This is a genomic window from Pseudidiomarina piscicola (assembly GCF_902806985.1).
Taxonomy (GTDB): domain Bacteria; phylum Pseudomonadota; class Gammaproteobacteria; order Enterobacterales; family Alteromonadaceae; genus Pseudidiomarina; species Pseudidiomarina piscicola.
On sequence record NZ_CADCXY010000003.1, the window covers coordinates 1 to 57,671 of the forward strand.

50 protein-coding genes, 1 other RNA gene, 1 pseudogene and 1 riboswitch (1 of these 53 running past the window's edge) are annotated in these 57,671 nt (G+C 51.6%); of the genes and pseudogenes, 39 read left to right on the top strand and 13 right to left on the bottom strand.

The features are described from left to right. The first annotated feature begins 251 nt into the window (after window positions 1-251). From rplM to PSI9734_RS06905, 7 genes are all read left to right on the top strand, one after another. Entirely contained in the window at window positions 252-680 is a 429-nt protein-coding gene (rplM, locus tag PSI9734_RS06875; RefSeq protein ID WP_173920382.1) for a 50S ribosomal protein L13, read from the top strand. A 17-nt stretch (window positions 681-697) separates the two neighbouring features. Continuing rightward, window positions 698-1,090 carry a 30S ribosomal protein S9 gene (gene rpsI, locus PSI9734_RS06880; protein WP_173920383.1) on the top strand — a complete coding sequence of 131 codons (393 nt, stop codon included), beginning with the start codon at window positions 698-700 and terminating at the stop codon, window positions 1,088-1,090. A gap of 221 nt (window positions 1,091-1,311) precedes the next feature. Beyond that, entirely contained in the window at window positions 1,312-1,902 is a 591-nt protein-coding gene (gene petA, locus PSI9734_RS06885; protein ID WP_173920655.1) for a ubiquinol-cytochrome c reductase iron-sulfur subunit, read from the top strand. Continuing rightward, window positions 1,902-3,164: a cytochrome b gene (locus tag PSI9734_RS06890; RefSeq protein ID WP_425500054.1), complete on the top strand. Its 1,263-nt coding sequence runs from the start codon at window positions 1,902-1,904 to the stop codon at window positions 3,162-3,164. Before petA ends, PSI9734_RS06890 begins: the two co-directional genes overlap by 1 nt. Further along, window positions 3,164-3,910 (top strand): cytochrome c1, encoded by a 747-nt coding sequence (locus tag PSI9734_RS06895; RefSeq protein ID WP_173920656.1) that lies wholly within the window; start codon window positions 3,164-3,166, stop codon window positions 3,908-3,910. Before PSI9734_RS06890 ends, PSI9734_RS06895 begins: the two co-directional genes overlap by 1 nt. Before the next feature lie 14 nt (window positions 3,911-3,924). Then, window positions 3,925-4,554, top strand: coding sequence for a stringent starvation protein SspA (gene sspA, locus PSI9734_RS06900; RefSeq protein ID WP_173920385.1), 630 nt, complete (start codon window positions 3,925-3,927; stop codon window positions 4,552-4,554). 5 nt (window positions 4,555-4,559) lie between these two features. Next, window positions 4,560-4,958, top strand: coding sequence for a ClpXP protease specificity-enhancing factor (locus PSI9734_RS06905; protein WP_217420772.1), 399 nt, complete (start codon window positions 4,560-4,562; stop codon window positions 4,956-4,958). 282 nt (window positions 4,959-5,240) lie between these two features. Here the strand turns inward: PSI9734_RS06905 and dolP are convergent, their stop codons facing one another. Genes dolP through PSI9734_RS06925 form a run of 4 tightly spaced genes read right to left on the bottom strand, consistent with a single transcriptional unit; the run spans window position 5,241 to window position 8,598 of the window. Further along, on the bottom strand, window positions 5,241-5,813 hold the full coding sequence (gene dolP, locus PSI9734_RS06910) for a division/outer membrane stress-associated lipid-binding lipoprotein (RefSeq protein ID WP_173920387.1): 573 nt from the start codon (window positions 5,811-5,813) through the stop codon (window positions 5,241-5,243). Then, window positions 5,810-6,382 carry an SIS domain-containing protein gene (locus PSI9734_RS06915; RefSeq protein WP_173920388.1) on the bottom strand — a complete coding sequence of 191 codons (573 nt, stop codon included), beginning with the start codon at window positions 6,380-6,382 and terminating at the stop codon, window positions 5,810-5,812. The genes dolP and PSI9734_RS06915 overlap by 4 nt, the downstream gene beginning before the upstream one ends. A gap of 9 nt (window positions 6,383-6,391) precedes the next feature. After that, window positions 6,392-6,742: a YraN family protein gene (locus PSI9734_RS06920; protein ID WP_173920389.1), complete on the bottom strand. Its 351-nt coding sequence runs from the start codon at window positions 6,740-6,742 to the stop codon at window positions 6,392-6,394. 2 nt (window positions 6,743-6,744) lie between these two features. After that, window positions 6,745-8,598 carry a penicillin-binding protein activator gene (locus tag PSI9734_RS06925; RefSeq protein ID WP_173920390.1) on the bottom strand — a complete coding sequence of 618 codons (1,854 nt, stop codon included), beginning with the start codon at window positions 8,596-8,598 and terminating at the stop codon, window positions 6,745-6,747. Window positions 8,599-8,690: 92 nt separating this feature from the next. On the opposite strand from PSI9734_RS06925, the gene rsmI reads away from it, so the two are divergent. Both rsmI and rnpB read left to right on the top strand, forming a co-directional pair. Continuing rightward, window positions 8,691-9,542, top strand: coding sequence for a 16S rRNA (cytidine(1402)-2'-O)-methyltransferase (gene rsmI / locus PSI9734_RS06930; RefSeq protein ID WP_173920391.1), 852 nt, complete (start codon window positions 8,691-8,693; stop codon window positions 9,540-9,542). Window positions 9,543-9,552: 10 nt separating this feature from the next. Next, window positions 9,553-9,908, top strand: an RNA gene (rnpB, locus tag PSI9734_RS06935) — RNase P RNA component class A. Between the two features lie 56 nt (window positions 9,909-9,964). Here the strand turns inward: rnpB and PSI9734_RS12140 are convergent. Next, window positions 9,965-12,046 (bottom strand): annotated as a pseudogene (locus PSI9734_RS12140) (putative bifunctional diguanylate cyclase/phosphodiesterase); the annotation flags it as partial. A 241-nt stretch (window positions 12,047-12,287) separates the two neighbouring features. Between PSI9734_RS12140 and mraZ the strand changes: the two are divergent. The 16 genes from mraZ to lpxC all read left to right on the top strand — a co-directional run bounded on the left by mraZ (window position 12,288) and on the right by lpxC (window position 30,169). After that, the gene (gene mraZ / locus PSI9734_RS06950; protein WP_173920392.1) at window positions 12,288-12,746 is read left to right on the top strand and encodes a division/cell wall cluster transcriptional repressor MraZ; all 459 of its coding nucleotides are present in this window, start codon (window positions 12,288-12,290) and stop codon (window positions 12,744-12,746) included. Continuing rightward, window positions 12,743-13,693: a 16S rRNA (cytosine(1402)-N(4))-methyltransferase RsmH gene (rsmH, locus tag PSI9734_RS06955; protein WP_173920657.1), complete on the top strand. Its 951-nt coding sequence runs from the start codon at window positions 12,743-12,745 to the stop codon at window positions 13,691-13,693. The genes mraZ and rsmH overlap by 4 nt, the downstream gene beginning before the upstream one ends. After that, window positions 13,683-14,000 carry a cell division protein FtsL gene (ftsL, locus tag PSI9734_RS06960; protein ID WP_173920393.1) on the top strand — a complete coding sequence of 106 codons (318 nt, stop codon included), beginning with the start codon at window positions 13,683-13,685 and terminating at the stop codon, window positions 13,998-14,000. Before rsmH ends, ftsL begins: the two co-directional genes overlap by 11 nt. Next, window positions 13,991-15,739, top strand: coding sequence for a peptidoglycan D,D-transpeptidase FtsI family protein (locus PSI9734_RS06965; protein WP_173920394.1), 1,749 nt, complete (start codon window positions 13,991-13,993; stop codon window positions 15,737-15,739). Before ftsL ends, PSI9734_RS06965 begins: the two co-directional genes overlap by 10 nt. Next, window positions 15,736-17,232 (top strand): UDP-N-acetylmuramoyl-L-alanyl-D-glutamate--2,6-diaminopimelate ligase, encoded by a 1,497-nt coding sequence (gene murE, locus PSI9734_RS06970; protein WP_173920395.1) that lies wholly within the window; start codon window positions 15,736-15,738, stop codon window positions 17,230-17,232. The genes PSI9734_RS06965 and murE overlap by 4 nt, the downstream gene beginning before the upstream one ends. Beyond that, on the top strand, window positions 17,219-18,655 hold the full coding sequence (locus PSI9734_RS06975) for a UDP-N-acetylmuramoyl-tripeptide--D-alanyl-D-alanine ligase (RefSeq protein WP_173920396.1): 1,437 nt from the start codon (window positions 17,219-17,221) through the stop codon (window positions 18,653-18,655). Before murE ends, PSI9734_RS06975 begins: the two co-directional genes overlap by 14 nt. Next, window positions 18,649-19,731: a phospho-N-acetylmuramoyl-pentapeptide-transferase gene (gene mraY / locus PSI9734_RS06980; protein WP_173920397.1), complete on the top strand. Its 1,083-nt coding sequence runs from the start codon at window positions 18,649-18,651 to the stop codon at window positions 19,729-19,731. The genes PSI9734_RS06975 and mraY overlap by 7 nt, the downstream gene beginning before the upstream one ends. Window positions 19,732-19,740: 9 nt before the next feature. Beyond that, window positions 19,741-21,126 (top strand): UDP-N-acetylmuramoyl-L-alanine--D-glutamate ligase, encoded by a 1,386-nt coding sequence (murD, locus tag PSI9734_RS06985; protein ID WP_173920398.1) that lies wholly within the window; start codon window positions 19,741-19,743, stop codon window positions 21,124-21,126. Then, on the top strand, window positions 21,119-22,399 hold the full coding sequence (gene ftsW / locus PSI9734_RS06990; protein ID WP_173920399.1) for a cell division protein FtsW: 1,281 nt from the start codon (window positions 21,119-21,121) through the stop codon (window positions 22,397-22,399). The genes murD and ftsW overlap by 8 nt, the downstream gene beginning before the upstream one ends. Continuing rightward, a complete protein-coding gene (gene murG, locus PSI9734_RS06995) occupies window positions 22,396-23,475 on the top strand; it encodes an undecaprenyldiphospho-muramoylpentapeptide beta-N-acetylglucosaminyltransferase (RefSeq protein ID WP_173920400.1) in 1,080 nt (359 codons plus the stop codon). Before ftsW ends, murG begins: the two co-directional genes overlap by 4 nt. Continuing rightward, complete coding sequence (gene murC / locus PSI9734_RS07000; protein ID WP_246194836.1) at window positions 23,472-24,953, top strand: UDP-N-acetylmuramate--L-alanine ligase; 1,482 nt, start codon at window positions 23,472-23,474, stop codon at window positions 24,951-24,953. Before murG ends, murC begins: the two co-directional genes overlap by 4 nt. Beyond that, entirely contained in the window at window positions 24,950-25,864 is a 915-nt protein-coding gene (locus tag PSI9734_RS07005) for a D-alanine--D-alanine ligase (protein ID WP_173920402.1), read from the top strand. Before murC ends, PSI9734_RS07005 begins: the two co-directional genes overlap by 4 nt. Before the next feature lie 2 nt (window positions 25,865-25,866). Continuing rightward, window positions 25,867-26,625 (top strand): cell division protein FtsQ/DivIB, encoded by a 759-nt coding sequence (locus PSI9734_RS07010; RefSeq protein ID WP_173920403.1) that lies wholly within the window; start codon window positions 25,867-25,869, stop codon window positions 26,623-26,625. 5 nt (window positions 26,626-26,630) lie between these two features. Beyond that, window positions 26,631-27,863, top strand: a complete 1,233-nt coding sequence (gene ftsA / locus PSI9734_RS07015) for a cell division protein FtsA (protein WP_173920404.1) — start codon at window positions 26,631-26,633, stop codon at window positions 27,861-27,863. A gap of 64 nt (window positions 27,864-27,927) precedes the next feature. Next, window positions 27,928-29,145, top strand: coding sequence for a cell division protein FtsZ (gene ftsZ, locus PSI9734_RS07020; RefSeq protein ID WP_173920405.1), 1,218 nt, complete (start codon window positions 27,928-27,930; stop codon window positions 29,143-29,145). Window positions 29,146-29,257: 112 nt separating this feature from the next. After that, entirely contained in the window at window positions 29,258-30,169 is a 912-nt protein-coding gene (lpxC, locus tag PSI9734_RS07025) for a UDP-3-O-acyl-N-acetylglucosamine deacetylase (RefSeq protein WP_173920406.1), read from the top strand. A 63-nt stretch (window positions 30,170-30,232) separates the two neighbouring features. On the opposite strand, the gene PSI9734_RS07030 is transcribed toward lpxC, so the two are convergent. Continuing rightward, the gene (locus tag PSI9734_RS07030) at window positions 30,233-30,697 is read right to left on the bottom strand and encodes a DciA family protein (RefSeq protein ID WP_173920407.1); all 465 of its coding nucleotides are present in this window, start codon (window positions 30,695-30,697) and stop codon (window positions 30,233-30,235) included. 38 nt (window positions 30,698-30,735) lie between these two features. Between PSI9734_RS07030 and PSI9734_RS07035 the strand changes: the two genes are divergently transcribed. The 3 genes from PSI9734_RS07035 to mutT are packed head-to-tail and all read left to right on the top strand — an operon-like array spanning window position 30,736 to window position 34,833. Continuing rightward, a complete protein-coding gene (locus tag PSI9734_RS07035; protein ID WP_173920408.1) occupies window positions 30,736-31,671 on the top strand; it encodes a M23 family metallopeptidase in 936 nt (311 codons plus the stop codon). 38 nt (window positions 31,672-31,709) lie between these two features. Next, complete coding sequence (secA, locus tag PSI9734_RS07040) at window positions 31,710-34,445, top strand: preprotein translocase subunit SecA (RefSeq protein ID WP_173920409.1); 2,736 nt, start codon at window positions 31,710-31,712, stop codon at window positions 34,443-34,445. Continuing rightward, on the top strand, window positions 34,432-34,833 hold the full coding sequence (mutT, locus tag PSI9734_RS07045) for an 8-oxo-dGTP diphosphatase MutT (protein ID WP_173920410.1): 402 nt from the start codon (window positions 34,432-34,434) through the stop codon (window positions 34,831-34,833). Before secA ends, mutT begins: the two co-directional genes overlap by 14 nt. Here the strand turns inward: mutT and zapD are convergent, their stop codons facing one another. The 7 genes from zapD to nadC all read right to left on the bottom strand — a co-directional run bounded on the left by zapD (window position 34,834) and on the right by nadC (window position 41,964). After that, window positions 34,834-35,664 carry a cell division protein ZapD gene (gene zapD, locus PSI9734_RS07050; protein WP_173920411.1) on the bottom strand — a complete coding sequence of 277 codons (831 nt, stop codon included), beginning with the start codon at window positions 35,662-35,664 and terminating at the stop codon, window positions 34,834-34,836. It lies immediately after the preceding gene. A gap of 1 nt (window position 35,665) precedes the next feature. After that, on the bottom strand, window positions 35,666-36,283 hold the full coding sequence (coaE, locus tag PSI9734_RS07055) for a dephospho-CoA kinase (RefSeq protein ID WP_173920412.1): 618 nt from the start codon (window positions 36,281-36,283) through the stop codon (window positions 35,666-35,668). Beyond that, window positions 36,283-37,185, bottom strand: coding sequence for a prepilin peptidase (locus PSI9734_RS07060; protein WP_173920413.1), 903 nt, complete (start codon window positions 37,183-37,185; stop codon window positions 36,283-36,285). Before PSI9734_RS07060 ends, coaE begins: the two co-directional genes overlap by 1 nt. Beyond that, window positions 37,185-38,420 (bottom strand): type II secretion system F family protein, encoded by a 1,236-nt coding sequence (locus tag PSI9734_RS07065; RefSeq protein ID WP_173920414.1) that lies wholly within the window; start codon window positions 38,418-38,420, stop codon window positions 37,185-37,187. The genes PSI9734_RS07060 and PSI9734_RS07065 overlap by 1 nt, the downstream gene beginning before the upstream one ends. A 9-nt stretch (window positions 38,421-38,429) precedes the next feature. Further along, window positions 38,430-40,127: a type IV-A pilus assembly ATPase PilB gene (gene pilB / locus PSI9734_RS07070; RefSeq protein ID WP_173920415.1), complete on the bottom strand. Its 1,698-nt coding sequence runs from the start codon at window positions 40,125-40,127 to the stop codon at window positions 38,430-38,432. A 98-nt stretch (window positions 40,128-40,225) separates the two neighbouring features. Then, a complete protein-coding gene (locus tag PSI9734_RS07075) occupies window positions 40,226-40,729 on the bottom strand; it encodes a pilin (RefSeq protein WP_173920416.1) in 504 nt (167 codons plus the stop codon). Window positions 40,730-40,906: 177 nt separating this feature from the next. After that, window positions 40,907-41,016: riboswitch (cyclic di-GMP riboswitch) on the bottom strand. Between the two features lie 81 nt (window positions 41,017-41,097). Next, window positions 41,098-41,964 carry a carboxylating nicotinate-nucleotide diphosphorylase gene (gene nadC / locus PSI9734_RS07080; protein ID WP_173920417.1) on the bottom strand — a complete coding sequence of 289 codons (867 nt, stop codon included), beginning with the start codon at window positions 41,962-41,964 and terminating at the stop codon, window positions 41,098-41,100. A 104-nt stretch (window positions 41,965-42,068) separates the two neighbouring features. On the opposite strand from nadC, the gene ampD reads away from it, so the two are divergent. The 11 genes from ampD to PSI9734_RS07135 all read left to right on the top strand — a co-directional run. Continuing rightward, window positions 42,069-42,668 carry a 1,6-anhydro-N-acetylmuramyl-L-alanine amidase AmpD gene (gene ampD / locus PSI9734_RS07085; protein WP_173920658.1) on the top strand — a complete coding sequence of 200 codons (600 nt, stop codon included), beginning with the start codon at window positions 42,069-42,071 and terminating at the stop codon, window positions 42,666-42,668. Between the two features lie 13 nt (window positions 42,669-42,681). After that, window positions 42,682-43,518: a regulatory signaling modulator protein AmpE gene (ampE, locus tag PSI9734_RS07090; RefSeq protein ID WP_173920418.1), complete on the top strand. Its 837-nt coding sequence runs from the start codon at window positions 42,682-42,684 to the stop codon at window positions 43,516-43,518. Between the two features lie 118 nt (window positions 43,519-43,636). After that, window positions 43,637-44,392, top strand: a complete 756-nt coding sequence (gene pdhR / locus PSI9734_RS07095; protein ID WP_173920419.1) for a pyruvate dehydrogenase complex transcriptional repressor PdhR — start codon at window positions 43,637-43,639, stop codon at window positions 44,390-44,392. A 9-nt stretch (window positions 44,393-44,401) separates the two neighbouring features. Next, entirely contained in the window at window positions 44,402-47,071 is a 2,670-nt protein-coding gene (gene aceE, locus PSI9734_RS07100) for a pyruvate dehydrogenase (acetyl-transferring), homodimeric type (protein WP_173920420.1), read from the top strand. 21 nt (window positions 47,072-47,092) lie between these two features. Continuing rightward, window positions 47,093-48,838 (top strand): dihydrolipoyllysine-residue acetyltransferase, encoded by a 1,746-nt coding sequence (gene aceF / locus PSI9734_RS07105; protein WP_173920421.1) that lies wholly within the window; start codon window positions 47,093-47,095, stop codon window positions 48,836-48,838. A gap of 88 nt (window positions 48,839-48,926) precedes the next feature. Next, on the top strand, window positions 48,927-50,357 hold the full coding sequence (gene lpdA / locus PSI9734_RS07110) for a dihydrolipoyl dehydrogenase (protein ID WP_173920422.1): 1,431 nt from the start codon (window positions 48,927-48,929) through the stop codon (window positions 50,355-50,357). Between the two features lie 175 nt (window positions 50,358-50,532). Next, entirely contained in the window at window positions 50,533-50,817 is a 285-nt protein-coding gene (locus PSI9734_RS07115) for an encapsulin-associated ferritin-like protein (protein ID WP_173920423.1), read from the top strand. A 157-nt stretch (window positions 50,818-50,974) separates the two neighbouring features. Beyond that, on the top strand, window positions 50,975-53,050 hold the full coding sequence (locus tag PSI9734_RS07120) for a M13 family metallopeptidase (protein WP_173920424.1): 2,076 nt from the start codon (window positions 50,975-50,977) through the stop codon (window positions 53,048-53,050). A 21-nt stretch (window positions 53,051-53,071) separates the two neighbouring features. Beyond that, window positions 53,072-53,452 (top strand): hypothetical protein, encoded by a 381-nt coding sequence (locus PSI9734_RS07125; RefSeq protein WP_173920425.1) that lies wholly within the window; start codon window positions 53,072-53,074, stop codon window positions 53,450-53,452. Window positions 53,453-53,488: 36 nt separating this feature from the next. Beyond that, the gene (locus tag PSI9734_RS07130) at window positions 53,489-54,760 is read left to right on the top strand and encodes an efflux RND transporter periplasmic adaptor subunit (RefSeq protein WP_173920426.1); all 1,272 of its coding nucleotides are present in this window, start codon (window positions 53,489-53,491) and stop codon (window positions 54,758-54,760) included. Further along, window positions 54,750-57,671, top strand: partial view of an efflux RND transporter permease subunit gene (locus PSI9734_RS07135; RefSeq protein WP_173920427.1) — the 5' portion only. 195 nt of this gene lie beyond the right edge of the window; only the first 2,922 of its 3,117 coding nucleotides appear in the window; it begins with the start codon at window positions 54,750-54,752; its stop codon lies beyond the right edge, outside the window. The genes PSI9734_RS07130 and PSI9734_RS07135 overlap by 11 nt, the downstream gene beginning before the upstream one ends.

Below are 57,671 nucleotides of genomic sequence, written 5' to 3' on the forward strand. Positions count from 1 at the left end.
CGAACATCGAACATCGAACATCGAACATCGAACATCGAACATCGAACATCGAACATCGAACATCGAACATCGAACATCGAACATCGAACATCGAACATCGACGTTGATCTTTTAACCGCTTTTCCCTATAATCCGCGCAGCCCACGTTACAGGTACAACTAACCAGTGTGTGGTGAAGCCACAACGGTTGTTGTGGTTCGCGGGGAAGCCCGGAACTACTGTCGTGAACCTTAAATAAAGAGTATGTTTCAATGAGTACATTTGTTGCAAAGCCAGAAACTGTACAACGTGACTGGTATGTTATTGACGCCGAAGGTAAAACTTTAGGTCGTTTGGCGACTGAAATCGCCCGCCGTTTACGCGGTAAGCATAAGCCTGAATACACTCCTCACGTTGACACTGGTGATTACATCATCATCGTAAACGCTGAGAAAGTAGCGGTTACTGGCCGTAAGGCACAGAATAAAATCTATTATTCACACTCTGGGTATCCAGGTGGTATCAAGGAAATCAACTTCGAGAAGTTGATTGCCAAGGCACCAGAAATGGTCATTCAGAAAGCGGTGAAGGGTATGTTGCCTCGTGGTCCACTAGGTCGTGCCATGTTCCGTAAACTGAAAGTATATGCAGGCACCGAGCACAATCATGTTGCTCAACAGCCTAAACAACTTGAAATTTAATACGGAGCACTAAGACAATGGCAGAGAATCAATACTACGGTACTGGTCGTCGCAAAAGCTCAACTGCACGCGTTTTCTTGCGTCCGGGTAGCGGCAACATCAGCATCAACAACCGCACTTTAGAAGAATACTTCGGTCGTGAAACTGCACAAATGGTTGTTCGTCAACCGCTTGAGCTGGTAGACATGGTTGAGAAATTCGACTTATACATCACCGTTTCTGGCGGTGGTTCAAGTGGTCAAGCTGGCGCAGTGCGTCACGGTATCACTCGTGCACTTATGCAATATGACGAAACTCTACGTGGCGACTTACGTCGTGCGGGTTATGTAACTCGTGACGCGCGTCAAGTTGAACGTAAGAAAATCGGCTTGCACAAAGCACGTAAACGTCCACAGTTCTCGAAGCGTTAATCTTTCGCTTACGACGCTGTACGTTTCAGCAAAATCAAAACCCGGCCTTTGTGCCGGGTTTTTTGTGTTTGTCCTTGTAAAAATCAGGGTATTTCTTTATCATCTGAAGGCATTTTTTTGCCGTTCGTCTGTGCAGATTGGCACAGATGGACCTAACGCAGCAGCTAATTACTGACTTCACGGCAATGTCCCGTGAAGCGTCCAAACTGGAGAGTAAGTGGATGAGCAATGCGCCTGTAGATAAAGGCCGCCGTCGATTTCTGACTGTCGCAACCTCTGTGGTTGGTGCAGCAGGCGCGGTGGGTGTTGCTGTTCCTTTCATTGCATCGTGGAACCCAAGTGCGAAAGCTAAAAACGCGGGTGCCCCTGTGGAAGTGAACATCGGAAAAGCCGAGCCGGGTCAATTGATTCGTGTAGAGTGGCGTGGTCAGCCTGTGTGGGTTGTGCGTCGTACACCAGAGATGTTGGCAAGCCTTGAAGGGTTAGAAGACCAACTTCGTGACCCGAATTCAGAAGAACCTCAACAACCAGAGTATGCGTCAAACCTTTACCGCTCACGCAAAGAAGAATTTTTCATTGCCGTGGGTATTTGTACGCACCTAGGTTGTTCACCGCAGTATCTTGAAAGCGATTTTGCGGAGCAGGTTGAAGGCGTTAACGCCGGTTTCTTCTGTCCATGTCATGGTTCCAAATTCGATATCGCCGGTCGCGTCTTCTCTGGCGTTCCTGCGCCGTATAATTTGGTGGTGCCACCGCACTACTATATTGACGATAAAACGATTTTGGTCGGTCAAGACGGGGAGCAAGCGTGATGAAAAAACTTATCGCATGGTTTGACGAACGTATTCCGATGACCAAAACGTGGAATATTCACTTAGCGCAATATCCCGCTCCAAAGAACTTTAACTTCTGGTACCTGTTTGGTGTTCTTGCCATGTTGGTGCTGGTGAATCAGATCCTTACCGGGGTTTGGTTAACCATGAATTACAATCCTTCTGCCGAAGGTGCGTTTGCCTCAGTCGAATTTATTATGCGTGATATCGACTACGGCTGGTTACTGCGCTATATGCACTCCACCGGGGCCTCAGCGTTCTTTGTGGTGGTTTACTTGCATATGCTTCGCGGCATGATGTACGGCTCGTATCAGAAGCCGCGCGAATTGCTGTGGGTATTCGGCATGTTGATCTTCCTGGTATTAATGGCTGAAGCCTTTATGGGCTACTTGCTGCCATGGGGACAAATGTCGTACTGGGGTGCGCAGGTAATTATTTCATTGTTTGGCGCCATTCCGGTTATCGGTGACGATTTAACCCTGTGGATTCGAGGCGACTATGTGATCTCGGGCGCCACGTTGAATCGTTTCTTTGCCTTGCATGTCATCGCGCTGCCGTTGGTACTGGTGATCTTAGTGTTCTTGCACATTGTTGCGTTGCACGAAGTTGGGTCAAATAACCCTGAAGGCATCAATATCAAGAAGCCAAAAGGTTCAGTGCCAGACGAAGAAAAGCCGAAGTTCAAATTCCATGAACGCTTTACCAAGAAGTACGACATTGTCGATGCGTTCCCATTCTTCCCCTACTATGTAGTGAAAGACTTGGTCGGAATAGGCATTTTCTTATTCTTGTTCTGTTATGTCATCTTCTTTGCTCCAGCAATGGGTGGGCTGTTCCTTGAGCCACCAAACTTTGAAGCTGCGAACCCGTTGAAGACACCTGATCACATTGCGCCGGTTTGGTACTTCACACCGTTCTATGCGATTCTGCGAGCTGTGCCTGATAAGCTTCTGGGCGTCATTTTGATGTTCGGTTCAATCGCTGCGTTGTTCATACTGCCATGGCTAGACCGTGGTAAAGTACGCTCGATTCGCTATCGCAGTGGCTTCCACAAAGTGAACCTAACGGTATTTGTGATCAGCTTTGTGGCACTGGGTTACTTGGGTCTGAAACCTGCGACGGAAGTTTATACTCTGTTCGCGCGGATCTTCACCTTCTTGTACTTCGCGTTCTTCGTTTTACTGTTCTTCTATAGTAAAAATGAGACCACGAAACCAGTTCCAGAGAGGATTACTAAGTGATGAAACAGTTTCTTAAAACGACTCTACTGGTAGCCGCTACCTTATGGTCAGTTGCAACACTTGCAGCTGACCCAACGGTGCCACTCGATGAAGCTAAAGTCGACTTGCATAACAAAGCCTCACTGCAACGTGGTGCACAGTTGTTTATGAACTATTGCTTGGGTTGCCACTCAATGCAGTACCAGCGTTACAACCGCACATTTGAAGATTTGCAGATACCAGAAGACCTAGGTATGGCAAATCTGCAGTTTACCGGTGAAAAAGTAGGTGACTTGATCACCAATGCAATGCCAACGGAATCGGCAGGCGCATGGTTTGGTACTGGCGCCCCAGATTTAACCTTGGTAGCACGGGTACGTGGCGCAGACTGGATTTACACCTACTTGCGTTCATTTTATGTGGACGAATCACGTCCATTTGGCGTGAACAATGCGGTATTCCCTAACGTGGGTATGCCACACGTGTTGCAAGAGTTGCAAGGGGTTCCACGCAAGACTACCGAAGAACGAATGATCGATGGCGAGATGAAAGACGTCTACGTTGGCATTAAAGCCGACGGTAGCGGTATGTTGAGTCCGTCTGAATACGATCAAGCGATGCTCGATTTAACCAGTTTCTTGGTGTATACCGGCGAACCGATGTTGCTAGAGCAGCGTCGTATGGGCTGGTATGTCTTCGGGTTCTTATTTGTCTTTACAATTTTTGCTTGGTTACTCAAGCGCGAATTCTTTAAAGACGTGAAGTAATGATGGAGAAAGACATGTCGGTTGCGGCAAATAAACGGTCAGTGATGACTTTGTATTCGAGTCGAAATGACTTACGTAGTCATCAAGCCCGAATCGTGTTAGCAGAAAAAGGCGTAGGTGTTGAAATCACCTACGTCGAAGATGGCCAGATGCCTGAAGATCTGTTGCAACTCAACCCTTACCCGGATGCGTTGCCAACTTTAGTGGATCGCGAGCTGGTTCTGTATAACGCACACATCATCATGGAATACCTTGATGAGCGTTTTCCGCATCCGCCATTGATGCCGGTCTATCCAGTTGCACGTGGTACCAGTCGTTTGATGATGTACCGCATCGACCGTGACTGGTATGCGCTAGCCGAAGCTATTGTTAAAGGTGGCAAGGGCGTCGAAGCCGCTCGCCAAGAGCTGCGTGAAGGCATCCTTTCATTGGCGCCAATTTTTGCTGACACACCGTACTTCATGAGTGAAGAATTCACCTTGGTGGATTGTTACCTAGCGCCGTTGTTATGGCGTTTACCAAGTTACGGAATTCAGCTTGACGGAGCCGCAGCGAAAGCGGTTAAAGCGTACATGTTGCGCGTATTCGAGCGTGACTCCTTCCAGCAATCACTGACCGATATCGAACGAGATCTAGGCCGGTGAGTGAGTTGACCGACATGACAGCACGCCGTCCGTACATGTTACGGGCGGTGTACGAATGGTTGGTCGACAACCAGCTAACCCCCCACCTCGTCGTCGATGCGGAAACGCCAGGCTGCCAAGTCCCGCGTGAGTTCGTCAACGAAGGTCAAATTGTACTGAACATCGCACCAAGTGCCGTGGGCAACTTACAACTGCTAAACGACCGCGTCGAATTTAACGCGCGTTTCGGTGGTAAGCCGCAACAGGTATGGGTACCAATGCTCGCTGTAACAGCGCTGTATGCCCGTGAAAACGGTGCAGGCACTATCTTTGAGGAAGAGCCGCAGTTAGCCGCGAGCGAGGCCTCAGAACAGCCCCCCGAGCCACCCACGAAGAAACGACCAAATCTGAAAGTGATTAAGTAACAAAGAGCGTTGATCGTACGCTGCGCTGTTCGTGCGCTTCGCTGTTCGTACGCTTCGCTGTTCGTACGCTTCGCTACTCGATCGCTTCGCTCTTTAAACAACGAGCAGTGAGGCGTAAGCCGAACGTACGACCAACGAGCAGTGAGGCGTAAGCCGAACGTACGACCAACGAGCAGTGAGGCGCAGCCGAACGTACGACCAACGAGCAGTGAGGCGCAGCCGAACGTACGACCAACGAGCAGTGAGGCGTAAGCCGAACGTACGACCAACGCCCTTTGTTAATTAGTTGGTTTCAAATGCGTCGATGACGCGATTTACCCCATTGGTGTTTCTTGCAATATCAATTGCCGTTCTTGCCATCTCAGCCGAAACTAAGCCCATCATAAACACCTCACCGTTTTCGGTGACTACCTTCACTTTGTTGGCGTCGACATATTCATCGGTGACTAGCTTGGCTTTTATTTTACTGGTTAACCAACTGTCGTTGCTGATCTCTTTTAAGCTTATTACGGGCCCGACGCGCACTTCATTGTGAACCTTTTGTACGCCACTGACGTCGCGGGTGAGCTGGGCGGCTAAGCCGGCAAGGTTGCTTTGTGGCACTTGCCCTAACAGCAATACCGCGCGGTTGAAAGACACCACTTGAATACGGGTATCGGCAAGGCGGTCGTCACTTTTGAGTTTGGCGATAACTTTTATTTCAATAGCCTGATCATCGACCTGGGTGCCGACCGTGCGCGAGTCGGTGGCCGATGAAATCCCTATGGCGGTTGCGCCGACCAAAGCGGCGGCACAGCCCGATAAGCCAAGCACTGCAATGAGCGTAATAATGGGTAAACTGATTCGAGAACTCACGCTTGATCCTCCTGTGGAAAAATTTGTTGCTCGGCAAGGCTGCAAAGCATATTTACAAGCTGTAGTAAGTGTTCACTCACACGCGCCGAGTTACGCGAAGGAATGCGAATTTCAACATCACCGGCGCCTAACAACCCACCAATATCCTGATCATCATCGTTGGTTAGGGCGATAATCAACATGTCGCGACTCAGCGCCGCTTGCATTGCTTGACTCACCCGTGGCGCTTGGCTGCCGGCATTAAGCACCAGCAACAGGTCATTGGGTTGTCCCACTGCGAGAATCTGTTGTGCGAAAATCGATTCATGGTTACTTGCCCCAAGGTCGGCATGCAAGGCATTTACCGGGAAAGGCGGGCGTTCGAATTGCAAGCCGGTGAGCATGATATGGGCAAAATGGCGAGCGCTAGCATGGGCCATGCTCTCGCCACAGCAATAAATTTTTTGACCCCTTAGCAAGGAATCAACCAGTAGCTCGGCTGCGCGCATGAGCGGTTCTTGCAGCTGGTCCGCAGCGGCGATTTGGGTTTGAATGCACTCTGTAAATATTGCTTTAACCGGCTCTTGCATAAATCCTCATTAGAAAGCGTCTGGTAACCAATGTAATTGCTCGGGATGCTGGCAAATAGCCACTACATCAAACCGCATAGGGGTCTGATGCTCATCAAGTTTATGCGATAGTAAATAAAATTGGGCACTACGTCGAATGCGCTGGCATTGAGCGCTGGTTATTTGTTCGACCACCGTTGCGAAGTCTTCGTTATTACGGCATTTGACCTCAACAAACACCCAATGTTCAGCGTCGCGCATAATGATATCAATTTCGCCGATATCACAACGAAAATTTCGTTCTACCAGCGTCAGCCCACGCTGACTTAGGTAGTCCAGCGCGAGCTCCTCACCAGCATTCCCTTGCTGTTGGCGTAACATGGCTAATTATCGAGACTGGCCGGCTGTACGCGGTGCCCTGAGTAGCGTGCCCAATGCAGTTCGCGTTGGATACTGTCGGCCGCGCGGCTTAATTCTCCGGTCAAACCGACCAAGCTATAGCCAGGCACCAGCTCCATTGCGGTATTGTGGTGCGCGAGCTGCATGGCATCATGGCCAAAGGCCGCAAGTCGCGCGTGATTGTAGCTCCAATGCTTGCGTAACTGCAGCAGCTCGGTAAGCCGCGTGTAGTTAGGATGATCGGGTAGCAGCCAAGGGATCTCGGTAAAGCGGACGTTATCGAGATCGTTTTCACTTAACTGATCGCTACGGATATGGCTTGCCGATGTCGCAAATACCGGGATGGGATCCATAAACGGCGCAATATTTACGTCGATAAAGGGTTTTAATAGACGCGTCTGCTCGATGGTCGAGGGCAAAAAGATGGCGTCGATATCGGCGCGGCTACGTGCTTCTGCGTCGACCAGTATTTTACCTGCAGTAATTTTTACCTGCCAGATGCGTGCCTCACTGGCAGCCACGCCAAGTTTCTCCTGAACAATGGTCTTCATGTCTTCGGTGGTTCTATAAAGACCTGTTTCAATGGTTCCTTGGGGTTGTTGCGCGCGAAAATAAGTACTGAAGGTGTCGATGGCTTGCTGCCCGCGATTACTATCGGCGGCCAGAATAAGTGGATGGCGAACGCCGCGCTGCGCCAACGCTTCGGCGACCTGTTTAATCTCCATTTCCGGCGCCAGAGCGTACCATAAATCAGGCTCGGCACTGAGTTGCTCAACGGTATTCAATGCAAACCATTGGGTATTCGTTGCTGCCAAAGCACTGTGGTCAACTTTGCTCAGGGAGTCTTTGAGTAATGGGCCAATGAGCGTATCGGCTTGAATGCGCTGCAATTCCTCGGCAAGGTTGGCGTACTCAAAACTCGCGCTATCGCGCACGGTGATGGTGAATTCAGGCGTCGACTCTAGGGCCATCACCATACCGTCCAAAACTGCTTGCCCCTGCTCAGCATAAGCACCAGATAACGGCAGCAAAACCAAAGCGTGGCGTTGTTTTGTAGCTTGCTTTAGCTGTGTATCAAGGGTTGTGGCGAGCTCGTAAGCTGGGTGCGAAGAGTGGCGCATTTGCCAGCCCTGAATGGCGCTGGTATCAGCTGCGTTGAGCTGTTGATGAACGGCCTGTAATAGCGCGAGCCAGCTCTTTGCAATCGCCCCACGAGCGGTTAACTGATCAGGCTGTGTTGCGCCAATTAAATAATCCCAACTGCGTGTGACCGACGCCCTATCACCTTGCTCGGCTAACGCCATAAGCTGCAGCTGCAGTTGCGCAGCACGCTGTGGTTGTGCCAGCTGTTTGGCCAAATCGCGGGCAAAGGTGAAGAGCGTAACTTGCTGCTTGGTACGCAGCTGACTGCTGGCACTAAGTACCGGTTCAAGAAGCTCTTGCGCGTCTTGATACAGCCCTTCGCTGGCGAGCCACTGCGCCTTTGCAAGGGCGGCGCGTTGGCGCTCGCGTGGCGGCAGCTGCACGCGCTCCAGCTCGCTAAGCAATAAAGCGCTGGTTTGCCATTGGCTCTGTTGTTGCAACAACTCAACCTGGTTAAGTAGGTATTGGCGCTGTGCGCGTTCATCATCGTAGTCGTCGAGCCCAGCGAGTAATTGCTCGAGGGACTTTGCCGAAGTGTCGGTTGCGTCACTGAAACTCGGGCCTGATGCCTCAGTTGTCGGCGTTTGCTGCTCTGACTGCGGCGTGGGGCTCGCACAGGCAACGAGACTGCAAACAACGATGCATAAGGTTAACTTCTTTGGCACAATAGCAAGGTTCACCAATTTCACACTCACACTCGGTTCAAAGTAAAGGTTTAGGTACTAATACTATAAACCTAGGCGTGCAGTGACACAACGCAATAGAGTCAATCTTACAAGGGGTTAACATGGCGCAAGACACAGCAGGCACGCTTTACATTGTGCCGACACCTATCGGCAACCTTGGTGATTTATCACCACGAGCCCAGCAAGTGCTTAGCTCTGTGGCGGCAATTGCTGCCGAAGACACCCGTCATAGTCGACAGCTATTGCAGCAATTTGCTATTCAAAATGACGTTTTTACGCTGCATGAGCACAACGAACGTGAGCGGGCCAGCCGCGTGATTGAGCGGCTAAGCAGCGGCGACGATATAGCGCTCATTAGCGATGCCGGAACCCCGCTCATCAGTGACCCTGGCTATGTGTTGGTGCAGCAATGTCGGGCCGCGGGTGTTCGCGTGGTGGCCTTGCCTGGGCCTTGTGCCATCACTACGGCGCTTTCAGCGGCGGGCTTACCCACCGATAGGTTTACTTTCGAAGGCTTTTTACCAGCGAAGCCGCAACAACGGCGTAAAACGCTTACCAGCTTACTCGACGAGCCGCGCACCATGGTGTTCTATGAGTCACCTCATCGGATTCTGCATACCCTGAACGACTTACAAGCCGTAATGGGCAGTGAGCGCGCTTTAGTTATTGGCCGTGAACTTACCAAACAATTTGAAACCTATCTCAGCGGCACTGTGGCCGAGGTTTTGCAACAGGTGGAAGCCGACAGCAATCAGCAACGTGGTGAATTTGTGGTGATGCTGGCAGGCGCACCTGTGCAAGCGTCTGGCGGCGATGAACAAGCAGCCCTTCGCACCGTATTGCTGCTGCGTAACCACCTACCACTGAAAAAAGCCGCTGCCTGTGCCGCGGAAATACATGGGGTGCGCAAAAACCAGCTTTATCAGCTAGCGTTAGACGCCGATAACACGTAGAATGCGCCGCAGAGTTAGCCAGACAATCGCTGCTTGCTTCGGCAAGGGGAGGAAAGTCCGGGCTCTATAGGGCAGGGTGCCAGATAACGTCTGGGCGGCGCGAGCCGACGACAAGTGCAACAGAGAGCAAACCGCCGATGGCCTGCATTAGCAGGATCAGGTAAGGGTGAAAGGGTGCGGTAAGAGCGCACCGCGCGGCTGGTAACAGTTCGTGGCACGGTAAACTCCACCCGGAGCAAGGTCAAATAGGGGTTCATTGGCGCGGCCCGCGTTGAACCCGGGTAGACTGCTTGATCACTAGAGTAATTTAGTGACTAGACGAATGATTGTCCACGACAAAACCCGGCTTATCGGCTAACTCGCTGATTAAAGTGTTTACAGTAATCAATGAAGGTGTCGAGCTGCAAACTGCGGCTGTAATAGAAACCCTGTTGTGAGTGGCAGTGCTGACTGCGTAAGAACTCCACTTGTGCACGGGTTTCGACACCTTCGGCGATCACGTTCAAGTCTAACGTATGCGCAACTCGTATTAATGCCTCCACCAATGCTGCCTGCTTCTGATTCGCCGGGATATCCTGCATAAATGAACGATCAATCTTAATACTATCAATCGGGTAAAAGCGTAAGTAATTGAGGCTTGAGTAACCGGTACCGAAATCATCTATCGCTAAATGTATGCCTGCACTGCGTAAATGTTTTAGGCTTTCCTGTTGCTGTTCTTGGTCCCGCATTAACAGCGACTCGGTGATTTCGATCATCAGTCGGTCGGGCGGCATATTGCCTTCAGCTAATGTAGCCAACCAGCGGCTCGCAACGTCTTTATCGTTAAACTCACGGGGTGAACGGTTGATGGCGATAGTGATATCCAAGCCTTGATCGCGCATCAGTTGCCAATCTTGTACCACCTGCTTCAACACATATTCGCCCAACCATACAATGGCGCCGGTTTTTTCCGCGATAGGAATGAATTGTGCAGGTGAAATAGCACCATGTTCCGGGTGTTGCCACCGGATCAAGGCTTCGCAATGTTTAATCAGGCCGCTTGTAGACTCAATCACTGGCTGATACTCGACATGGAAAGCGCTGCTTTCAAGGGCGTTGATCATGTCGTGGTGCAGCGCAATATGCTGCTCCGTGTTCTGCCGTAACGCCGGGTCGTAAAAAGACACAGAAAGTGAGCCTGTAGATTTTGCCGCATACATGGCTAACTCGGCACACTTGGTAAGTTGCTGTGCACTGCTGGCATCAGTCGGGTACAAGGCGATACCAACACTGGTCGTGATATTAATATGGTTCTGTTCGATATCTGCCGTATCAAGTAAATCACTGATGAAGACTTTCGCCCGTTGTTCGGCGATGGCTGGGTTATCGATATCAGCAAGCAATACGATAAATTCATCACCGCCGACGCGGGCAATGAGGTCGTTGCTGCGTAACGAGCTTTGAAGCTGTAACGCGACATGTTGCAGCAGTCCGTCGCCGACGTCTTGCCCCAAAGCATCATTGATATCGCGTAAATGGTCGAGATCAAGCATCACCAACGCGAAGCGCTGAGAGTGTTCACGCGCTGACGCGATACGCTGTTCAAGTCGCTGCTGAAAATAATTGCGATTGATTAAGTTGGTCAGAGGGTCAAAACGAGCCTGGTAGCTGATGGTATCTACCGCAGCTCGAAGCCGCCGCTGGGTGATAATTAAGCTGGCAAAGGCAGCACTAAACAATGCCACGGCGGTAAGCCCGATAAGCCAGTGGGGCCAATAACTTTTTTGCTGAGCCAGCCATTGCCCACTGCGCGGCGCTATCGCCAGTTGCCAGCGTTCACCCGGTACCAATACATGGGTGATCATGGGCTGTTGCTGAAGCACATCAGTTGGACCAACAATGTGTTGCAGCTGTCCACTGTTGGTTTCACGATGTAGCACGAAGCGGTATTCAGGGTGTTGAAAAAACTCTATTCGCTCAAACAGTTGTTGGTCGTCGATCACTAGCGAGGCGATGCCCCACAGGCTGTCGTTACGATTATAAATTGGCACTCTAGCGATAAAAGCAGTGCCGCCTTGAACGAGGTCCACCGGACCATTAAAGACAATTTCGCGACGATCGATTGCTTGCTGAATATCTGGATACTGTGCCTCGACACTGGTGTAGTCAACGCCGATGAGTGGTTCGTTGCCGGCTAACGGATACACAAAGCTAACTTTCAAATCGGGAGCGACCGCAAGGTGCAAAATACTCAAGTCACTATTTAAGAATTCATCGATCACGCGCTTTAAACGTTCTCTATCGGGCGTGTCTTGCCAAAGGATCTCTGGCTTAAGCGCTTTGAGGACCAAGATGTTGGCTTGCACACTTTGCTCGATACTGGCACGCATCGATGCCACTTGGTCAAGCGCTCTGCGTTTGGCGGTCTCGCTTTCTTGCAGGCGTTCGTAATTGACAATGGCGTAAACAACACTGATAAGCGCTGCGGCGATAAAAAATAAAATAATAAAGTCGCGCAGCATGCGCCACTTTGCTTGAGCGGGGCTAAGCGACGGTGAGCTATTTAGTAAGTGCTTGATAAGTTGGCGCAAAGTATTTACTTATGTTGTGAATTTGATACCGCTATCTCATCTTCTAGCAGATCTGGCGTTGCGTCAATACCTGTCGCAGGTCGCAAACCTCCCTTTTTTGCTTGACAGTGGGAAAGATCGACACCTAGACTGTCACATTGTGGGGATTTGTGGGTAATAGTGGATCAATCTTATGTTTCGTGGTGCAGCAGCATTAAGTCTAGATGACAAAGGCCGTCTTGCGATACCAGCAAAGTATCGCAAGAGCCTTATGCTTGATTGCGAGGGCCAAATGGTCTGCACCATTGATATCAAGCAGGCTTGCCTTTTGCTGTATCCGTTGCCGGAATGGCAAATCATCGAACAAAAACTTACCACCTTATCCAGCATGAACCCCGCAGAGCGTCGTCTTCAACGTTTACTGTTGGGCCACGCCGAAGACTGCCAGATGGACAAAAGCGGCCGTATTCTGATTGCGCCAACCCTGCGTCAACACGCAGATTTGGACAAAAAAATCATGATTATTGGCCAATTAAATAAGTTCGAACTCTGGTCAGACGCGGCATGGCAAGAACAAGTTGCTGCTGATATGGCAGCAGAACAACAAGACGACTTGGCACTTAGTGAACGACTACAAGACTTCTCATTATAATGACAAAAGCGCCGCAACATGTCTCGGTGCTGTTACAGGAGTCGCTTGAGGCTCTTGCCATCAGACCAGACGGAACCTATCTCGATGCCACCTTCGGAAGAGGGGGGCACTCTCGTGCTATTTTGTCACAGCTTAATGACCAAGGCCGGTTAATAGCGCTCGATCGTGACCCCACCGCGATCGCGGCAGCTGAAGCCTTGCGTGATGATCCACGCTTTACCATTGTCCACACACCTTTCTCTCGCCTAGACGAAGTGCTAGATGCGCAGCAACTGCGCGGTAATATCGACGGAATTTTGTTTGATCTCGGTGTCTCATCCCCACAACTTGATGATGCCGAACGAGGTTTTAGCTTCATGCGCGAAGGTCCACTGGACATGCGTATGGACACCAGTCGCGGACCCACAGCCGCCGACTTTTTGAATACCGCAAGTGCCGATGAAATTGCCTTTGTGTTGCGTGAGTATGGTGAAGAACGTTTCGCCTGGCGCATCGCTCAAGCCGTTGTTCTGTATCGTGAGGACACCCCACTCAGCACGACTAAGCAACTGGCGGACTTGATTGATAAGGCGGTGCCGTTCAAAGACAAGCACAAACACCCTGCGACACGGAGCTTCCAGGGAATTCGCATTCACATTAATGGCGAATTAGAAGAAATCGAACATGCCCTGCAGGCGGCGATTAGCGGCTTGAAACCACAGGGACGATTGGCGGTGATTAGCTTTCACAGCTTGGAAGACCGATTGGTGAAAAGGTTTTTACGGGCGCAAAGCAAGGGCAAACCGATTCCGCCTGGGCTGCCGCTGCGTGATGATCAAATCGATCGTGGTGAAACGGTGCGGCTCATTGGTAAAGCACACAAACCGAGCAGTGCCGAAATTAAAGAAAATCCACGGGCACGTAGTTCCGTGTTGCGTATTGCTGAGAGGTTAGCGTATGACAACTAGCCGCGTACCAAGCTTGCTCAGCGTATTATTTAGCGACCTACGGCAGCAGAAGCTGGCGTTGGTGCTGTTCAGTTGCATTTTAGCGACCGCATTAGGGGTCATTTATGTTGCCCATGCGAACCGGTTGCTGACCATTGAGCGTGACGATTTGTTGTCGCAGCGTGACCAGATCGATATTGAATGGCGCCACTTGCAAATTGAACAAACGGCACTCACTGAACATAGTCGTGTCGAGCGAATTGCGAGCCAACGCCTAGGTATGGTGCGGCCGGAAGGAAAACAGGAGGTGCTGGTGCCATGGCAGTAACACCTCGTAAGCGTCAGCAAAAAAAACACCAGCAGCCACACTTGGGGCAAGGCCGGTTTTATTTTGCCCTGTTCATCGTGTTTGGTGTATTTGCCAGCTTGGTTGCGCGCGCCGCGTATATTCAAGTGATTGAGCCCGAGCAGCTTATTTACGAAGGTGATCGCCGCTCGTTACGTATGGACCCGACCTTGGTGCAACGGGGCACCATCGTTGACCGCCATGGCCGTGAGCTGGCGGTGAGTGTGCCGGTGCAAACGGTATGGGCCGATCCGCAACGGGTTCATGAAGGCCACGGGCTGGCAAACCACGAACGTTGGCTGGCGCTGGCTGAAGTGTTCCGTACCGACGTTGATACGCTAGTTAAGCGGGTCGAGAACCCCGAACGTCGGTTCGTGTACCTAGAACGCAAAGTGACGCCCGCAGTGGCCGAGTATGTGCGCCAACTGGATATTCCAGGGGTGTATTTGAAAACAGAATCACGTCGGTTCTATCCGGTCGGTGAAATTGCCGCGCATTTGGTGGGCTTCACTGATATCGATGGAACGGGCATTGAGGGGCTTGAAGCCGCTTACAACGATGTTCTTACAGGGAAACCGGGTGAACGCTTGTATCGCAAGGACGCACAAGGGCGGGTTGTTGAAGAAGTACGAGTTACCGCCGCTGAACAACCACAACAATTAACGCTGAGTATTGATCAACGTTTACAGTCACTGGCCTATGCCGAGTTGAAAAAAGCCGTGCGCTATCACCAGGCAACCTCGGGTTCAGCAGTTATTGTCGACATTGAAACCGGCGAAGTATTAGCGATGGTTAACAGCCCGTCCTTTAACCCGAACAACCGCGCCGACTTGCAGCCGCACCGGATGCGTAACCGTGCGATCACCGACGCTTACGAACCTGGCTCGACCATGAAACCATTAGTGGTACTTGCTGGTTTAGAGGCGGGCGTTATTGACCAAGAAACCGTGATTGATACCAGCCCAGGCTGGATGCGATTAGGCGGACGCCGAGTGAGCGACCCCATTAACCGCGGCGAACAAACCATTACCGAAATTTTAAAGAACTCTAGCAACATGGGCTCGTCCAAGATTGCACTTTTAACCGGCGTCGAAAATCTACTAGCGACTTATGCCGCTGTAGGGCTGGGCAACGATACGGGTGTAGGCATGATTGGAGAAAGCTATGGGGTGTTGCAACATCGCACCCGTTGGTCAGATTTTGAAGTGGCAACCTTATCTTTTGGTTATGGTTTAACGACCACCACCTTGCAGCTAGCGCAGGCCTATTCGGTTATCGCCAATGGTGGTGTGTACCGACCGTTAACCATTCAACGACGTGCCGAAGGTGACTTGTTACCTGGGCGGCAAGTGGTATCACGAGAAAATGCCGATGCCGTGCTGATGATGTTGGAACAAGTCGTTGCCGATGGCAGCGCCAAGAACGCTAGGGTACCGGGCTACCGTGTCGCCGGTAAAACGGGGACCGCACGAAAAGCAATCGCCGGTGGCTATGGCGATGAATACGTCACGCTATTTGCCGGCATCGCACCGGTTAGTGATCCCCGCATCGCGGTGGTGGTGACAGTGAACGAGCCAAGCGGCGATGATTATTACGGTGGTACGGTCTCAGCACCCATTTTCACCGAGATTGTGGGCGATGCCTTACGCGTAATGAATGTCGCTCCCGATCATCTTGAAGATACGCAGTTGCGCGTCGCAGGTTTCGGAGGTGCAGAATGATCAAACTTGCACAATTGCTCCCTGTGTATCCGCTGCCACTGCCAGACATCGACATTGGCGGGCTCAAATTAGACAGTCGTCAAGTGGCGCCTGGCGATGCCTTCGTTGCCGTGCCAGGCTACCAGGTTGATGGTCGTGACTATATTGATGCCGCGATCGCTGCTGGCGCCGCGGTTGTACTTTGTGAGTCCGACGGCGTTGAAGTAGAACAACGCGGCAAGACCGTGCTGGTTGAGATACCGCAACTGAAAGAGCAGCTATCGCGTATTGCTGCGCGCTTTTTTGACGAACCCGGGCGTCACCTTGACGTAGTGGGTGTGACGGGAACCAACGGTAAAACCTCGGTAACTTATTTAATTGCGGAGTTATTGCAGCAGTTAGGTGTCAAAGCTGGGGTGATAGGCACCACCGGTAGTGGTTTTCCCGGAAGTCTGTTGCCGGAAACGCATACCACGCCTGATCCCATTGCTGTACAACAACGTCTCGCCACCTTGCGTGCCGAGGGCGCCACCGTGGTGGCTATGGAAGTATCGTCCCATGCGCTTGTGCAGCGTCGGGTCGAAGCCATTCCTTTTGCCGTGGGTGTGGCCACCAATATTAGCCGCGATCATCTTGATTACCACGGCACAATGGCGAATTACGCAGGTGCTAAACGCCGCCTCTTCACGGATTTGTCGACCGCCGAAGCCGTTATCAATAGTGATGATGCAGCGCTGAGTGCTTGGTTGCCCGACCGCCCCGATGCGTGGCGCTTTAGTTTACATCCGCAACAGCATCCGCAAGGCGTTTACGCGAGCGCTATTCATTATGGCGATACCGGCACCGAGTTCACGCTGAATGTTGCTGCTGATTCAGGCCGTAGCGAGTACGCAGTGACCTCACCATTGCTCGGTGAGTTCAACGTCTACAATCTGTTAGCGGCAATGATCACCGTAGCGCGCTTGGGCCACGACTGGCAGGCAATTTGCCAAGCCGTTCAAGCCTTACATCCAGTACCGGGCCGAATGGAAGCCTTTACCGCCCCAGGCAAACCGTTAGTGATTGTCGACTATGCGCACACCCCTGATGCCTTGCAGCAAGTATTGACCGCAGTGCGGCGTCATTGTCATGGCGAGCTCTGGTGTTTATTTGGCTGTGGTGGTGATCGCGACCGCGGTAAACGTCCGCAAATGGGCGCGGCCGCAGCTCAGTTCGCCGACCGCTTAGTGGTCACCGACGACAATCCGCGCACTGAAGAGCCGGCGCAAATTTTACGCGATATTCTTACCGGTATCCCGCAACAAGCAGGGGTTGAAACACGCGAAGGGCGTGCCGACGCCGTGCGCGCCACCATCGCCAAAGCACAGCCGAACGATGTGGTAGTGCTTGCCGGTAAGGGTCATGAAAATTACCAAGTGATAGGTCAGCAGCGCGTCGACTACGACGAACGTGCATGGGTAGCTGAATTATTAGCGAGCCAACCGGCCGCAGGGGGTTGTCATGATAAAAACTGATATGCAGTGGATTTGTCGTGCGGTTGATGGTCAATTGTTTGGTGAAAACTGCAGTATTGATGCGGTGAGTACCGACACCCGAGAGCTACCCGCAGGTTGTTTGTTTATTGCTTTGCAGGGGCAAAACTTTGATGCCCACGAATTTGCTGTCGATGCGGTTCGTAAAGGTGCAAAAGCACTTTTAGTTGAGCGCCACGTTAAGCTGCCGGACGCCCAACAAGTACCGCAAATTGTGGTGAAAGACAGCCGCCATGCACTTGGCCAACTAGGTGCGGCGGTTAAAGCCAGTGTGCAGCCAAAAACTATCGCCATTACCGGTAGCAGTGGCAAAACCACCGTCAAAGAGATGTTAGCGGCAATTCTTGCCACGCAGGGCAATGTACTGGCAACTGCCGGCAACTTTAACAACGATATCGGCGTGCCGCTGACGCTATTGCGGTTAGAGCCAAGCCACGACTTAGCCATTATTGAGCTGGGCGCCAACCATTTAGGTGAAATTGCCTACACCACCAGTTTAACCCAGCCCGATGTCGCCATTATCAATAATGTTGCGCCGGCCCACGTTGAAGGGTTTGGCAGTGTTCATGGGGTGTTTCGTGCGAAGTCAGAAATTTTCAAAGGGCTCAATGCCGATGGTTTGGCATTAACCCCGGCGCAATCAGAGTTTGCCCCATGCTGGGCGAAACAAATTAGCCATTGCCGACATTTAACCTTTGGTCAATCGGCACAGGCCGCGATTCGCGCCACTGACGTGAGTATCAACGAACAAGGCTGTGCCCGTTTCACCGTTCATCTTGGCGATGAGCTTAATGGCAGTAGCCAAAGCGCAAAAATTGAACTCAACCTGCCAGGTTTACACAACGTTGACAATGCACTAGTAGCCATAGCCGCAGCGGTTGAGGTAGGTTGTCCGCTCGCTGATGCCCAAGCTGCGCTGTCGGCACTCGCAGCCGTACCCGGTCGCATGCAAGTGCTGCCTTTGAGCCCCGCTATTAAACTCATTGATGATAGCTACAACGCCAATGTTGGTTCGGTAAAAGCAGCGCTGGATATGCTCGCAGTGTATCCCGGCTGGCGCATGATGGTACTTGGCGATATGGGAGAGCTTGGTGAGCAGGCACGGCACTACCACGAAGAAGTCGGTGCCTATGCGATCCAAGCCGGAATCGACAACCTCTATACCTTGGGTGTGCTAAGTCAAAGCGCAAGTGACGTTTTTAATGGTCGCGGAGGCAAGCATTTTTCTGCGCAAGAGCCACTGATTGAAGCTGTTATCAAGGCCGCAAAAGAGGCTTCTGTACCGCTCACGATTTTAGTCAAAGGCTCACGCAGCGCACACATGGAGCGGGTGATCAGTGCTTTGCAGGCGCGCGCCACCGAGTTACACCCAAGCTTAAGCAAAGAAGGAAAACAAGCATGCTAGTTTGGCTAGCGGATTACCTAACGCAATTTGCGAGCGCCTTTAATGTGGTCTCGTATTTAACCATGCGCGCGATTCTTAGTGTGTTAACGGCGTTGCTGGTGGCGTTATGGGTGGGTCCGCGCATGATTCGCTACCTGCAACGTTTACAGATTGGTCAAGCAGTACGCGACGACGGCCCGCAGTCACATTTGAGCAAAGCCGGTACGCCGACTATGGGCGGACTATTAATTATTGTTGCTATCGTATTATCGACCTTACTTTGGGCCGACTTATCGAACCGCTACGTGCAGGTAGTACTAGCGGTGGTCGTTGGCTTTGGCTTGGTCGGCTTCGTTGATGACTATCGCAAAGTTGTGCAGAAAAACTCGCGCGGCCTGCCGGCCAAATGGAAGTACTTTTGGCAGTCAGTGATTGCCACGGGTGCTGCGGTATTTTTATACGCCAATGCGACCGTTGGTGCGGAAACCCAATTACTAGTGCCGTTTTTCAAAGATCTCATGCCGCAACTGGGCATGCTCTACATTCTACTCGCTTACTTTGTGGTGGTGGGTACCAGCAACGCCGTCAACCTAACCGATGGCCTTGATGGCTTGGCCATTGTGCCGACCATTATGGTCGCTGGCGCGCTGGGCATCTTTGCTTATGTTTCGGGTAACGTGAATTTTGCCGGCTACCTGAATATTCCTCATTTACCCTTATCTGGCGAGCTGTTGGTGGTGTGTACCGCGATTTGTGGGGCCGGTTTGGGCTTTCTTTGGTTTAACACTTACCCAGCCCAAGTATTCATGGGCGACGTGGGTTCACTGACCCTCGGTGCAGCATTAGGCATTATCGCAGTCATGGTGCGACAAGAACTGATTCTATTCATCATGGGCGGTGTGTTTGTGATGGAAACGGTGTCGGTGATGTTACAAGTGGGGTCGTTCAAACTGCGCGGTAAGCGCGTGTTTCGCATGGCGCCTATTCATCACCACTACGAATTAAAAGGGTGGCCAGAACCGCGCGTGATTGTTCGGTTTTGGATTTTATCACTGGTGTTTGTGTTGATAGGTCTTGCGACCTTGAAACTGCGTTAAGGAGCAGCCTTGAGTTATCTTGCGGCAGTGCACAGTTATGATGTCATCGGCGTGGTCGGGCTCGGCCAGTCGGGGCTTTCATGTGTGCGCTTTTTACTGCAACAAGGCATTCGTCCGGTGGTTTTTGATACCCGCAATGAGCCACCGCTAGCGGCAGCCTTAGCAGAGCTTGACCAAGATCTTGAGCTGCATTGTGGCGAACTCGATATTGGCGCACTCGCCGGCTGCGACCTGTTAGTGGTAAGCCCAGGTTTAGACCTGCGCCGCCCAGCACTACAAATGATTCGCGATGCCGGCATCCCCATTGTCGGCGATGTGGATATTTTCGCACAATTTGTGCAAGCTCCAGTGATTGCAATTACCGGCTCCAATGGCAAGTCGACTGTGACCCAATTAACCGGTGAGCTGCTTGCCGCAGCAGGCAAAAATGTCGCTATTGGTGGCAATATTGGTGTGCCAATGCTGGATATTTTAGCGCCTGAAGTTGATGTATACGTACTTGAGCTATCAAGCTTCCAGCTTGATAGCATGCACGACCTCGAAATTTCCGCCGCAGCGTTATTGAACCTGAGTGACGACCACCTCGATCGCTACCATAACCGTCAGGCTTATGCCGATGCCAAGCACCGCATCTATAGCTCAGCCAAGTTGGCCGTCTGGAATCGCGATCAGCGTGCGACGGCACCACAACAAATGCCACTCACCCAGCAATTGAGTTTTGGTAGTGATGCAGCGGAGAGTGAACTTCCTGGTTTATTTGGTTTACGTCAAGTCGATGGTCAGTGGCAGGTTTGCATGGCCGGCGAGCCTTGTCTCGCAGCGGACGAGCTACAGTTAAGTGGCATGCATAACCTGTTAAACGTGCAAGCCGCTTTGGCGTTAGTCTATAGCCAAGGCGTTGCTATCACGAGCGTGCTGCCAACCTTAAAATCGTTCAAAGGACTCCCGCATCGTGGCGAGTTAGTGGCCGACCACGCCGGTGTGCGCTGGTTTAACGACTCTAAAGCGACCAACATTGGCGCGGCTGAGGCTGCTGTGTATGGCTTACGCCCCTTGGTGAAGGGGCATTTGGTGCTAATTGCTGGCGGTGATGGCAAAGGTGCTGACTTTAGAAGTTTTCGTGGTGCGTTAGACCAAGTCGATGAGCTTATTGTGTTTGGTCGTGACGCAGAACGCCTTGCGCAACAGCACCTGCAGGTAACGCGCGTCGCAAACCTTAGCGAAGCAGTTGACGCTGCCGGCGCTCTCACGGCAAATGTCCGCAACAGCGCGGTGCTATTGGCGCCGGCGTGTGCCAGTTTAGACATGTTCGCCAATTATCAGCAGCGCGGAGAGCAATTCAAACAAGCGGTGCACAATTATATCGCCGCTTCGACGGAGGTGTCGCATGGCTAGTGCAGCAATCCTACGTCGGCAGCAATTAAAAGCCAAAAAAGAACAACAGTTAGAGCTCAGTATCCAAGAGATCGCCGCCGCGCAATCGCCGTGGACACGTATTCGTGATTGGTGGCTACCGGAACAAAGCGTGCTATTTGATCGGGTTCTTGTTTGGTTAGCGTTTGGCTTGCTCACCTTTGGTTTTGTGATGGTGAGCTCAGCGTCATTCCCCATTGCCGAGCGGTTAACCGACAATCCGTTTCACTTTGTTATTCGTCATTGTATGTACCTGGTGTTAGGGCTGGCGTTGTTGGCGGCCGTGGTGCAAGTACCGTCGAACTGGTGGTTTAAAGGTAGTGGCGCGCTATTGCTCGCGGCACTCGCTTCTTTGGTGGTGGTGTTGGTGGTTGGACACGAAGTTAATGGCGCTCGTCGCTGGCTCAAATTGGGCCCCATTACGATTCAGGTTGCTGAAGTTGCCAAGTTCTTCTTCGTGATTTATTTGGGTAGTTACTTAACGCGACGTATCGACCTCGTACAAGAAAGCCTGCGGGAGTTTATTAAGCCGCTGGTCGTGCTGTTTTTCTTCGCGGTGTTGTTATTGATGCAGCCGGACTTTGGTTCACTGGCAGTGATGGTCAGTATTGTGGTGGGCATGTTGTTTCTAGCTGGCGCTAGGTTATGGCAGTTCTTCGCTATTTTGGTTGCACTCGCGCTAGGTCTCACGCTGTTGATCATCAAAGAGCCGTATCGAATGAAACGGGTGACCTCGTTCCTTGACCCTTGGGACGACCCCTTCGGCAGTGGCTATCAGTTGACCCAGTCGCTCATGGCATTTGGTCGCGGTGATTGGCTAGGCCAAGGCTTGGGTAACAGTATTCAAAAATTACAGTATCTGCCCGAAGCACATACTGACTTTATCATGGCAGTGGTCGGCGAAGAACTCGGCTTTATCGGCTTGGTGGTGGTGTTGCTGGCGGTGTTTGGCATCGTTATCCGCGCCTTGTTAATTGGCCGTCGAGGTTTACACGTCGACCAACGTTTTGGTGCTTTTGTGGCGTACGGCATCGGTATTTGGTTTGCCTTTCAAGCACTGGTAAATATTGGTGCTGCGGCTGGTATGTTGCCAACCAAAGGACTCACCTTGCCGCTCGTGTCTTACGGTGGCACCAGTTTGTTGGTGAGCTGTGCGGCACTGGGCCTGTTGTTGCGCATCGACTATGAAATACGAGTGGCTAGCGTCAAAGTCGCACCACGTTCAGGTTTACGACGTCGGAGGGCCAACGCATGAGTCATATTATGATTGCCGCGGCGGGCACTGGCGGCCATGTTTTTCCTGCGTTAGCAGTGGCCGAACAGCTACGCGAACGTGGTCATACCGTGACCTGGCTCGGCACGACCGAGCAACGCCTAGAAGCGAAAGTCGTACCGCAAGCGGGCTTTCAGTTAGAGCAAATTTCGATGCAGGGCCTGCGCGGTCATGGCGTGCTACGAAAATTAATGATGCCGCTGCGCATGATGAAAGCAATTAGCCAATGTCGCAAGCTTTACCGTCAGCACCAGACCCAGTTGCTGGTTAGCTTCGGTGGCTATGTGTGCGGGCCGGCGGGCATGGCCGCGAAAGCATCAGGAATTCCAATTTTAGTGCACGAACAAAATGCGGTGGCTGGTTTAACCAATAAAATGCTGGCGCGTTTCGCCCAACACATTATGGTTGGCTTCGCGGCTGCTCAGCAACAGTTACCGGGGGCTGAAGTTACCGGTAACCCATTGCGCGCCGACTGGCTCTTAACGAGCGAGCGTCAGCCCGCTACGGCGGCCAACGCGTCGCCGTTACGACTACTGATTGTCGGTGGTAGCTTAGGTGCCCAGGCGTTGAACCAAGCGTTGCCTAAAGTGATTGGAAAATTGCCCCAGCGCGGTGCCTTGGAAATTGTACATCAATGCGGCAAGGGCCGTGTCGAAGCCGTGCAGCACGATTATCAAGCACAGGGTATCGAGCAAGTTGAGGTGGTTGAGTTTATCGACGCCATGCATGCCGCCTATAGCCATGCCGATGTGGTGATTTGTCGCGCCGGAGCGCTTACGGTGAGCGAATTGGCGGTGGTAGCTACCCCGGCAATTTTTGTACCTTTGCCGCAAGCGGTGGACGATCACCAAACGGCCAATGCCAATGAATTAGTGCGCGCAGGGGCCGCAGCCCTAATGCCGCAAAATGAACTAGAACAGGTGCAACCCTTGGTTGAGTTATTACAGAGCTGGCTCGAGCAGCCAGAGCAATTAAGCCAAATGCGTGCCAACGCTCAAGCAGTGGCACGCCCCGACGCCACAGCTGTTGTGGTTGAGAGGTGTGAACAATGGCTATGACAACACCTTTCACCGTGGTTAGCGTGCCTGAGATGCGCCGCGTACGCCGTATTCACTTTGTCGGAATCGGTGGTGCGGGCATGGGCGGTATTGCCGAAGTATTATTAAACCAAGGCTACGAGATCACCGGATCGGACCTCGCGGAAAATGCCAATACGCAACGTTTACGCGAGTTTGGCGCGACGATTTTTATTGGCCATCAGGCGGCCAATGTCGAAGGTGCTGATGTCATCGTGGTAAGTTCGGCGATTAAGCCCGACAATGCTGAGCTAGAAGCTGCCCAGCGCGCCTTCATTCCACAAGTACGCCGAGCGGAAATGTTGGCTGAACTGATGCGTTTCCGCCACGGTATTGCGGTGGCCGGCACCCATGGTAAAACCACCACCACATCGCTGTTAGCGAGTATCTTTGCCGAGGCCGAGTTAGACCCCACCTTTGTGATTGGTGGCTTGCTCAACAGTGCCGGCAGCAATGCGCGACTCGGTTCAAGCAAGTACCTGATTGCCGAAGCTGACGAGTCCGACGCGTCATTTTTGCACTTGCAACCGATGGTGGCCGTGGTCACCAATATTGAAGCCGACCACATGGATACCTATGGTGGCGACTTTAATCGCATGCTCGACACCTACATTGATTTTCTGCATAACCTTCCGTTTTACGGGTTGGCTGTGATGTGTGTGGATGACCCAGTGATACGCCAGTTGCTGCCTCGTATAGGTCGCCAGTTTACCACCTATGGCTTTAGTGATGACGCCGATATTCGTGGTGCTGATTACCATCAGCAAAGTGGTCAAAGCCATTTTACCGTGCACCGCAAAAACCGTGCACCGCTGCCAGTAACGGTCAATTTGCCAGGCGAACATAACGTGTTAAATGCCTTGGCTGCGATCGCCGTGGCGACCGACGAAGACGTCGATGATGCGGCAATACAACGCGCACTCGAACAATTTGGTGGTATTGGCCGCCGATTCCAAATTTTAGGGCAGTACGCCATGCACCGCGAGTCCATGGCCGGCGAGGTAATGCTGGTGGATGACTATGGTCATCATCCAACGGAAGTAGCGGCGACGATTGCTGCGGCGCGAGCCGGTTGGCCCAACCATCGTCTAGTCATGGCGTTTCAGCCCCATCGTTTTTCGCGTACCCGCGATTTATACGACGAATTCGTGTCGGTGTTAGCCGAGGTCGACGTGGTGCTGCTATTAGACGTTTACAGTGCCGGGGAGGCACCGGTGCAAGGGGCCGACAGTCGCTCGTTGGCCAAGTCGCTGCGCCTACGCGGAAAAGTTGAGTCAATTTACGTGGGCGACCGCGGCGAGTTAATGAAAGTACTAGCCGACCTCATTCAACCAATGGACATGGTGCTAGCACAAGGCGCGGGTAACATTGGCGCTATCGCCCGTGACTTAGAGGCCACTCAGTTACAGCCCGCCGCTCTGCGTGATGCGGGGCAAAGCTATGCCGAGGAGCAACTATGAGCGAATTTGGCAAAGTTGCGGTGTTACAGGGCGGCGATTCAGCCGAGCGGGACGTTTCGTTGCGTTCAGGCGCTGCCGTGGTGAGTGCACTGCGTAGCGCCGGCGTTGATGCGCATCCGTTCGACCCAGCCCATTACCCCTTGGCAGAATTGAAAGAGCAAGGCTTCGCGCGCGCTTTTAACGTGCTGCACGGCCGTGGTGGTGAAGATGGCACCATTCAGGGCGCGCTGCATTATTTAAACATGCCGTACACAGGTAGTGGTGTGTTGGCGTGTGCCTTGGCCATGGACAAAGTTAAAACCAAACAGGTTTGGCAAGCTGCGGGGTTGCCGGTGGCACCAAGTATCGTCGCGCGCCGTGGTCAGCCAGTGCAGTATGCCAACTTACTTCGCGAGCTGGGCGGTAAAGTAATGGTGAAACCAGCACAGGAAGGCTCAAGTATAGGTATGAGCTCGGCGGCCAGCGCGCAAGAACTAGAACAAGCGCTTGAGTTAGCCTTTCAGTTTGACAACGAAGTGCTGATTGAAAGCTGGCTTAGCGGGCCTGAATACACGGTGGCATTGCTTGGCAATAAAGCCTTGCCGGCCATACGGCTAGAAACCACCCATGAATTCTACGATTACGATGCTAAGTATCAAGCCAGTGACACTCAGTATCATTGTCCGGCGGGCCTCAGCGACGTCGAAGAACGCGCCTTGCAACAACTTGCCGAAGTCGCTTTTCGCGGTTTGGGCGGAGAAGGCTGGGGACGCATTGATGTGATGTGCGACAAACAAGGGCATTTCCGCTTATTAGAAGCCAATATGGTGCCGGGGATGACCGAAAAAAGCTTGGTACCGATGGCAGCGCAAGCCCAAGGCATGAGCTTTGCGCAGCTAGTGGTGGCGATTTTACGCCATAGCGAGAGCTAACGATGGCGACGGCTGAGCGCACTCAGTCTTGGCAATTTTGGTCGGGGCTGGCGTTTTTTATGTTGGTGTTGGTCAGCACATGTAGCGGAATAGGCTGGCTTTACTACACCGCAATGGATGCCCAGGAAGTGCCGCTGAAGCGTTTGGTGGTGCAGGGCGAATTGGATTTTATGACACCCGGTGAGGTGCGAGAAACCTTGCTAGGTGAACCCTTGGGAAGTTTTTTCTCGGCTGATGTCGATAAAATTCGGACCCAAGTAGAGGCGATGCCTTGGGTAGCGAAAGCGTCGGTACGCAAAGAGTGGCCCGACATTTTGAAAATTTTTATTGTGGAGCAACAACCACTGGCGCACTGGAATGCCAACCAACGCGATGACGCCTTAGTGAACCAAGAAGGGCAAGTGTTTTACGCCGACAAGTCGGTATTGGACAAAAGCTTGCCTTACTTGTCGGCACCGGAACATGCAGTCACTGAGGCGGTAAAGCATTACCGGAATACCAGCGAGCTGTTGGGTTTAAATGGTTTCCACGTGACGCAAGTAGAGCTAAGCGAGCGGTTCGCATTAGAAGTATTGCTCGAAGATGGCACTAGTTTGCGTTTAGGGCGAGAAGCTCTGCTGGAACGGGTACAACGGTTTATCGATTTGTACCCACAACTGAAAGAGCACCAACAGGCGCCGTTAGATTCAGTTGATTTACGTTATGACACGGGTGTCGCCGTACGCTGGCGCAACCCAGATGAACAACAACAAGAGAGTTAGTAGGCATGTCAAAAGCAGCAGAACGGAACATGGTCGTTGGCTTAGATATCGGCACAAGTAAAATTGTGACGTTAATTGGCGAAGTCATGCCTGACGGAGAGATCAGTGTTATTGGTGTCGGCGCAGCGCCGGCGCGAGGCATGGACAAAGGTGGCGTCAACGACTTGAACCTAGTGGTGCAGTCGATTCAGCGTGCGGTGGAAGAGGCCGAGCTAATGGCCGACTGCCGTATCGCCTCGGTGTACTTGAATATCTCCGGGCGCCATATCTCCTGCCAAAATGAAAGTGGCATGGTGCCAATTAACGAAGCGGAAGTGACGCAGGACGATGTCGATAGCGTGATTCATGCGGCGAAGTCGGTGCCCATCGCGCAAGAGCGCCGAATTTTGCATGTGCTACCGCAAGAATTTGTGATTGACTCACAAGAAAGTATTAAAAGTCCGATTGGCATGTCTGGCGTCCGTATGGAATCGAAGGTTCACATCGTGACCTGTGCCAATGATATGGCCAAAAATATTGAAAAAGCGGTCGAGCGCTGCGGCTTTCGTGTCGACCGACTGATTTTCTCGGCGTTGGCATCAAGCTACTCGGTGCTCACGGAAGACGAAAAAGACTTAGGTGTGGCTTTGGTCGATATGGGCGCCGGTACCATTGATATCTGCATCTATACCGGTGGTGTGCTGCGCCATACCGCGGTGATTCCTGCGGCTGGCAATCAGGTGACCAGTGACATCGCAAAAATCTTCCGCACGCCCCTTAACCACGCAGAAGAAATTAAAACCAAATACGCTTGTGCGCTGTGCCAGCTCGTGAGTAAAGACGACAACATTGAAGTGCCGTCGGTAGGTGGTCGTCCGTCACGCGTCATGCAGCGGCATATTTTGGCCGAGGTGGTTGAACCACGCTACCAAGAACTGTTTGAATTGATTCGTGATGAAATCAAGCAAAGTGGCCTAGACGAACAAATTGCCGCCGGCATCGTGTTAACAGGCGGCTGTGGGCGCATGGAAGGCGCGATTGAATTTGCCGAGGAAATCTTTCAAATGCCGGTGCGCTTGGGTGAGCCCATCGGTATGCAGGGTTTGAGCGATTATGTACAAGATCCTACCTACGCAACCGCCGTTGGTTTACTGCGTTACGGGCAAGAAGATCTGCAAGTACGGCAGGATGAAACACGCGATAACAACGTGATCGGGTTATGGAAACGCGTTCATGGTTGGTTTAAAGGTGAATTTTAATAAAAACAATACTTTGGTAAATAAATTCGGGGTAGTACACTAAGCAGGTAAAAGGAGAAATAACATGTCTGAAGTATTCGAAGTAGTCGACAACTTTGACAGCGATGCAGAGATAAAAGTAATTGGTGTTGGTGGCGGTGGTGGTAATGCCGTCAAGCACATGATTACCGAGTCTATCGAAGGAGTGCAGTTTTTAGCTGCCAACACCGATGCGCAGTCGCTGCGAAACCATGGTGCACACGTCACCATTCAATTAGGTGACGACATCACCAAAGGCTTAGGTGCTGGCGCAAACCCAGAAGTTGGGCGCCAGGCCGCTGAAGAGTCTCGTGAAGAGATCAAAAAGCACCTGCAAGGCGCTGATATGATCTTTATTGCTGCGGGCATGGGCGGTGGTACCGGTACAGGTGCTGCACCTGTGGTAGCTGAAGTGGCGCGCGAACTCGGTATTTTGACCGTCGCCGTAGTCACTAAGCCTTTCCCATTCGAAGGCCGCAAACGGATGGCGATCGCCGATGAAGGCATTGCGCAACTAAGCCGTAATGTTGACTCATTGATCACCATTCCAAACGAAAAGCTGCTGAAAGTGTTAGGTAAAGGCACCAGTTTGCTATCTGCGTTTAGCGAAGCGAACAACGTACTTTTAGGTGCGGTGCAAGGTATCGCTGACTTGATTACACGTACAGGTTTGATCAATGTCGACTTTGCTGACGTAAAAGCAGTCATGCGTGAGATGGGCACGGCCATGATGGGTACCGGTATTGCGACGGGCGAAGAGCGCGCGCAAGAAGCGGCGGAAATGGCAATTAACAGCCCATTGCTGGAAGATATCGACTTGTCAGGCGCCCGCGGCGTGCTGGTGAATATCACCGCCGGCATGGATATGAGCATTGATGAGTTTGAAACCGTTGGTAATACGGTGAAAGCCTTTGCTTCTGAGAATGCAACGGTGATTGTCGGTACGGTGATCGATCCAGAAATGTCAGAAGAAATGCGCGTGACAGTTGTGGCGACCGGCATTGGTGCCGAACGCAAACCGGATATCTCGTTGGTGAATAACGCCAATCGTGAGAAACAGCGTGACGCCGGCTACGGTCGTTCAGCGGGTTACCAAGGTAGCGGTGCAGCAACGGCACGCGTGTTAGACGAAGCGCCGGAAGAACTCGAGCAAGAAAGCTATGACACGCACGCAGAAAAGCCGGCCGCGAAGCCACAGAGTCAGAGTAACAAGGACATGGATTACCTTGATATTCCGGCATTTTTACGACGTCAAGTTGACTAAGACTTAGTAAAAATTAGGTAAAGCAGCCAACAAAATTGCGGAAAAAGCAATTTTTCGGTAAACTATTGCGCCTTTTACTGGTCAGACGACATAGTGAGAATGAGAGCGAGCCATGAAACAACGCACAATTAAACAGCCGATTGCGTCCACAGGTGTGGGCCTGCATAAAGGCAACAAGGTTCAATTGACCCTGCGTCCGGCACCGGCAAATACCGGTCTGGTGTTTCGTCGTGTTGATTTGGAACCTGCGGTCGATATCCGTGCCAACGCTGAATTGGTGCGCGATACACGCATGTGTACCTGTTTGATCAACGACGATAACGTTCGTGTCTCAACGGTCGAGCATTTGCTTGCCGCAATTGCCGCGATGGGCATTGATAATCTCATTATTGAAGTCGACAGCCATGAAATTCCAATCATGGACGGTAGCTCGCATCCTTTCATTTACCTGCTACAGAGTGCGGGCATCGAAGAACAGGGCGCAGCGAAGAAGTTTATCCGAATTAAACAACCGGTTCGGGTTGAAGAAGATGACAAATGGGCGGAACTACTACCCCACGATGGCTTCCGCATTGATTTTGCCATCGACTTCGACCATCCGGCGATTGCTGATACCAAGCAAACAGTCAGCATGGACTTCAGTACCTCGAGCTTTATGAAAGACATCAGCCGCGCGCGTACCTTTGGCTTTATGAAGGACATCGAGTTCTTGCGTGCCAATAACCTAGCGCTTGGTGGCAGCTTTGATAACGCTGTGGTACTTGATGAATTCCGCATTTTGAACAGTGACGGCTTGCGTTACGACGATGAGTTCGTCAAACACAAAATTCTTGATGCCGTTGGCGATTTGTACATGGGTGGTCATTCAATTCTTGGCCACCTGCGTGCCTTCAAATCAGGCCACGCACTGAACAATCAGTTACTACGTGAAGTATTGCAAAACCAGGAAGCTTGGGAATTCGTGACCTTCGAAGATGAAGCCGTTGAGTCGCCAATTACCTTTGCCAGCCCGGTAACCGCCTAAGCTCTGCTGTTGTGGCTCGAATCTAAGGTTCGGGCCCAGCTCCAATCTGTTTGTAATTCCTTTCTACGGATGACTGTATTTGTCGGCAAGTGCCAGTAGCTGCGAGCGTAACGGCTCTTCGCACAGTTGCGCCTGCTCGCGCAGCTTGCGTACGGTATCTGACTCTTTTACCACAGGTTTTGCAGCGGCTGCCGGTGCTTTGGTAGGGCTGACATTACGGCTAGGACGAATGCGGATCTCAAGGGATGTCACGGTAGGCATAGCATGCGTTTGAAAATGCGTTATAATGCCCGCCTGTTCGGTTTTTAGGCGCTGTGCAACGGCCGCCGATGAAACCTGAAGAATAAGGGACGGTGCGCGAACCGCTAATACCTCACATTGGGGCAGCAACTGTTGCAACGACTGTTTTTCGAACCAGTCGCGTAATAGCTGTTGCCAGCGTAGATGTTGCTCGGTAAAGTCAGCAAACTGTTGTAGTCGCTGGCTGCCTAACAATTGATCTAGTTTTTTTGGTCGGCGACGTGGCATAGCCCTACTATCTTAGTTTTAAAGCAACGAGAGGTTGCATGAGTTTAACAGTCTTCTATAGAGGCTCCAAAGTAAAATTTGGGCTACGCCTGAGCCGCCGACGGTTAGCGTCGCTGGCCGCCGTTATGAGCATAGCTGTGCTCATGATGGTGCAGCCGTGGCGCTACTTGGTGACAAACCAGCCGGGTGAAGTGCGGCATCGAATTAGTACAGAGCAAGTGCAGTTAGCCGCACAGTCGCAGGCAGTGCAGCAAATTAAAGCCGATACGGAAAAGAAGCTGACCGCCATGACCATCCAACTGGGCGAAATGAAAGCCAAGTTGCGTCGCTTAGACCAGTTAGGTGGGCGGCTCGCGCGCAGCGCTGAAATCGATGCGGATGAGTTTGCCGGTAACGACGGCGCTACTATAGCTATGGGTGGGCCAGAAGCCTCGATTTTAGATGCGCCCGATATGGGTGCTGGTGACGTAATGGCCGACCTTGAATTAGTGCTTGCGCAACTGGACGACAAACAAAAACAGCTTGCGCTACTTGAATCTGTGCTAATGAATCATCATATCTCTGCAGAGAGCTTTGTGGCAGGGCGCCCAGTTGATGGCGGCTGGCTAAGTTCACATTATGGTGTACGCAAAGACCCTTTTAATGGGTCGCCAACCATGCATAACGGTATTGATTTTGCGAACTTAGCGGAAGATGCCGGTATTTTTGCAACCGGTGCAGGCGTTGTCACTTGGTCAGGTGAACGCTACGGTTACGGTAAGTTGGTCGAGATTGACCATGGTGGCGGGTTAAGAACGCGTTACGGTCATTGTGCTGAACTTTTAGTACAAGAGGGCGATGTTGTGACACGCGGTCAAGAAATCGCGAAGCTGGGCAGTACAGGACGTTCTACAGGGCCGCATGTGCACTACGAAGTATTGCGCAACGAACGCCATATCGACCCCAGTAAGTATGTTTATCGTGATGCTCGTTAGAGCATTGCTATCACTTAAATACAGGATTAAATAATCACATGTTTGGTAGTCTTTTCCGCAAAGTATTTGGAAGTCGCAACGACCGCATTCTTAAGGGATTGCAGAAACAAGTCGCGGCGATTAATGCCTTAGAACCAGAATTTGAAGCTCTCAGCGATAGCGAACTCAAACAAAAAACAGCTGAATTCAAACAACGTCTGGGCAAAGGTGAAACCCTTGAACAACTGCTTGTAGAGGCTTTTGCGACGGTTCGTGAAGCCAGCAAACGCGTCTACAATATGCGCCACTTCGATGTGCAGCTCGTAGGCGGTATGATCCTAAACGAGAACCGCATCGCCGAAATGCGTACCGGTGAGGGTAAAACCCTTACCGCAACCTTGTCGGCCTACCTTAACGCCTTGTCGGGCGATGGCGTGCACATTGTGACCGTGAACGACTACCTCGCGCGTCGTGATGCGGAAACCAACCGTCCGTTATTTGAGTTTCTTGATATGACCGTGGCCTTTAACGTGCCAGGCATGCCCCATCAAGAGAAGCAAGAAGCCTATCAAGCCGATATCACCTACGGTACCAACAACGAGTTTGGTTTCGATTACCTCCGTGACAACATGGCGTTTTCGCCTAAAGAGCGGGTGCAGCGTAAACTGAATTACGCCATCGTCGATGAAGTCGACTCGATTTTAATCGATGAAGCACGAACGCCATTGATCATCTCAGGAGCTGCGGAAGACAGCTCTGAAATGTACCAAAAAATGAACGAAATCGTACCGCTGTTGACCCGTGCTGAAGAAGAAGACACGGAAGAAAAACGCGGTGAAGGCGATTTCACCATCGATGAAAAAGCCAAACAGCTGCACTTAACCGAAAATGGCCAAGAGAACGTCGAAGCCATTTTGAAAGAGCGTGGCATTCTCGGTGAAGACGAATCGCTGTACTCGGCGGCAAACATTACCTTGTTGCACCATGTAAACGCTGCCCTCAAAGCGCACCATTTGTTTCAAAAAGACGTTGATTACATCGTTAAAGACGACCAGATCATCATTGTTGATGAGCATACTGGACGCACCATGGAAGGTCGTCGTTGGTCGGAAGGCTTGCACCAAGCGATGGAAGCCAAAGAAGGCGTGAAGATTCAAAACGAAAACCAAACCATGGCGTCGATCACCTTCCAAAACTACTTCCGTTTGTATACCAAGCTGGCAGGTATGACAGGTACGGCCGACACCGAAGCCTTCGAGTTTCAGTCGATTTACGGCCTGGAAACCGTGGTGATTCCAACCAATCGTCCGATGGTGCGTGACGACCGCCCTGATTTGATTTTCATCACTGCCGAAGAAAAGTACGAGGCCATTATTGCCGACATCGAAGAGTGTCGGGCGAAGATGCAACCGGCACTGGTGGGTACTATTTCGATTGAAAGCTCAGAGCTGTTGTCCAACGTTCTGCGCAAGAAAAAAATTCCTCATGAAGTACTGAACGCCAAGTTCCACGCTAAAGAAGCACAAATCGTCGCGCAAGCGGGTATGCCGGGCGCCATTACCATCGCCACCAATATGGCCGGCCGTGGTACCGACATCGTGCTCGGCGGTAACTTACAGGTTGAGATTGAGCAACTGGAAGAGCCAAGCCAAGAGACCATTGATAAAGTCAAAGCTGAATGGCAGAAGCGTCACGATCAAGTGGTTGAAGCCGGCGGTTTGCATATTATTGGTACCGAGCGTCATGAATCACGCCGTATCGATAACCAGTTACGGGGCCGTTCAGGGCGCCAAGGTGACCCAGGCTCAACGCGCTTCTATTTGTCCTTAGAAGACAGCTTGATGCGTATTTTCGCCTCTGAGCGTATGGCTGGGTTAATGAAGCGTCTCGGCATGAAGCGTGGCGAAGCCATTGAACACCCATGGGTCACGCGCGCGATTGAAAACGCCCAACGTAAAGTCGAAGGGCGCAACTTCGACATGCGTAAAGCCTTGCTTGAATTTGATGATGTGGCCAACGACCAACGTAGCGTGGTGTACGAGCAACGCAACGAGCTGTTAGACGAAGGCGACATTTCAGAAACCATACAAGTGATCCGCAGCGATGTCATAGAGCAGGTTATCGCTGAGTATATTCCACCGCAATCGTTGGAAGAAATGTGGAATGTGCAAGGTTTAGAAGAGCGCTTGCGCTCAGACTTTGACTTACCACTACCGATTCAGCAGTGGTTAGACGAAGACGATAACCTGCATGAAGAAAACTTGCGCGAGAAAATCGCCGACGAGCTCGATAAAGCCTACGCAGCGAAAGAAGAGCAAGTTGGCAAAGAAGTACTGCGCCAGTTTGAAAAAGCCATCATGCTGCAAAGCCTCGATTCTCATTGGAAAGAGCACTTGGCGGCAATGGATCACCTGCGTCAAGGCATCAACTTACGTAGCTATGCACAGAAGAATCCGAAGCAAGAATATAAACGTGAAGCATTTGAGTTGTTCACCGATATGCTCGAGGCTTTGAAGCTCGATGTGGTGACCATTCTAAGCAAAGTGCGGGTGCGTGCTGAAGAAGACGTTGAAGCCGTTGAAGCCAAACGTCGCGAAGCGGCTGCGCGCCAACAGCAAGAGTTCAAGCACGAGAGTGCTAGTGCCACCGCCAGCGCTGAAGCAGAACGTCCAGCGGCGGCACCGGCGGCCACAACACCACCAGAGCCGGCACAAGCTGGACCTCGCGTGGGCCGTAATGAACCTTGCCCATGTGGCTCGGGTAAAAAATACAAACATTGTCATGGCAAACTCTGATCCGCTGCACGTTGCCGTTGGTGTCATTGAAGGCACCGACGGTCACGTGTTCATAAGCAAACGCCATCAAGCACTGCATCAAGGCGATAAGTGGGAGTTCCCCGGCGGTAAAGTTGAGGCTGGAGAAACAGTCTACGACGCGTTGGTGCGTGAGCTCCGCGAAGAATGCAATATCGAGGTGCAGTCGGCCTCGCCGTTAACGGTGATCCATCACCAGTACCAAGACAAGCGAGTGATGCTGGATGTCTGGCGGGTAACGTCTTTTAGCGGTGAAATTGGTCAAAACGAAGGTCAGGAGTGGTTGTGGGTACCAATTTACGCCTTGGGCGCCTATCAGTTCCCCGAAGCGAATCAAGCTATTATTGATCTTTTAGAAAACCCTCTGTAATCACGGGCAGAGTGCCAACTCAAACTCGACATCGTTTTCAAAAGAGGCCTTGCCCTGTTGTGGCGCACAACTTAAGAAGCGAATGCTAAACCTTTGTTTATGCCCACTTATGACCGGATAAGCTGGTATCGCCTCAGGTACTCGAATCCGCAATAGGCTTAAGGGTTCCGTGCTTTCTTGCAGTAATCCGCCTTCGGCCACCACCCATTGAAAATGGGCTTGCCCGCGCAGCAACTCTAATTCCAGCTCGAGCCCATTAAATAAGATCTCAAACTCATGCCACCAACGCTGGCAATCTTGATCACGCTTTTGTTGCGCTTGGTGTAACCAAAAATGCAGTTGCGGCACATCAAAATTACAGGTGCCGCCCGGCATCCCGAAACGCTGGCGCGTCACGCTAAGTAAGCGGTCTTGTTTTAGATGGCTGCCAATGCGGGTCAACGGCTGGATACTCTGTATTGCGTGTTGTACGCGCTCGGCTAATGCTGTTACTTGTTGCTGATTGACGTCGGGGTGTTGGGCCCATACTTGTAACTGTGCGCGCCGGCGGTCTAAGTCTTTCTGTACGTCGGTACGCACATCGCTGCGTTCGCAGAGCTCGAGAATAGCGAATAGGGCATCGAAATAACGTGAATAGTTCGTGGCATCAACCGATTGCTGCGGTTTGAGCAACTGCTTTAAGTGTTCTAAGCGCAGGTAGGTACGTATCCGCTCATGTAACGGATATTCGTAATTAATGGTGGCGCCTTCGGTTTTTACTGTCATCGGCTCTATGATAACGGCTTCTTCAGCCGTTGCAATGCTGTCAAACAAGTCGCTTTGGTGACTCATCTCAAGTCTCCAGGCTTTTACTTGAGCCAGCCACGCGTTGTAGGTACTGCTGGTGGAGCTTTTCAACCTGCGCTGGCAGCTGCGACACTGCGCCATTGTTGTCAATCACGTCGTCGGCGGCGGCCAAACGTTCAGCGCGTGAGGCCTGTGCGGCAATAATTTGCTCTACCTGTGCCGCGCTTACCTGATCTCGCGCTTGAGTGCGCTGGCGTTGCGTGGCTTCGGTCACATCCACCACTAATACGCGATCACAAAATTGGGTGAGTTTGTTTTCAAGCAAAAGGGGGGCCGATAAGATTACATAGGCCGAGGTTGCTGCGTGTAACTGCTTAAGCATTTCTTTACGAATAAGCGGGTGGGTGAGCGCATTGAGCCATTGTTTTTCTTCAGGCTCGGCGAAGATTTTTTCGCGTAACCAAGCGCGGTTGAGGCTGCCGTCTTGTTGCAGCGCTTGACTACCATAGCGCGCCTCAACGGCTTCCAGTGCGGGACTGCCTTTATCAAGGCTTTGGCGGGCAACCACATCGGCGTCAACCACCTGAATGCCATGCGCGGCAAACAGATCAGAGACGGTTGTTTTGCCCGACCCAATGCCGCCGGTTAAGCCCAGTACCCACATTAGATGCGCACTAGCCCCCAATACCAGTGTAGCAGTGGTTCACCCCAGAGCAGGGCAATCACACCGCCACAAATCAAAAATGGACCAAAAGGAATCGGTTGGCCACGCTGATTACGTTGTAACACTTGTAAGGTAATGCCCATCACCGCGCCACTAAAGGCGGCCGCTAGTACGATCACCGGTAACAGCGTATAGCCGGCCCAAGCACCAAAAGCCGCCAGTAACTTAAAGTCGCCGTAGCCCATGCCTTCTTTACCGGTCAATAGCTTAAACGCCCAATACACTGACCACAGAAACAGATAACCGGCGATAGCGCCCATCACCGCGTCAGTGAGGGGTACGGGCCCGCCGCCCCAAGCGACGAACAGCCCGAGCCATAACGTAAAATAGGTTAACTGATCGGGTAGCAGCATGTGGTCATAATCTATAAAGAACATGCTGATAAGCACGGCGGCAAACACCATATAGTAAAGCGCTGGCCAACTGGCGCCGAAAAACCAAGCGATGCTGGCGAAGGTCACACCGGTGAGCAGCTCAATGGCTGGGTAACGCAGTGAAATAGGCGCTTTGCAGTGGCGGCACTTGGCCTTCAATAAGAGCCAGCTCACCACTGGAATATTGTCGTACCACTTTATCGGGTGCTTACATTTGGGACAGTGTGAACCGGGCGTGGCAATACTAAAGGCTTCTATCTGCGGTGGCTGCTGCTGCGGCGGTGGCTGGGAGGCCGCTTCGTCGGCGGTCAGTGCTGCACATTCCCGCTGCCATTGGCGCTGCATCATTACCGGTAAACGGCCGATCACCACATTCAAAAAGCTACCGACGACCAACCCTAAAACCAAACCTAAGAACAGCGTTAAATGGCTAAACTCTGGATATAATTGACTTATTTGTTCGAGCATTAACCGACCACCGCACCAAGGTTAAAGATAGGTAGGTACATGGCGACAATAAGCCCACCCACGAGTATACCAATGACCACCATGATCATGGGTTCTAGCAAGGCGGTCAAGTTATCCACTAGATCATCCACTTCGCGTTCGTAAACGTCGGCAACCTTGGCCAACATATCATCGAGGGAGCCCGCTTCTTCACCGATATACACCATTTGCGTGGCCATGGTGGGGAAGATATCGGCGTTGATCATCGCCGTGTTCATTTGCATACCCGAGGTGACATCGCTTTGGATGCGGTAAATGGCATCACGGTACACCGAGTTACCAGAGGCACCCGCGGCCGACTCTAGCGCACTAATCAGTGGCACGCCTGCGGCAAAGGTGGTGGAGAGGGTACGGGCAAACCGAGCAACTGCGGCTTTGTCTAAAATCATGCCCACCACTGGAATTTTAAGCGATAAGGCTTGAACTCTATCGCGAAACCTCTCGCTTTTAACCATTGCGCGGGCAAACAGCCAGCCGAGCACCAAGAAACCGGCGATCACATACACCGCGTAGGCCTGCATGATTTCGGACAAGCGCACCACAAATTGAGTCATAGCTGGTAGTTCGGCGCCAAAGTCGGAAAAGACACTCTCGAACTGAGGCACGACATAAATCAGCAATATCATGGTGACAGCGATGGCCACGACAATGACCGCAGCTGGATAGACCAAGGCTTTTTTAATCTTGGCTTTTAGCGCTTCGGACTTTTCGCGATAGGTGGCGATGCGGTCAAAGATCGCCTCTAACGAGCCGGACTCCTCACCAGAATTGACTAAATCGCAATACAGCGGGTCAAATACCTCGGGGTGTTTACGCAAGGCTGCAGCCAACGGTGACCCTGAGCCAACATCGTCGGCAATGGTCAGCATCAGGTTGCGAACTTTAACGTGATCGGTACCCCTAGCGACCATCTCCAGGCCTTGCAAAAGGGGAACACCGGCTTCAAGCATGGTGGCGATTTGGCGGGTAAACAGCGCGATATCGGCGCCTTTGATTTTCTTGTGGCCGAATAAGGGCTTGGCTTTTTTTTTCACTGAGCGCGGATTAATGCCTTGATCACGCAAGCGTGCTCGAATTTCTTTCTCATTGTCACCGCGTAAGATGCCCTTAACCTTTTGCCCCTTACGATTGAGTCCGTGCCACTGAAACTCATTAAAGTCTTCTAGCTTTTTTATTTTTTTAGTTGCAGTTGCCATGGTCAACCCTTAGTTGCTGCTGACGCGGTTTGCCTCCGCCAGGCTGGTGGTGCCGTCAGCGACCTTTTCTAATGCGGACTGTCGTAATGAATTATAGCCTTCTTTTCGCGCTTGCCGAGCAATTTGTATCGATCCTGCACTCGACATAATAAGTTCCTGAATGACCTCGGTCACTGGCATAACTTCGTAAATACCTGTACGCCCCTTATAACCGTTGGTACATTGCTCGCAACCAACGGGCTTGTGAATGGTTAAGTGGGGCAGTTGTTCCTCGGTAAAGCCCTGACGCAGCAACTCTTCTTTAGGTATTTCTTCGGGCTCTTTACACTCGTTACAGAGGCGCCGTGCCAAGCGCTGCGCGATAATCAGGGTGACCGAACCGGCAATATTGTACGACGGCACTCCCATATTCATTAAACGTGTGAGGGTTTCGGCAGCGGAGTTGGTGTGCAAGGTTGACATCACCAAGTGACCGGTTTGTGCCGCTTTAATGGCAATTTCCGCCGTTTCTAAGTCACGGATCTCACCGACCATGACGACGTCAGGGTCTTGCCGTAAGAACGAGCGCAGGGCGTCAGCGAAGGTGAGACCAGCTTTGACATTAATTTGCACCTGGTTAATACCATAAAGGTTAATCTCGACCGGATCTTCGGCCGTCGAGATGTTGACCTCGTTGGTATTGAGAATATTCAAGCCGGTATACAGCGACACGGTTTTACCCGAGCCCGTGGGGCCGGTCACCAAAATCATCCCTTGCGGTTTAGCCAGCGCCTCTTCATACAAGCGTTGCTGGTCGGGCGCATAACCAAGGGATTCGATACCCATCATGGCCGCTGCCGAATCAAGGATCCGCAGTACAATTTTCTCGCCATACATGGTTGGCAACGAGCTAACGCGAAAATCAATCGCTTTGTTCTTCGAAAGCCGTAGCTTGATGCGACCATCTTGGGGGAGTCGGCGTTCAGCGATATCTAACTGTGACATTACCTTTAAACGTGCGGCAATACGTGCCGACAGGGCAAACGGCGGTCGTGCAATTTCAAGCAGCACGCCGTCAATACGAAAGCGAATACGGTATTCGCCCTCGTAGGGTTCAAAGTGCAAATCTGAGGCGCCGCGCTTGATGGCATCGAGCAGCATTTTGTTAATGTAAATAACAATAGGCGCATCGTTCTTACCATCGACATTCACTGCGCCGTGGTCGTCGCGAATTTCGCCGTCGGCGTCAATTTCACGTAGTTCTTGTTCGTCTTGTTCGGTAACTCCGAGCATCGAACTTTCATTTTCCAACAGCTTATCAATAAGCCTTTGTAGCTTGTCTTCTTGCACCAACACCGCTTCCGATTGCAAGCGGGTTCGGAATTGAAACTCATCAAGGGTTTCAATACGGGTCGGGTCAGAGACCGCGATATAAAGCACATTGCCACGCTGATACAAAGGTACCGCATGGTTTTTGCGAATCAACCGCTCATTGATAAATTGAGGAGGGATTTGTTCGGCGTTAAAAGCATCAAGATCTAACCAAGGACAGTTGGACACCTGATAGCAGAAAGCCGCCAGCTCACTAGGCTGTATAAGTTTGCGTTCCAGCAGAATACTGGTAAAGGGGAGCTTGGTTTCCCATGCATACTCGCTACAACTTTTGAGTTGCGCTTCAGGGATTCTTCTGTCACGCAGCAAAAGCGCCGCAAGGGAGTGGTGTAGCATAGTTTTAAAATCTGTCTCACTCGTATGTTGGAACCCAGAGATAGGGCACACCGTACCTCTGGGTTATAAAACACCTTTCCTTGCTAAATAACAGACATTTAGCTACCAGAATAAGCTGATGTGCATCCGTCTATCCGTGAATCTGAGCCGTCATCGCCAAAATCAGAGCAGGCGATAGTCCAATTCATATTTGTTCCGCTTGCTGGACTTGGAGTTAGCTCAACAGTGATATTACCAGCCGAATCTCCGGCAGCAATTGCATCAAGTTCAGCAACAATAACACCATCAGAGACAGATGCGCTATTGAGACCGTTTACTGCATCACTATCTGTTAAAGCCGCAGGAATCTTTGTGGGAATCGGGTTGCCATCACCGTCGTCGACTGAACCACTGCTGCTGCATCCGCTTAATTGGCCTGACTCGTGGTAACACAATGCGACAGCAGTTTTATAAGAACCCAATGCAGCTATACCCGTGGCTGCCCTCGCACGCTGCGTATAATCAGAGTAAAGTGGAATGGCGACGGCCGCCAAGATACCGATGATTGCAACCACAATCATCAACTCAATTAAGGTAAAACCTTTTTGTACTTGCGCTTTCATGTCAAATCTCCCGAAACTGACGTAAGTAATTAACTATTACATTATTATTGTTGTACGGTGTGGCATTCCTTTGTTGGTCTAACACACCAACAACAAACCCTGCACTAGTCGAAAGACTGTGGTTGCGCTTGCGACCGTATTTATAGCCGAAAAAGCCACGCCATCCACCAGACTTTAACTTGCAGCCCCGCTATCCGCCAGTACCTTTACAGTAAAAGGTTGAAAAGAACCGGTGGGGACCGGAGGTTTTGCGTCACCACTTCTCAGCGGTTTTGCCTTTTAAAGCAATCGCCTGGCAATCCCCGAGCTGGGCTCGCGGTTTGCGCACTGCAACTTAAACATAGCAGATGTAAGGAAGTCGTCAATAGTTAGACATCTGAAATACGGAGGGAAAGGTCAATGGCTTGCACATGTTTGGTTAATGCCCCAGAAGAAATGTAATCAATTCCAGTAGTTACTAGCGCGTCCAATTGTTCGCGAACAACATTGCCCGACACTTCAAGGCGAACATTTTTTGACCTTTGCTTAACGGCACTATGAATATCCTCATAGCTGAAGTTGTCTAACATGATAATGTCAGCGCCGGCGGCCATCGCGGCTTGGTACTCTTCGAGCGACTCGACTTCGACTTCGACCACTTTATTGGGGTTTAATTGACGCGCCTCATTAATTGCCGCCGCAATCGAGCCACAGGCCATAATGTGGTTCTCTTTAATCAGATAGGCATCGTACAGCCCCACTCGGTGATTACTACCGCCGCCGCAGGCCACTGCATATTTAAGTGCGGTGCGAAGTCCTGGCAGGGTTTTACGGGTATCGAGTAACTTGGTGTGCGAGCCGGCAAGTAAGGCCACGTAACTAGCCGTGGTGGTGGCGACGCCTGATAAGGTTTGTAGAAAATTCAATGCGGTACGTTCACCGGTGAGCATGACGCGGGCCGGGCCGCGAAGCTCACACAGCTGTTGATTCGCCGTCACTTTATCGCCATCGCTTACATGCCAGGTAATTTCCACCTGCGCGCCTAACTGAGCAAACACTTCATCGACCCACTGGGTGCCGCAAACCACCGCATCTTCACGGGTAATAATACTTCCGTGAGCTTGCTGGCTGGCGGGAATTAACTGAGCAGTGATATCGAGATCTGCGGATAGACCATTAAGATCTTCAGTAAGGGCGCGCGTGACCATGTGCTGGCGATCGGCGGCGAGAAGTTCTGGTTGTACCCGTGTATCCATGTTGGTGCTCGTTGTGGTCGTCGATGAAAGGCCTTATTGTAATGGCTCGTGACGGGGGTGACAATGGTCACCCGGTGATAAACAAGGCAGTAGGTAGGAATAACATGAGTGGTGTCGGCAGTATTGAACAAGGTGAACAAGGCCGTATTCAACAAGGCAGGTACACAGCGGCGCAGCAGAAACAGTCACCGCATCATGACGAGCGCAGTGATCCGACGGATATTAGTGTGCTAGTGGTGCATTGCATCAGTTTACCGGCGGGCCAATTTGGTCTGCCTTATATCGACCAACTGTTTATGGGCACCTTAGATCCCACCTCGGATCCGTCGTTCGGCATTTTGCAAGGGCTCAGAGTGGCAGCCCATATGGTGATTCACCGCGATGGTCACATGGTGCAGTATGTGCCATTTGATAAGCGCGCTTGGCATGCTGGGGTGTCGCACTATTGCGGGCGCAAAGGGTGTAACGACTTCAGTATCGGAATAGAGCTTGAGGGAACCGACACAGAACCCTACACTAAAGAACAGTATCAACAGTTAGCAAAGGTTGCGGCAAGTTTAGTGCAGCACTACCCAGCACTCACACCGCAACGTATTGTCGGCCACCAGCACATTGCGCCCGTACGCAAAACCGACCCGGGCCCAGCGTTTGATTGGCAGTATTTTAAGCAGTTAGTAGCGCAGCAACTGCACGGTGCTGCATAGCGAGGGAAGATAAATGCAATTACTGGCAATTTTATTGGCGTATTCTTTAGAGCGCTCGGTGACCCTGAGCCGCAACCTGCACTGGCGCCGCATTGTTCTGCGCTGGCAGCAGTGGCAGGTGAAGAAAACCCAAGTCGGCGGTGACTCCCAAGAAAAAATTGCGCAGTGGCGCCAACACTTGCTGGGTGAAATTGTTTGGGCGGTGCTGCCGGCACTTATTATTACCTTCGTGGTGACGCTGGTCGATTCGTTCTTGCTGTCGTTTGTGATTGCCGTGTTGGCGCTACTAGCCACCATGCAATGTGGTGCCGCTCGCGCAGCTTACAAAGCATACTTAGAAGCTGCCAATAGCGGTGATACCGCTGCCGCCGCCGAGCAATTAAGGCAATTACGCCGTGCAGCCGGACGGCACGAGGCAGCCCCGGTGCATGACCTGCTGCTCTGGGTTCACCTACGTTATTACTTTGCGCCGCTTTTGTATTACGTTATTTTTGGTGTGTTTGGGGTCTTGGCGTACGCCACCTTGCGCGACATGAAACACCCGCGTAATAAAGCCTGGACGCAACTACAACTGGTCGTGCATTGGTTACCCACCCGTATCATGTCGTTCGGCTTCCTGATGGTGGGGAACTTTGGTAAAGCCTTGCCAGTATGGCTGAGCTCCGTCGGCAACACGCCGCAAAACAACTTTGAGGCATTGAGCAAAATTGCCGCAGCCGCCGAACACCTTGAGCCAAGTCACGACGACGATATCACTTCGACTGCTCTGACCACTGTCGCGCTACTGAAGCGTAACCTGCTGTTTTTCATTGTTTTACTCGCCGTTATGACGATCGCCGGTTGGTTCTAGCAATTTAGTGTTTGGGTTCACCACCCAACTAGTCTACAATAAGCATGGTAAGACCAATGCACCAACGAGCAACGAACAGCGAAGCGTACGAATAACGAGCAACGAGTAACGAGCAACCATGGCTTTTGACCGTATACAACCGACTAAACTGTCCGACGTAATCATGCAACGCATTGAAGCCATGATTGTCGACGGAACCCTTGAAGCTGGGGCTCGATTGCCATCAGAGCGCGACCTTGCGCATCAGTTTTCGGTGTCACGGCCGAGTTTGCGCGAAGCCATTCAAAAACTTGAAGCGCGCGGTTTACTTGAGCGACATCAAGGCGGCGGTACTTATGTGTGCGATAACATGCAGAAACGCGTGGCGGAGCCACTCCTAGAACTGCTAACACAGCACCCAGAATCGCAGTTCGACCTGCTAGAGTTCCGTCACGCGCTCGAAGGCATTTCTTCTTACTACGCGGCCATGCGTGGTACCGCGACCGACATTGAGCGCATCGAAGAAAGCTTTAAAGCAGTGCAGCGCGATGCTTCTGGGGAGCTCGTCGCACAGGCGCAAGCACTCAACGAATTCAACCTGAGAATCTGCGAAGCATCGCATAATGTGATCCTCTTGCATTTAGTGCGGAGTATGCAGCCACTGTTACAACAAAATATTCAGCAAAACCTGCAGGACTTGTCGCATAAAGCCGGCGTCATGCAGCAATTACACCAACATCGGCAGCACATTGTCACTGCTATTTCGGCTGGCGAGCCTGAACAGGCGCGCGATGCGTGCCATCAACTGCTAGCCTATATTGAAAACGCGTTATTGACTTCGAATCGCGAGCAGTCGCGCATTCAGCGGTCATTACGTCGAACGCAAACTGGGTAAGGATAGAGTATGAATGATCATTTGAAAGACGACCTTGATCCACAGGAAACACGCGAGTGGTTAGACTCCCTCGAAGTCGTGTTAGAAGAAGATGGCCCGGAGCGTGGTCATTATCTGTTGGAGTCTTTGATTGAGAAAGCGCGTCGTAGCGGTGCTTACCTACCGTATGCGGCGACGACCGCTTACTTGAACACTATTCCGGCCAGCCAAGAGCCGACCATGCCGGGTGACCAAAGCATGGAAGCGCGGATCCGTTCAGCAGTGCGCTGGAATGCGCTAGCAATGGTGCTTCGTGCGTCGAAAAAAGAACTCGAGCTGGGTGGTCACATCTCCAGCTTTGCTTCGTCGGCAATGCTATATGATGTTGGCTTTAACCATTTCTTCCGCGCACCAACGGAGCAAGACGGTGGTGACTTCTTATTTATCCAAGGCCACGCGTCGCCGGGTATCTATGGTCGCGCCTATCTCGAAGGGCGTATTAGCGAAGACCAGCTGAACAATTTCCGTCAGGAAGTTGACGGCGAGGGCGTGAGCTCTTACCCACACCCGAAATTAATGCCAGAGTTCTGGCAGTTCCCAACGGTTTCTATGGGCTTGGGGCCGATTCAGGCGATTTACCAAGCGCGCTACTTGAAGTACCTCACCGATCGCGGCATTAAAGACTGCTCGAACCAGCGCGTGTACTGCTTCTTGGGCGATGGCGAGGTGGACGAGCCAGAAAGCTTGGGTGCGATTGGCCTTGCCACTCGTGAAGGTTTAGACAACCTGACCTTTATCGTTAACTGTAACTTACAACGGTTAGACGGCCCGGTACGTGGTAACGGCAAAATTATTCAAGAGCTGGAAGGCACCTTCCGCGGTGCTGGCTGGGAAGTCATTAAAGTGATTTGGGGTCGTTACTGGGATCCACTTCTGTATCGCGATACCGAAGGCCAACTGGCGCAAATCATGCAAGATAGCGTCGACGGTGAGTACCAAAACTACAAAGCCAAAGGCGGTGCTTACACGCGCGAGAACTTCTTCGGTAAAACCGAAGCAACCAAAGAAATGGTGGCCAACTTATCCGACGAGGATATTTGGCGCTTGAACCGTGGTGGTCACGATCCAGTGAAAGTCTACTCTGCTTACCACAAAGCGGTGAACACTAAAGGTCGGCCACAGGTGATCTTGGCGAAAACCGTGAAAGGTTACGGTATGGGTGCGGCAGGCGAAGGTAAAAACATCGCCCACCAGGTTAAGAAGATGGACATGGACGCCATTAAACACTTCCGTGACCGTTTCAATATTCCGATTAAAGACGAAGACTTGGAAGATATTCCACTGTACAAATTCCCGGACGACAGCCCGGAAATGAAGTACATGCGTGAACGTCGTGACTCCCTTGGCGGCTACATGCCAAAACGTCGCCCAACGACCGACGTTGAGTTAGAGATGCCGGCATTAAAAGCTTTTGATGCGGTACTGAAAGGCTCTGGCGATCGTGAGATATCATCGACCATGGCATTCGTACGCGTGTTAACCGCATTGTTGAAAGACAAGAAAATCGGTAAACGCATCGTGCCTATTATTCCTGATGAAGCGCGTACCTTCGGTATGGAAGGTTTGTTCCGTCAGGTGGGTATTTACTCGAGCCAAGGTCAGAAATACGAACCACAAGACGCTGACCAAGTGGCGTACTATCGTGAAGATACCAAGGGCCAAGTGCTGCAAGAAGGTATCAACGAGCTCGGTGCGATGGCCTCGTGGGTAGCAGCAGCGACCAGCTACTCGACCAACAATGAACCGATGATTCCGTTCTACATCTATTACTCGATGTTTGGTTTCCAGCGAGTTGGTGACTTAGTGTGGGCCGCTGGTGACAGCCAAGCCCGTGGCTTCCTGATTGGCGGTACCGCCGGTCGTACCACCTTGAACGGTGAAGGCTTGCAACACCAAGACGGTAGCAGCCACATCTTGTTTAACACCGTGCCAAACTGTGTCACCTATGACCCGACCTTTGGTTATGAAGTTGCGGTGATTGTGCAAGACGGCTTACGTCGCATGTATGGCGAACAAGAAAACGTGTTCTACTACTTGACCGTGATGAACGAGAACTACCAACAGCCGGCAATGCCTGAAGGCGTTGAAGAAGGCATCATCAAAGGTATGTACGAGCTCGAAGAGCACAAAGCCAAGAAAGCCAAAGGCGAAGTGCAACTGTTAGGTTCAGGAACTATTCTGCAACAAGCGCGACGCGCAGCAGAGATCCTCGCTGAGCAGTTTAACGTGACCGCTAAAGTGTATAGCACAACGTCATTCAACGAATTGGCGCGCGATGGCATGGACGTTGACCGCGAGAACATGTTGAACCCAGCTAGCAAAGCTAAAGAAGCTTATGTGACTAAGCTGTTAGCCAAAGCGAAAGGGCCAACGATTGCGGCCACCGACTATCAGAAACTGTACGCAGACCAAATTCGCGCTTGGGTACCAACCCCTTATCGCGTGCTAGGTACCGACGGTTTCGGTCGTTCAGACAGTCGTGAGAATTTACGTCGCCACTTTGAAGTAAGTGCCGAGTACATTGTTGTTGCGGCCTTGTCGGAGCTTGCCAAAGCAGGGGATATCGACGCTAAAGAAGTGACCAAAGCGATCAAAGAGTTCGATATCGACACCAACAAAATCAACCCACTTTACGCGTAAGCGACGGGAGCGGAGGCAAACATGGCAGATTTAAAAGAAGTGCTCGCCCCCGATGTGGGCGGAGACGAAGTTGAAGTCATTGAGATCTTAGTCAGTGAAGGCGACAGTGTTGAGGCGGAAGACGGCCTGATCACCGTTGAAAGTGACAAAGCATCAATGGACATTCCAGCACCTTTTGGTGGCAAGGTTGGCGAAATCAAAGTCAGCGTTGGCGACAAAATTGGTGAGGGCGATTTAATTGCGATGCTCGAAGCTGGCGAGGAGTCTGAGGATTCGGACTCTTCTGATGATTCGGAATCCGCGCCGGCTGACGCCGGTGCATCGTCTGATGACGATGCAGAAGGGGCAGACCGCTCCGAGTCTGACGCCGACGATGGCGGCTCTGACGATGACCAGGGCGAGACCGAAGTGATTGAGGTGAAAGTACCGGATATTGGTGACGACGGCGAAGTTGACGTTATCGAGGTACTGGTTGCGGTAGGCGATACCATCGACAAAGAAGATGGCTTGATTACCCTGGAAACCGACAAGGCAACCATGGACGTGCCAAGCCCGCAAGCAGGAACCGTGAAGTCCGTTGAAGTAAGCACAGGCGACAAAGTGAAAGAAGGCTCGCTGGTGATTACCTTAGAAGTGACGGGCGCTGGTTCAGACCAAGCTGCTGCGTCAGACACTGATAAAGGTACCAAGTCAGACGCGTCTAAAGCGAGTGCCGAAGAGAGTGCCAAAGAGAGTGCTAAAGAGAGTGCCAAAGAGAGTACCGAAGAGACCGATAAAGACGAGCGCAGAGCACCACCTGTGCCTGATCATCCGTTGGACAAAAAAGGTAAAGCCGAAGGTTTGGCGTATGCCTCACCTGCGGTGCGTCGTTTGGCACGCGAATTCGGCGTTAACTTAAATCAAGTTAAAGGCTCGGGACGCAAAAACCGTATTCTCAAAGAAGACGTGCAAGAGCATGTGAAATACGAACTGTCGCGGCCGAAAGCAACAGCATCTGCAGGCTCAGCCCAAGGTGCAGGTGGCTTGCAAGTGATTGCACCACCGAAAGTCGATTTCAGCAAGTTTGGTGAAATTGAAGAAGTACCTTTGACGCGGATTCAGAAAATTTCGGGACCAAATCTGCATCGTAACTGGGTCACCATTCCACACGTGACGCAATTCGACGAAGCCGATATTACCGAGCTTGAGAAATTCCGTAAGCAAGAGAACGAGCTGCAGGCGAAGAAAAAAGACGGTGTAAAAATTACGCCTCTGGTCTTCATCATGAAAGCCGTTGCTAAAGCGCTGCAAGAGTTTCCAGTGTTCAACTCGTCGTTACACGAAGATGGCGAGCACCTGATCATGAAGAAATACATTCATATCGGGATTGCAGTGGACACCCCTGGAGGTCTTGTTGTTCCGGTGATTCGTGATGTTGATAAAAAAGGCATCTATGAATTGTCAGAAGAATTGATCGATGTCAGTACCCGTGCTCGCGATGGCAAATTGAAAGCCCAAGACATGCAAGGTGGCTGCTTCTCAATTTCAAGCCTTGGTGGCATTGGTGGTACAGCGTTTACGCCGATTGTGAACGCTCCCGACGTAGCGATTTTAGGCGTCTCGAAAAGCGAGATGAAGCCGAAGTGGAACGGCAGTGAGTTCGAGCCACGCTTAACGCTGCCGACAAGCTTGTCTTACGACCACCGTGTGATTGACGGTGCCGTTGCTGCACGCTTTAGTGTGTACCTATGCAACGTGTTGTCAGATATTCGCAAGATGATTCTATAAATTAAACAAATCGCGTTGGGGCTGCTATAATCGGCCCCGCGCGAAGTTAACCGAATTCAACGAAATTCTACGAAAGTAAGAGGTCGTCATGAGCAAAGAAATTAATGCCCAAGTGGTCGTACTCGGTGCGGGCCCTGGTGGTTATGCAGCAGCTTTTCGGGCTGCAGACTTAGGTTTAGAAACCGTAATGGTTGAACGCTATAGCACCCTTGGTGGTGTCTGTTTGAACGTTGGCTGTATTCCATCAAAAGCCTTGCTGCACCTTGCCAAGCACATTGAAGATGCGAAGCATTTGGCCGACGAAGGCGTTGCTTTTGGCGAGCCGGAAATTGATCTGGACAAAATACGCAAGCATAAAGAGAAGGTTGTGGGTCAGTTGACCGGCGGTCTTGGTCAAATGTCGAAGATGCGTAAAGTGAAAGTCGTTACCGGTAACGGCGAGTTTGCCAGCGATAAGCAAATGAAAGTCACTGACAGCGATGGTAAAGAGACCACCATCAACTTTGAGCATGCCATTGTGGCAACTGGCTCACAGTCGATCAAATTGCCTTTCGTTCCTCATGACGACGAGCGCGTTTGGGACTCGACTGCAGCGTTAGAATTACGTTTTGTACCAGAGCGTATGTTGATTTTAGGCGGCGGTATCATCGGCTTAGAAATGGGCTGTGTGTACAGTGCTCTAGGCTCGAAAATTGACGTTGTCGAAATGACTGAGCAGCTGATCCCACCTGCCGATAAAGACATCATCAAGCCGTTCATGAAGAGCATTAAAGGTAAGTTCGACAACATTATGTTGAACACCAAAGCGGCTAAAGTTGAAGCCAAAAAAGACGGCATCTATGTGACCTTTGAAGGCGACAAAGCACCGAAAGAACCAGTGAAATACGACGCCGTATTGGTTGCTGTTGGCCGCGCGCCAAACGGCACTAAGATCGGTGCCGAGAATGCCGGTGTGAAGGTTACAGACCGCGGCTTTATTGAAGTTGATAAGCAAATGCGTACCAACGTCAAAAATATCTTCGCCATTGGTGACCTTGTTGGTCAACCGATGCTGGCGCACAAAGCGACCCATGAAGGTCATGTCGCCGCAGAAGTGATTGCCGGTAAGAAGCATTATTTTGATCCGAAAGTCATTCCTTCGATTGCTTATACGGACCCAGAAGTTGCATGGGCTGGCTTAACTGAAAAAGAAGCCAAAGAGCAAGGCGTCGAATACGAAGCTGCAGTGTTCCCATGGTCCGCTTCAGGCCGTGCCATTGCGCAAGGTTCAACCGACGGTATGACGAAGTTATTGTTCGATAAGAACAACCGTATTATCGGTGGTGCCATGGTGGGTTCCAACGCTGGTGAATTGCTTGGTGAAGTATGCCTGGCCATCGAAATGGGTTGTGACGCAGAAGATATCGGCCTAACCATTCATGCACACCCAACGCTGCATGAAACTGTAGGCCTAGCCGCCGAAGTGTTTGAAGGTTCAATTACAGACCTGCCAAACAAAAAAGCGAAAAAGAAAAAGTAGTCGCCCCCATTCGGGATACTTCTTACAAACACCGCGCTGGCGCAGCCACCGCGGTGTTTTTTTGTTTGCGCTCCGACCGCGAGCATAGCATTCCAGTTGTATAGCTGCGGCGCATCCCGTAAGGTAAAGAAGTAGTTCGCAGACAAACTTTCTTACTAAAAGATAGGAGCAAGTTATGGCTAACGAAGGTTATCATGAACCCTACGAGTTATTGTCCGACGAAACCCGAGACATGCATCGTGCCATCATCTCTCTGATGGAAGAACTGGAAGCCGTCGATTGGTATAACCAACGCATTGACGTCTGCAAAGATGACGAGCTCAGAAAAATTCTGATCCACAACCGTGATGAAGAGAAAGAGCATGCGGCAATGGCGTTGGAATGGATCCGCCGTCGCGACAAGAAATTTGATGAAGAACTCAAAGAGTACCTATTCACCGAAGAAGTAATAGGGCACTAACACACTAACTGCGTTATTCGTTAGTCGTACGCTGCGCTGTTCGTGCGCGCTGCGCGCTGTTCGTTTAAATTATCGACGAGCAGTGAGCAACGCGAACGTACAAACAGCGAAGCGTACGAATAGCGCAGCGCACGAATCACGAATGAATGAGGACGTTATGCGTAAAGTAAGTACTTTGGCCCTAAGCGTGGCCCTTGCCCTTGGCGTTGCCGCCTGTTCACCGCAGCAAAACCAAATGAACGCGAATGAACAAGCGACTGAGCAAGCTCAGCAACAACTGTCTTCGGGCCTTGATATGAGCGACTTCAATACTGAAGTACGGCCACAAGATGACCTGTTTACCTATGTTAATGGTGGCTGGGTTGAGAAAACTGAAATTCCTGCGGACCGTTCACGCGTAGGCTCGTTTAACGAACTTCGTGACGAGAACCAAGAACGCTTGCGCAGCATTATTGAAGACGCCGCAGCAAGCTCACCAGAAGCCGGCTCAAATGCCGCGAAAATCGGTGACTTCTTTAATAGTTTCATGGACGTTGAGCGTCTTAACTCTTTAGGTTATCAGCCGATTGCTGCCGACTTAGAAGCTATTAGTCAGTTACAAAACCATGATCAAGTGGCGGCACACTTTGCCCAACTTGCGCGTTTAGGTGTGAGCTCACCGTTTGGTTTCTATGTGTACGCTGATGCCAAGAATCCTGACGTGAACACCATGTATATGTCGCAATCAGGTCTTGGTTTACCAGACCGCGATTATTACTTGAAAGACGACGAGAAGTTCGTAGAAATTCGTGCAGAGTACAAATCGTACATTGCCGATATTCTGACCTTGGTTGGCTACGACGCGGACCAAGCACAGAGCGCGGCTGATGCCGTACTTGAACTTGAAACCGAGCTAGCTGAAGTTCAGTGGAGCCGAGTTGAAAGCCGTAATGCGGACAAAACCTACAACAAGAAAACCATGGACGAGCTGCAAGAGCTACTGGGCGATTTCAACTTAGGTGCCTACACCGAAGCGGCAGGCATCGCCACCGTTGATGAAGCCGTGGTACGTCAGCCGTCTTACTTCACCAGCTTTGGTGAAATGTTCGACGAAGTTTCACTGGAAGACTGGCAGCACTACATGAGCCTGCGCTTAGTGAGCAACTTCTCCAATGCCTTAAGCGAAGAAATCAACGATCGTCAATTTGCCTTCTACGGCAAAGTGCTCCGTGGCACACCAGAGCAAGAGCCACGTTGGAAACGCGGTGTTAATGCGACGGACAGTGCTTTGGGCGAAGTGTTAGGGCAACTTTATGTGGCTGAATACTTCCCACCAGCGGCCAAAGAGCGCATGGAAACCTTGGTTGATAACCTTATCAAAGCTTATGGTGAATCAATCAAAGATCTCGAGTGGATGAGTGAAGAAACCAAGCAAAAAGCCTTGGAAAAACTTAGCAAATTCACCCCTTATATTGGTTATCCGAGCGAGTGGCGTGACTACTCAGCGTTAGTGGTTGCTGAAGACGATTTAGTGGGCAACTACAAACGTTCTGCCGAGTTTGATTACCAAGAAAACATCAGCAAAATCGGTGAGCCAGTGAAAGCTGAAGACTGGGGCATGACACCACAAACCGTAAATGCTTACTACAGCCCCGTACGCAACGAAATCGTGTTCCCTGCGGGTATTTTGCAACCGCCATTCTTCGACTTAGAAGCGGAAGATGCAGTGAACTACGGTGGTATTGGTGCGGTTATCGGTCATGAAATTGGCCACGGTTTTGATGACCAAGGCTCTAAATACGATGGCGACGGAAACCTGCAAAGCTGGTGGACAGACGCTGACCGTGAAGCGTTTGATGCGCGCGGCGCGCAACTTGCAGCGCAATACGATAGCTATGAGCCAATCGAAGACGTATTCGTCAACGGTAAGCTAACCCTTGGTGAAAACATTGGCGATTTGGCCGGCTTAACCATCGGTTACCGCGCTTATGTTGACTCACTGAACGGTGAACCTTCACCTGTGCTTGACGGCTTTACTGGTGAACAACGGGTGTTCTTAGGTTGGGCGCAAGTATGGCAAACCAAGCAACGCGATGAATATACCCGCAACCAAGTGTTGAGTGATCCACACTCGCCTGCGTACTATCGTGTGAACGGTACCGTGGTGAACGTGCCGGCGTTTTATGAAGCCTTTGACGTTAAACCAGGTGATGAAATGTACTTACCACCAGAAGAACGCGTGACCATCTGGTAAGAAATAGGTTACACTGCAGCCATGAAAGCATTTCTTTGGTTGATTATTGTGTCGTTATTACTGGTGCCGCTTGCGGCGCCAGTTGCTGCAGCGTCCGCGTTGAACGCCGACGTTGCGGTAACGGCAACAGTGGTCACTGAACATCATGCCAACATGGCGGCAGACCATGCCTGTTGTGATGATTCAGCTGAGGCGCAAGCTGCGCCTTATGCTGAGATGATGCAGTGCGATGGTAGCTGTGGCGATTGCCAACACCATTGTGGCGCGAGCGCCTTAGCACTGTTACCAAGTTTAAATGCCAATGCTCCGGTGAGTGAACACGGGCAATGGCTTCTTCCTGCAACAAATCTACTAACCCGCCAAGACCGTCACGACCGTCCCCCAATGCCTGCCACTAGCTGATCTCTCTTTTTTCAGTTTTTAGTGCAGGAGTAATTTATGTTTTTATCGCGTTGTGTAGCGGCCTTTCTGGCTTTAATTCTTATGGTTTCTGGCGTTGCCGCACAAGACCATAGTGATCATTCTCAACATCAACAGACCACTGAGCTTAACGCCCCTAGCTCATTTGAAGAGCACCTTAATGACGATGCCAAGGTCGAGTATGTGTGCCCTATGCATAGCCATATTGTGCGTGACGAGCCAGGCACATGCCCCATTTGTGGTATGGACCTAGAGCCCCAAGAGCCCGTTGAAGAAATTGTTGTGCAGGTGAGCGGACAGATGCAACAAAATCTTGGTATCACCACCGCGACCGTTGCCTCGACGACGTTATGGCGCTATCTACCGACCCTGGCCACCGTGCAGTGGAACGACAATGCGCGCTGGCATGTCCACCCGCGCGCCGCTGGCTGGCTCGAGCAGCTTTTTGTGCGTAGCGAAGGTGCTGAAGTGGCCGCGGGAGACCCGCTCTACAGTATCTACAGCAAAGAGCTCGTGGTGGCACAGCAAGACTTCCTACAAACCCTCGATACGATTAACGGACTTTCAGCCGCGCAGAAGCAACGCTTGATTCGCGACGGCCGTTTGAGGTTAGAGCTGTTGGGCTTGAGTAAGGGGCAAATTGAGCAGTTGGAGTCAAGCGGCGAGATATTCTATCGGCTGCCGGTGTACGCTAAGCAGTCGGGCGTGGTTACCGCCCTTAACGTTGCCGAAGGTATGTACGTTGAACCTGGCACAGAAGTCATGACCATTACCGCAAGTGACAGTGCCTGGCTGATTGCCGATGTGCCAGAACGTTATGCGGGTTGGATGCGGCCACAAGCACCGGTTGATGTGACGTTGCCAGCGGCGGGTCTGAACAGCTTCGAAACCGAAATCGATTATATTTATCCACAGCTTGATGCCGTTGCCAAAACCCAACGGGTGCGAATCAAGTTGCCGCAGCACATTAAAGCTATGAAGCTACAAGTGGGGATGCAAGCGCAGGTCGAGCTGTATGGCGGACCTAAACGCGACGTATTGGCGGTGCCAGTCAGCGCCCTGATCATGACCGGTACGAGTAACCGGGTGATTGTGCAAACTGCGGAGCAAACCTTTGAGCAGCGCGATGTGCACGTGGGGCTTATCGTTGATGACGAAGCGGAGATCATGCATGGCTTAAGTGCCGGCGAAAAAGTGGTGACCTCAGGCCAGTTCTTGCTCGACTCTGAAGCGAGTTTGAAAAGTAGCAGACTAAAAGGCACTAGCTCGGGAGGCGGTCATGCTCACTAGTATTATCGATTGGAGCTTACGCAACCGTATTTTGGTGCTCATCGGCGCATTATTAGCCGCCTGGTTTGGCTGGCGCGCCATGAGCAGCACTCCCTTAGATGCCATTCCGGATCTGTCTGATGTGCAGGTGATTGTGAAAACGCCTTATGCCGGACAGGCGCCGCAATTGGTGGAAGAGCAGGTGACTTGGCCGTTGGCGAACTTGATGTTGGCCGTTCCCGGTTCGACTCAGGTACGTGGCTATTCGTTCTTTGGTGACTCCTACCTTTATATTCTGTTTGAGGAAGGAACCGATATTTATTGGGCGCGTAGCCGTGTGCTCGAGTACCTGAACCAAGCCAGTGAACGCTTACCGGAAGGGGTGACGCCGCGGTTAGGTCCAGACGCCAGTGGTGTCGGCTGGGTATTTCAGTACGCACTGGTTGATCGCAGTGGTGAGCGACACTTAGGTGAACTTACGAGCTTACAAGACTGGTTCTTAAAGCAAGAACTGCAAAGTGTTGCTGGCGTATCTGAAGTCGCCACGGTCGGCGGTATGGTGCAAGCCTATCAAGTGGTAGTGGAGCCGCGCCGGCTGCAAACCTATGGCTTAACTCTTACCCAGGTCAGTGATGCCATTACCGCAGCCAACAAAGAAGTGGGCGGCGGTATTGTGGAAATGGCCGAAGCGGAATACATGGTGCGTGGCACGGGTTATATTCAATCGCTAGAGGACCTTCGTTCCTTGCCTTTGCCGGTCACAAGTGCAGCGGGTAATGCCATTACCTTGGCCGATGTGGCCACGGTGCGACGTGGGCCAGAAAGCCGCCGGGGCATCGCTGAGCTTAACGGTGAAGGGGAAGTCGTTGGCGGCATTATTGTTATGCGACACGGCGAAAATGCACTTGCCACCATCGAGCGGGTGCGCGATAAATTAAAAAGTTTACAGCAAGGCTTGCCGGATGGGGTCGAAATTGTACCTACCTACGACCGTTCGAACCTGATCCATCGTGCGGTGGACAATCTCACCAATAAACTGCTTGAAGAAATGGCCTTTGTGGCGCTCATCACGATTCTGTTCTTGTTGCATATTCGCTCGGCGTTGGTGGCGATTATCACCTTGCCGTTGGCGGTATTAATGAGCTTTATTGTGATGCGTTGGTTGGGTATCAATGCCAATATTATGAGCTTAGGCGGCATTGCGATTGCCATTGGTGCCTTGGTCGACGCCGCCATTGTAATGGTGGAAAACGCGCATAAGCATTTGGAGCATTATCGTACCGAACACGGTGAAGAACCCCGTGGTGCGACCCACTGGCAACTCATTCGTAATGCCACCGTAGAAGTGGGACCAGCGTTATTTTTATCGTTGCTTATTATCACCTTAAGTTTTGTACCTGTGTTCTCCCTCGAGGCACAAGAAGGTCGCTTGTTTGCGCCCTTGGCGTACACCAAAACCTTTGCGATGGCGGCTGCAGCGCTACTGGCGATTACCTTGGTGCCGGTGCTAATGGGTTATTTTGTGCGCGGCAAAATTATCAGCGAACAACGTAACCCTCTTACCCGTGCACTGATTTGGCTATATCGGCCGCTGTTGCATGGCGTACTCGCATGGCCGAAGTTGACGGTGGTCGTCGCCGTTATAGTGGCAGTGAGTGGCTACTATCCGTTAACCAAAATGGGTAGCGAGTTTATGCCAACTATGCAAGAAGGCGACTTGTTGTATATGCCAACGACATTGCCGGGTATTAGCCCAGGCGCTGTCGGCGAACTATTACAACGTACCGATCGCTTGATCAAACAAGTGCCTGAAGTGGAGCAGGTGTTCGGCAAAACCGGACGTGCAGATACTGCCACGGACCCAGCCCCGCTGACCATGCTTGAAACCACCATTCAGCTGAAACCTGAAAGTGAATGGCGTGAAGGCATGACGGTACAAAAAATTATCGCTGAGTTAGATGCAACAGTGCGGGTGCCAGGTATTACCAATGCTTGGGTGCAACCGATTAAAACGCGTATCGATATGCTCTCAACGGGATTGAAAACACCTTTAGGGTTGAAAATTGCCGGCCCCGAGTTGGCTGAAATTCAGCAAATAGGCAGTGCGCTGGAAGAACGCCTTAGCGGCGTGCCTGGTATTGCGTCCGTGTTTGCCGAACGACCTGCTTCGGGGCGTTATTTAGAGATCCGCCCGCGTTTAGACGAAGCTGCACGCTACGGCCTCAGTCAAGCAGCGATTCAACAAGCGATAAAATTCGCTATAGGTGGCGCGCAAATCGCTGAAACCGTGGAAGGTACTGAGCGCTATCCGATTACCCTGCGGTATCCACGAGCCTTGCGCGATCATGTCGAGCAACTGAAACAATTACCCATTGCGAGTGCGAGCGGTAGTTGGGTGACCTTAGAACAAGTCGCCGATGTGGAAGTCACGGTCGGCCCTGCCATGATCCGCAGCGAAAATGCCCGGCCTACGGGTTGGGTCTTTATTGATGTCGACCCTGACGTCGCGGTCGGCGACGTGATTGCCGCGGCGGAACCCCTCTTGGCGGACTACGAATTACCACCGCGTTATTCGCTGTCGTGGTCTGGGCAGTATGAGTCAATGCAGCGAGTGGAAGCGAAGCTTATCCAAGTGGTACCCGTTACCTTGGCGGTTATCTTGATTCTGCTGTATTTCACCTTCCGCTCGTTTAAGCAGGCGGCGTTGATTATGGCAACCTTGCCACTGGCACTCACCGGCAGCCTTTGGTTCATTTGGTGGCTTGATTACAACTTATCGATCGCGGTGATGGTGGGTATGATCGCCTTAGCTGGCGTGGCAGCGGAATTTGGTGTGGTGATGTTGTTGTATCTCAACAACGCTTGGAAGGAACGCCAGGAACGAAGCAAGGCGAGCTTATACCAAGCCATCGAAGAAGGCGCGGTGTTGCGC

Excerpts from the sequence above, each read along its gene's own strand:
- PSI9734_RS07010 (WP_173920403.1), top strand. The coding sequence starts at position 25,867 with ATGGCGACGGCTGAGCGCACTCAGTCTTGGCAATTTTGGTCGGGGCTG.
- PSI9734_RS07030 (WP_173920407.1), bottom strand. The coding sequence starts at position 30,697 with ATGCCACGTCGCCGACCAAAAAAACTAGATCAATTGTTAGGCAGCCAG.
- PSI9734_RS07060 (WP_173920413.1), bottom strand. The coding sequence starts at position 37,185 with ATGCTCGAACAAATAAGTCAATTATATCCAGAGTTTAGCCATTTAACG.
- PSI9734_RS06965 (WP_173920394.1), top strand. The coding sequence starts at position 13,991 with ATGGCAGTAACACCTCGTAAGCGTCAGCAAAAAAAACACCAGCAGCCA.
- aceF (WP_173920421.1), top strand. The coding sequence starts at position 47,093 with ATGGCAGATTTAAAAGAAGTGCTCGCCCCCGATGTGGGCGGAGACGAA.
- secA (WP_173920409.1), top strand. The coding sequence starts at position 31,710 with ATGTTTGGTAGTCTTTTCCGCAAAGTATTTGGAAGTCGCAACGACCGC.
- PSI9734_RS06895 (WP_173920656.1), top strand. The coding sequence starts at position 3,164 with ATGAAACAGTTTCTTAAAACGACTCTACTGGTAGCCGCTACCTTATGG.
- mutT (WP_173920410.1), top strand. The coding sequence starts at position 34,432 with ATGGCAAACTCTGATCCGCTGCACGTTGCCGTTGGTGTCATTGAAGGC.
- PSI9734_RS07120 (WP_173920424.1), top strand. The coding sequence starts at position 50,975 with ATGCGTAAAGTAAGTACTTTGGCCCTAAGCGTGGCCCTTGCCCTTGGC.
- PSI9734_RS07075 (WP_173920416.1), bottom strand. The coding sequence starts at position 40,729 with ATGAAAGCGCAAGTACAAAAAGGTTTTACCTTAATTGAGTTGATGATT.
- ftsA (WP_173920404.1), top strand. The coding sequence starts at position 26,631 with ATGTCAAAAGCAGCAGAACGGAACATGGTCGTTGGCTTAGATATCGGC.
- ftsL (WP_173920393.1), top strand. The coding sequence starts at position 13,683 with ATGACAACTAGCCGCGTACCAAGCTTGCTCAGCGTATTATTTAGCGAC.
- ampE (WP_173920418.1), top strand. The coding sequence starts at position 42,682 with ATGCAATTACTGGCAATTTTATTGGCGTATTCTTTAGAGCGCTCGGTG.
- PSI9734_RS07065 (WP_173920414.1), bottom strand. The coding sequence starts at position 38,420 with ATGGCAACTGCAACTAAAAAAATAAAAAAGCTAGAAGACTTTAATGAG.
- murE (WP_173920395.1), top strand. The coding sequence starts at position 15,736 with ATGATCAAACTTGCACAATTGCTCCCTGTGTATCCGCTGCCACTGCCA.
- PSI9734_RS07115 (WP_173920423.1), top strand. The coding sequence starts at position 50,533 with ATGGCTAACGAAGGTTATCATGAACCCTACGAGTTATTGTCCGACGAA.
- PSI9734_RS06915 (WP_173920388.1), bottom strand. The coding sequence starts at position 6,382 with ATGCAAGAGCCGGTTAAAGCAATATTTACAGAGTGCATTCAAACCCAA.
- pdhR (WP_173920419.1), top strand. The coding sequence starts at position 43,637 with ATGGCTTTTGACCGTATACAACCGACTAAACTGTCCGACGTAATCATG.
- PSI9734_RS06975 (WP_173920396.1), top strand. The coding sequence starts at position 17,219 with ATGATAAAAACTGATATGCAGTGGATTTGTCGTGCGGTTGATGGTCAA.
- PSI9734_RS07130 (WP_173920426.1), top strand. The coding sequence starts at position 53,489 with ATGTTTTTATCGCGTTGTGTAGCGGCCTTTCTGGCTTTAATTCTTATG.
- sspA (WP_173920385.1), top strand. The coding sequence starts at position 3,925 with ATGTCGGTTGCGGCAAATAAACGGTCAGTGATGACTTTGTATTCGAGT.
- coaE (WP_173920412.1), bottom strand. The coding sequence starts at position 36,283 with ATGTGGGTACTGGGCTTAACCGGCGGCATTGGGTCGGGCAAAACAACC.
- PSI9734_RS07125 (WP_173920425.1), top strand. The coding sequence starts at position 53,072 with ATGAAAGCATTTCTTTGGTTGATTATTGTGTCGTTATTACTGGTGCCG.
- ftsZ (WP_173920405.1), top strand. The coding sequence starts at position 27,928 with ATGTCTGAAGTATTCGAAGTAGTCGACAACTTTGACAGCGATGCAGAG.
- mraZ (WP_173920392.1), top strand. The coding sequence starts at position 12,288 with ATGTTTCGTGGTGCAGCAGCATTAAGTCTAGATGACAAAGGCCGTCTT.
- murG (WP_173920400.1), top strand. The coding sequence starts at position 22,396 with ATGAGTCATATTATGATTGCCGCGGCGGGCACTGGCGGCCATGTTTTT.
- PSI9734_RS06920 (WP_173920389.1), bottom strand. The coding sequence starts at position 6,742 with ATGTTACGCCAACAGCAAGGGAATGCTGGTGAGGAGCTCGCGCTGGAC.
- mraY (WP_173920397.1), top strand. The coding sequence starts at position 18,649 with ATGCTAGTTTGGCTAGCGGATTACCTAACGCAATTTGCGAGCGCCTTT.
- PSI9734_RS07005 (WP_173920402.1), top strand. The coding sequence starts at position 24,950 with ATGAGCGAATTTGGCAAAGTTGCGGTGTTACAGGGCGGCGATTCAGCC.
- aceE (WP_173920420.1), top strand. The coding sequence starts at position 44,402 with ATGAATGATCATTTGAAAGACGACCTTGATCCACAGGAAACACGCGAG.
- nadC (WP_173920417.1), bottom strand. The coding sequence starts at position 41,964 with ATGGATACACGGGTACAACCAGAACTTCTCGCCGCCGATCGCCAGCAC.
- rsmI (WP_173920391.1), top strand. The coding sequence starts at position 8,691 with ATGGCGCAAGACACAGCAGGCACGCTTTACATTGTGCCGACACCTATC.
- PSI9734_RS06890 (WP_425500054.1), top strand. The coding sequence starts at position 1,902 with ATGAAAAAACTTATCGCATGGTTTGACGAACGTATTCCGATGACCAAA.
- lpxC (WP_173920406.1), top strand. The coding sequence starts at position 29,258 with ATGAAACAACGCACAATTAAACAGCCGATTGCGTCCACAGGTGTGGGC.
- petA (WP_173920655.1), top strand. The coding sequence starts at position 1,312 with ATGAGCAATGCGCCTGTAGATAAAGGCCGCCGTCGATTTCTGACTGTC.
- rplM (WP_173920382.1), top strand. The coding sequence starts at position 252 with ATGAGTACATTTGTTGCAAAGCCAGAAACTGTACAACGTGACTGGTAT.
- pilB (WP_173920415.1), bottom strand. The coding sequence starts at position 40,127 with ATGCTACACCACTCCCTTGCGGCGCTTTTGCTGCGTGACAGAAGAATC.
- murC (WP_246194836.1), top strand. The coding sequence starts at position 23,472 with ATGACAACACCTTTCACCGTGGTTAGCGTGCCTGAGATGCGCCGCGTA.
- lpdA (WP_173920422.1), top strand. The coding sequence starts at position 48,927 with ATGAGCAAAGAAATTAATGCCCAAGTGGTCGTACTCGGTGCGGGCCCT.
- PSI9734_RS07035 (WP_173920408.1), top strand. The coding sequence starts at position 30,736 with ATGAGTTTAACAGTCTTCTATAGAGGCTCCAAAGTAAAATTTGGGCTA.
- ftsW (WP_173920399.1), top strand. The coding sequence starts at position 21,119 with ATGGCTAGTGCAGCAATCCTACGTCGGCAGCAATTAAAAGCCAAAAAA.
- zapD (WP_173920411.1), bottom strand. The coding sequence starts at position 35,664 with ATGAGTCACCAAAGCGACTTGTTTGACAGCATTGCAACGGCTGAAGAA.
- rpsI (WP_173920383.1), top strand. The coding sequence starts at position 698 with ATGGCAGAGAATCAATACTACGGTACTGGTCGTCGCAAAAGCTCAACT.
- ampD (WP_173920658.1), top strand. The coding sequence starts at position 42,069 with ATGAGTGGTGTCGGCAGTATTGAACAAGGTGAACAAGGCCGTATTCAA.